The 56,229-nt window shown below is 71.9% G+C and carries 52 protein-coding genes and 2 riboswitches (2 of these 54 cut by a window edge); of the genes, 24 read left to right on the top strand and 28 right to left on the bottom strand.

Annotated features, from left to right (window positions below; genetic code table 11):
* Both ABZU91_RS20645 and ABZU91_RS20640 read right to left on the bottom strand, forming a co-directional pair.
* A protein-coding gene (locus tag ABZU91_RS20645) for a folate-binding protein (RefSeq protein WP_355242627.1) crosses the window boundary here: on the bottom strand, window positions 1-793 show its 5' portion. Its footprint begins 320 nt before the window's first position; 793 of the gene's 1,113 nt are visible here — the first part of the coding sequence; the start codon lies at window positions 791-793; the stop codon falls past the left edge of the window.
* A complete protein-coding gene (locus ABZU91_RS20640; protein WP_355242704.1) occupies window positions 790-1,194 on the bottom strand; it encodes a Fur family transcriptional regulator in 405 nt (134 codons plus the stop codon). Before ABZU91_RS20640 ends, ABZU91_RS20645 begins: the two co-directional genes overlap by 4 nt.
* A gap of 93 nt (window positions 1,195-1,287) precedes the next feature.
* Between ABZU91_RS20640 and ABZU91_RS20635 the strand changes: the two genes are divergently transcribed.
* Window positions 1,288-2,169, top strand: a complete 882-nt coding sequence (locus tag ABZU91_RS20635) for an aminotransferase class IV (RefSeq protein WP_355242624.1) — start codon at window positions 1,288-1,290, stop codon at window positions 2,167-2,169.
* Between the two features lie 3 nt (window positions 2,170-2,172).
* Here ABZU91_RS20635 and ABZU91_RS20630 read toward each other — a convergent pair whose 3' ends face one another.
* Together ABZU91_RS20630 and mtfM are read right to left on the bottom strand one after the other, a co-directional pair.
* Entirely contained in the window at window positions 2,173-2,763 is a 591-nt protein-coding gene (locus ABZU91_RS20630) for an FABP family protein (RefSeq protein WP_355242622.1), read from the bottom strand.
* Between the two features lie 58 nt (window positions 2,764-2,821).
* Window positions 2,822-2,926: a small membrane protein MtfM gene (gene mtfM, locus ABZU91_RS20625; protein WP_305076120.1), complete on the bottom strand. Its 105-nt coding sequence runs from the start codon at window positions 2,924-2,926 to the stop codon at window positions 2,822-2,824.
* Between the two features lie 12 nt (window positions 2,927-2,938).
* Between mtfM and ABZU91_RS20620 the strand changes: the two genes are divergently transcribed.
* The 3 genes from ABZU91_RS20620 to ABZU91_RS20610 all read left to right on the top strand — a co-directional run bounded on the left by ABZU91_RS20620 (window position 2,939) and on the right by ABZU91_RS20610 (window position 5,816).
* The gene (locus ABZU91_RS20620) at window positions 2,939-3,313 is read left to right on the top strand and encodes a DsrE family protein (protein WP_007465736.1); all 375 of its coding nucleotides are present in this window, start codon (window positions 2,939-2,941) and stop codon (window positions 3,311-3,313) included.
* Between the two features lie 71 nt (window positions 3,314-3,384).
* Window positions 3,385-3,765: an SCP2 sterol-binding domain-containing protein gene (locus tag ABZU91_RS20615; RefSeq protein WP_355242619.1), complete on the top strand. Its 381-nt coding sequence runs from the start codon at window positions 3,385-3,387 to the stop codon at window positions 3,763-3,765.
* Window positions 3,762-5,816, top strand: a complete 2,055-nt coding sequence (locus tag ABZU91_RS20610) for a glycogen debranching N-terminal domain-containing protein (RefSeq protein ID WP_355242616.1) — start codon at window positions 3,762-3,764, stop codon at window positions 5,814-5,816. The genes ABZU91_RS20615 and ABZU91_RS20610 overlap by 4 nt, the downstream gene beginning before the upstream one ends.
* Before the next feature lie 9 nt (window positions 5,817-5,825).
* On the opposite strand, the gene ABZU91_RS20605 is transcribed toward ABZU91_RS20610, so the two are convergent.
* Window positions 5,826-6,590: a hypothetical protein gene (locus ABZU91_RS20605; protein WP_355242701.1), complete on the bottom strand. Its 765-nt coding sequence runs from the start codon at window positions 6,588-6,590 to the stop codon at window positions 5,826-5,828.
* Window positions 6,591-6,851: 261 nt separating this feature from the next.
* Between ABZU91_RS20605 and ABZU91_RS20600 the strand changes: the two genes are divergently transcribed.
* The gene (locus ABZU91_RS20600; RefSeq protein WP_355242613.1) at window positions 6,852-11,225 is read left to right on the top strand and encodes a S8 family serine peptidase; all 4,374 of its coding nucleotides are present in this window, start codon (window positions 6,852-6,854) and stop codon (window positions 11,223-11,225) included.
* Window positions 11,226-11,290: 65 nt separating this feature from the next.
* Here ABZU91_RS20600 and ABZU91_RS20595 read toward each other — a convergent pair whose 3' ends face one another.
* The 5 genes from ABZU91_RS20595 to ABZU91_RS20575 all read right to left on the bottom strand — a co-directional run bounded on the left by ABZU91_RS20595 (window position 11,291) and on the right by ABZU91_RS20575 (window position 14,813).
* On the bottom strand, window positions 11,291-11,611 hold the full coding sequence (locus ABZU91_RS20595; protein ID WP_355242610.1) for a DUF1416 domain-containing protein: 321 nt from the start codon (window positions 11,609-11,611) through the stop codon (window positions 11,291-11,293).
* A 2-nt stretch (window positions 11,612-11,613) separates the two neighbouring features.
* Window positions 11,614-12,462, bottom strand: a complete 849-nt coding sequence (locus tag ABZU91_RS20590) for a sulfurtransferase (protein WP_355242607.1) — start codon at window positions 12,460-12,462, stop codon at window positions 11,614-11,616.
* A gap of 210 nt (window positions 12,463-12,672) precedes the next feature.
* A complete protein-coding gene (locus tag ABZU91_RS20585) occupies window positions 12,673-12,750 on the bottom strand; it encodes an Ms5788A family Cys-rich leader peptide (RefSeq protein WP_310503780.1) in 78 nt (25 codons plus the stop codon).
* Window positions 12,751-12,866: 116 nt separating this feature from the next.
* A complete protein-coding gene (locus ABZU91_RS20580) occupies window positions 12,867-13,655 on the bottom strand; it encodes a DUF2993 domain-containing protein (protein ID WP_355242604.1) in 789 nt (262 codons plus the stop codon).
* A gap of 105 nt (window positions 13,656-13,760) precedes the next feature.
* The gene (locus ABZU91_RS20575; protein WP_355242601.1) at window positions 13,761-14,813 is read right to left on the bottom strand and encodes a hypothetical protein; all 1,053 of its coding nucleotides are present in this window, start codon (window positions 14,811-14,813) and stop codon (window positions 13,761-13,763) included.
* Between the two features lie 241 nt (window positions 14,814-15,054).
* On the opposite strand from ABZU91_RS20575, the gene ABZU91_RS20570 reads away from it, so the two are divergent.
* From ABZU91_RS20570 to mshD, 3 genes are all read left to right on the top strand, one after another.
* Window positions 15,055-15,774, top strand: coding sequence for a response regulator transcription factor (locus ABZU91_RS20570; RefSeq protein WP_179781168.1), 720 nt, complete (start codon window positions 15,055-15,057; stop codon window positions 15,772-15,774).
* Window positions 15,775-15,909: 135 nt separating this feature from the next.
* On the top strand, window positions 15,910-16,821 hold the full coding sequence (locus tag ABZU91_RS20565) for a polysaccharide deacetylase family protein (protein ID WP_355242598.1): 912 nt from the start codon (window positions 15,910-15,912) through the stop codon (window positions 16,819-16,821).
* 87 nt (window positions 16,822-16,908) lie between these two features.
* Window positions 16,909-17,835, top strand: a complete 927-nt coding sequence (mshD, locus tag ABZU91_RS20560; RefSeq protein WP_355242595.1) for a mycothiol synthase — start codon at window positions 16,909-16,911, stop codon at window positions 17,833-17,835.
* A 181-nt stretch (window positions 17,836-18,016) separates the two neighbouring features.
* On the opposite strand, the gene ABZU91_RS20555 is transcribed toward mshD, so the two are convergent.
* The gene (locus ABZU91_RS20555; protein WP_355242592.1) at window positions 18,017-18,364 is read right to left on the bottom strand and encodes an SH3 domain-containing protein; all 348 of its coding nucleotides are present in this window, start codon (window positions 18,362-18,364) and stop codon (window positions 18,017-18,019) included.
* A 610-nt stretch (window positions 18,365-18,974) separates the two neighbouring features.
* Between ABZU91_RS20555 and pstS the strand changes: the two genes are divergently transcribed.
* Genes pstS through pstB form a run of 4 tightly spaced genes read left to right on the top strand, consistent with a single transcriptional unit; the run spans window position 18,975 to window position 23,096 of the window.
* Entirely contained in the window at window positions 18,975-20,084 is a 1,110-nt protein-coding gene (pstS, locus tag ABZU91_RS20550) for a phosphate ABC transporter substrate-binding protein PstS (RefSeq protein WP_355242589.1), read from the top strand.
* A gap of 38 nt (window positions 20,085-20,122) precedes the next feature.
* Entirely contained in the window at window positions 20,123-21,217 is a 1,095-nt protein-coding gene (pstC, locus tag ABZU91_RS20545; protein ID WP_355242586.1) for a phosphate ABC transporter permease subunit PstC, read from the top strand.
* A complete protein-coding gene (gene pstA / locus ABZU91_RS20540) occupies window positions 21,214-22,302 on the top strand; it encodes a phosphate ABC transporter permease PstA (protein WP_355242583.1) in 1,089 nt (362 codons plus the stop codon). The genes pstC and pstA overlap by 4 nt, the downstream gene beginning before the upstream one ends.
* 17 nt (window positions 22,303-22,319) lie before the next feature.
* Window positions 22,320-23,096, top strand: coding sequence for a phosphate ABC transporter ATP-binding protein PstB (pstB, locus tag ABZU91_RS20535; protein ID WP_099848932.1), 777 nt, complete (start codon window positions 22,320-22,322; stop codon window positions 23,094-23,096).
* A gap of 84 nt (window positions 23,097-23,180) precedes the next feature.
* Here pstB and ABZU91_RS20530 read toward each other — a convergent pair whose 3' ends face one another.
* Window positions 23,181-24,014 (bottom strand): NUDIX hydrolase, encoded by an 834-nt coding sequence (locus ABZU91_RS20530; protein WP_355242580.1) that lies wholly within the window; start codon window positions 24,012-24,014, stop codon window positions 23,181-23,183.
* A 317-nt stretch (window positions 24,015-24,331) separates the two neighbouring features.
* Between ABZU91_RS20530 and ABZU91_RS20525 the strand changes: the two genes are divergently transcribed.
* The gene (locus ABZU91_RS20525) at window positions 24,332-25,300 is read left to right on the top strand and encodes a Gfo/Idh/MocA family oxidoreductase (protein WP_355242577.1); all 969 of its coding nucleotides are present in this window, start codon (window positions 24,332-24,334) and stop codon (window positions 25,298-25,300) included.
* Window positions 25,301-25,351: 51 nt separating this feature from the next.
* On the opposite strand, the gene ABZU91_RS20520 is transcribed toward ABZU91_RS20525, so the two are convergent.
* The 3 genes from ABZU91_RS20520 to ABZU91_RS20510 all read right to left on the bottom strand — a co-directional run bounded on the left by ABZU91_RS20520 (window position 25,352) and on the right by ABZU91_RS20510 (window position 28,068).
* Window positions 25,352-26,359 (bottom strand): inorganic phosphate transporter, encoded by a 1,008-nt coding sequence (locus tag ABZU91_RS20520; RefSeq protein WP_355242574.1) that lies wholly within the window; start codon window positions 26,357-26,359, stop codon window positions 25,352-25,354.
* A gap of 4 nt (window positions 26,360-26,363) precedes the next feature.
* Entirely contained in the window at window positions 26,364-26,990 is a 627-nt protein-coding gene (locus ABZU91_RS20515) for a DUF47 family protein (protein ID WP_007465788.1), read from the bottom strand.
* A gap of 127 nt (window positions 26,991-27,117) precedes the next feature.
* A complete protein-coding gene (locus tag ABZU91_RS20510) occupies window positions 27,118-28,068 on the bottom strand; it encodes a PPK2 family polyphosphate kinase (RefSeq protein ID WP_355242570.1) in 951 nt (316 codons plus the stop codon).
* 178 nt (window positions 28,069-28,246) lie between these two features.
* On the opposite strand from ABZU91_RS20510, the gene sigJ reads away from it, so the two are divergent.
* A complete protein-coding gene (sigJ, locus tag ABZU91_RS20505) occupies window positions 28,247-29,212 on the top strand; it encodes an RNA polymerase sigma factor SigJ (protein WP_355242567.1) in 966 nt (321 codons plus the stop codon).
* Window positions 29,213-29,224: 12 nt separating this feature from the next.
* On the opposite strand, the gene ABZU91_RS20500 is transcribed toward sigJ, so the two are convergent.
* On the bottom strand, window positions 29,225-29,731 hold the full coding sequence (locus tag ABZU91_RS20500) for a DUF402 domain-containing protein (RefSeq protein ID WP_355242564.1): 507 nt from the start codon (window positions 29,729-29,731) through the stop codon (window positions 29,225-29,227).
* 79 nt (window positions 29,732-29,810) lie between these two features.
* On the opposite strand from ABZU91_RS20500, the gene ABZU91_RS20495 reads away from it, so the two are divergent.
* Window positions 29,811-32,000, top strand: a complete 2,190-nt coding sequence (locus ABZU91_RS20495) for an ATP-dependent DNA helicase (RefSeq protein ID WP_355242561.1) — start codon at window positions 29,811-29,813, stop codon at window positions 31,998-32,000.
* 195 nt (window positions 32,001-32,195) lie between these two features.
* Here ABZU91_RS20495 and ABZU91_RS20490 read toward each other — a convergent pair whose 3' ends face one another.
* Complete coding sequence (locus tag ABZU91_RS20490) at window positions 32,196-33,494, bottom strand: AI-2E family transporter (protein ID WP_355242558.1); 1,299 nt, start codon at window positions 33,492-33,494, stop codon at window positions 32,196-32,198.
* A gap of 158 nt (window positions 33,495-33,652) precedes the next feature.
* On the opposite strand from ABZU91_RS20490, the gene ABZU91_RS20485 reads away from it, so the two are divergent.
* Both ABZU91_RS20485 and ABZU91_RS20480 read left to right on the top strand, forming a co-directional pair.
* Window positions 33,653-33,991 (top strand): co-chaperone GroES, encoded by a 339-nt coding sequence (locus tag ABZU91_RS20485; protein WP_355242555.1) that lies wholly within the window; start codon window positions 33,653-33,655, stop codon window positions 33,989-33,991.
* 82 nt (window positions 33,992-34,073) lie between these two features.
* Window positions 34,074-34,241, top strand: coding sequence for a hypothetical protein (locus tag ABZU91_RS20480; protein ID WP_355242552.1), 168 nt, complete (start codon window positions 34,074-34,076; stop codon window positions 34,239-34,241).
* 18 nt (window positions 34,242-34,259) lie between these two features.
* Here ABZU91_RS20480 and ABZU91_RS20475 read toward each other — a convergent pair whose 3' ends face one another.
* Window positions 34,260-35,738 (bottom strand): PrsW family intramembrane metalloprotease, encoded by a 1,479-nt coding sequence (locus ABZU91_RS20475; RefSeq protein ID WP_355242549.1) that lies wholly within the window; start codon window positions 35,736-35,738, stop codon window positions 34,260-34,262.
* Between the two features lie 23 nt (window positions 35,739-35,761).
* Window positions 35,762-35,882, top strand: a riboswitch (SAM riboswitch).
* 47 nt (window positions 35,883-35,929) lie between these two features.
* On the opposite strand from ABZU91_RS20475, the gene ABZU91_RS20470 reads away from it, so the two are divergent.
* Window positions 35,930-37,198, top strand: a complete 1,269-nt coding sequence (locus tag ABZU91_RS20470; protein ID WP_355242546.1) for an aminotransferase class V-fold PLP-dependent enzyme — start codon at window positions 35,930-35,932, stop codon at window positions 37,196-37,198.
* Between the two features lie 9 nt (window positions 37,199-37,207).
* On the opposite strand, the gene ABZU91_RS20465 is transcribed toward ABZU91_RS20470, so the two are convergent.
* Window positions 37,208-38,443, bottom strand: a complete 1,236-nt coding sequence (locus tag ABZU91_RS20465; protein WP_355242543.1) for an FUSC family protein — start codon at window positions 38,441-38,443, stop codon at window positions 37,208-37,210.
* A 107-nt stretch (window positions 38,444-38,550) separates the two neighbouring features.
* Here ABZU91_RS20465 and ABZU91_RS20460 point away from each other — a divergent pair, with 107 nt between their 5' ends.
* The gene (locus ABZU91_RS20460; protein WP_355242540.1) at window positions 38,551-39,201 is read left to right on the top strand and encodes a metal-dependent phosphohydrolase; all 651 of its coding nucleotides are present in this window, start codon (window positions 38,551-38,553) and stop codon (window positions 39,199-39,201) included.
* Here ABZU91_RS20460 and ABZU91_RS20455 read toward each other — a convergent pair.
* Window positions 39,179-39,454 (bottom strand): DUF4031 domain-containing protein, encoded by a 276-nt coding sequence (locus ABZU91_RS20455; RefSeq protein ID WP_355242537.1) that lies wholly within the window; start codon window positions 39,452-39,454, stop codon window positions 39,179-39,181. The genes ABZU91_RS20460 and ABZU91_RS20455 overlap by 23 nt on opposite strands.
* Before the next feature lie 56 nt (window positions 39,455-39,510).
* On the opposite strand from ABZU91_RS20455, the gene ABZU91_RS20450 reads away from it, so the two are divergent.
* Window positions 39,511-40,911, top strand: coding sequence for an FAD-linked oxidase C-terminal domain-containing protein (locus ABZU91_RS20450; protein ID WP_355242534.1), 1,401 nt, complete (start codon window positions 39,511-39,513; stop codon window positions 40,909-40,911).
* Window positions 40,912-40,921: 10 nt separating this feature from the next.
* Here ABZU91_RS20450 and ABZU91_RS20445 read toward each other — a convergent pair whose 3' ends face one another.
* Entirely contained in the window at window positions 40,922-41,461 is a 540-nt protein-coding gene (locus tag ABZU91_RS20445; RefSeq protein WP_355242531.1) for a hypothetical protein, read from the bottom strand.
* An 89-nt stretch (window positions 41,462-41,550) separates the two neighbouring features.
* A complete protein-coding gene (locus ABZU91_RS20440; protein WP_355242528.1) occupies window positions 41,551-43,380 on the bottom strand; it encodes a glycerol-3-phosphate dehydrogenase/oxidase in 1,830 nt (609 codons plus the stop codon).
* A 141-nt stretch (window positions 43,381-43,521) separates the two neighbouring features.
* Here ABZU91_RS20440 and ABZU91_RS20435 point away from each other — a divergent pair, with 141 nt between their 5' ends.
* The 3 genes from ABZU91_RS20435 to ABZU91_RS20425 all read left to right on the top strand — a co-directional run bounded on the left by ABZU91_RS20435 (window position 43,522) and on the right by ABZU91_RS20425 (window position 47,350).
* Window positions 43,522-46,053, top strand: a complete 2,532-nt coding sequence (locus ABZU91_RS20435; RefSeq protein ID WP_355242525.1) for a S8 family serine peptidase — start codon at window positions 43,522-43,524, stop codon at window positions 46,051-46,053.
* Between the two features lie 39 nt (window positions 46,054-46,092).
* On the top strand, window positions 46,093-47,028 hold the full coding sequence (locus tag ABZU91_RS20430) for a GNAT family N-acetyltransferase (RefSeq protein WP_355242522.1): 936 nt from the start codon (window positions 46,093-46,095) through the stop codon (window positions 47,026-47,028).
* 76 nt (window positions 47,029-47,104) lie between these two features.
* Window positions 47,105-47,350, top strand: a complete 246-nt coding sequence (locus tag ABZU91_RS20425; protein ID WP_355242519.1) for a hypothetical protein — start codon at window positions 47,105-47,107, stop codon at window positions 47,348-47,350.
* Between the two features lie 58 nt (window positions 47,351-47,408).
* On the opposite strand, the gene groL is transcribed toward ABZU91_RS20425, so the two are convergent.
* The 3 genes from groL to ABZU91_RS20410 form a co-directional block, all read right to left on the bottom strand.
* Window positions 47,409-49,031 carry a chaperonin GroEL gene (gene groL / locus ABZU91_RS20420; protein WP_355242516.1) on the bottom strand — a complete coding sequence of 541 codons (1,623 nt, stop codon included), beginning with the start codon at window positions 49,029-49,031 and terminating at the stop codon, window positions 47,409-47,411.
* A gap of 270 nt (window positions 49,032-49,301) precedes the next feature.
* A complete protein-coding gene (locus ABZU91_RS20415) occupies window positions 49,302-50,528 on the bottom strand; it encodes a hypothetical protein (RefSeq protein ID WP_355242513.1) in 1,227 nt (408 codons plus the stop codon).
* Window positions 50,529-50,646: 118 nt separating this feature from the next.
* The gene (locus ABZU91_RS20410) at window positions 50,647-50,850 is read right to left on the bottom strand and encodes a cold-shock protein (RefSeq protein ID WP_124815530.1); all 204 of its coding nucleotides are present in this window, start codon (window positions 50,848-50,850) and stop codon (window positions 50,647-50,649) included.
* 283 nt (window positions 50,851-51,133) lie between these two features.
* Here ABZU91_RS20410 and ABZU91_RS20405 point away from each other — a divergent pair, with 283 nt between their 5' ends.
* The gene (locus ABZU91_RS20405; RefSeq protein WP_355242510.1) at window positions 51,134-51,664 is read left to right on the top strand and encodes a GNAT family N-acetyltransferase; all 531 of its coding nucleotides are present in this window, start codon (window positions 51,134-51,136) and stop codon (window positions 51,662-51,664) included.
* Between the two features lie 206 nt (window positions 51,665-51,870).
* Here the strand turns inward: ABZU91_RS20405 and paaN are convergent, their stop codons facing one another.
* The 3 genes from paaN to thrC form a co-directional block, all read right to left on the bottom strand.
* Window positions 51,871-53,544: a phenylacetic acid degradation protein PaaN gene (paaN, locus tag ABZU91_RS20400; RefSeq protein ID WP_355242507.1), complete on the bottom strand. Its 1,674-nt coding sequence runs from the start codon at window positions 53,542-53,544 to the stop codon at window positions 51,871-51,873.
* A gap of 51 nt (window positions 53,545-53,595) precedes the next feature.
* Window positions 53,596-54,615: a GNAT family N-acetyltransferase gene (locus ABZU91_RS20395; RefSeq protein WP_355242504.1), complete on the bottom strand. Its 1,020-nt coding sequence runs from the start codon at window positions 54,613-54,615 to the stop codon at window positions 53,596-53,598.
* Window positions 54,616-54,851: 236 nt separating this feature from the next.
* The gene (gene thrC, locus ABZU91_RS20390) at window positions 54,852-56,138 is read right to left on the bottom strand and encodes a threonine synthase (RefSeq protein ID WP_355242501.1); all 1,287 of its coding nucleotides are present in this window, start codon (window positions 56,136-56,138) and stop codon (window positions 54,852-54,854) included.
* Between the two features lie 10 nt (window positions 56,139-56,148).
* A riboswitch (SAM riboswitch) is annotated at window positions 56,149-56,229 on the bottom strand (it continues 55 nt past the right edge of the window).

The following is a 56,229-nucleotide window of genomic DNA, read 5'->3' as shown; positions in this document are numbered from 1 at the left end:
GGATGGTCCGGTGGTCGGTGTCCACCCCGACCCGGGGCTGCCGGGCGGCCACCCGGATCGCCTCGTACGCCCACAGGCCGGCGACCGGCACGCCCGCGCCGCGCAACTCGGCGACCACCTGCTCCATCGCCGAGCGGGGCACCAGCAGGTCGACGCCGAGGAGGCCACGTCGCGCCCAGCCGCCGATCGGCAGCGGGCGGACGTCGTACCGGATGCCCGCCCGAGGCGGCACGGCGCCGGCGGCGAACTTCGGACCCGGCACCGGGACCAGGTCCGGTGCGGCCAGCCCGGTCACGCCCAGCGTGCCCAGGGCCTCCGTCGCCGCCGGTCCGACCAGCGACAGCAGCGCCCGTTCGGCGGTCGCGTCGCGGGGCTCGACCTTGCTGAAGAACCGCATCTTCTCCAGGTACGACAGCAGGCCATCCGTCGCCCCCGGCTCGGTGTCCAGCCAGGTTGTCTCGCCGTCCTCGGCGACCAGGGCGTGCTGCTCGACGTGCCCGTGCGGGGAGAGCACCAGCAGCTCGGTGCCCTCACCGGCGGACAGCGTCGACAGGTGCTGCGAGGTGATCGTGTGCAGCCAACCGGCACGCTCCTCGCCGGGCACCGCGATGATCCCCCGGTGTGACCTGTCGACAAGACCGACCTCGGTGTCCAGCACACGCTGCTCGCGAAGCGGATCGCCGTAGTGGGCCGCCACGCCCCGTACGCCCGCCGCGACGTGCGCGGGGTCGGGCTGGTCGCGACTGGCCTCGTCGATGCTCTCGACGGCCACCACACCCGCGATGTCGATCATTTGTGGTCCCCGTTCTCGCAACGGCCGCAGACGCCGAAGAGTGACACGTGCCCGATGTCCACCCGGAATCCCCGCTGCGCCTCCAACTGCTCGGCGAGCGGACGGAGCAGCTCCGGATCGATCTCGTCGATCGCGCCGCACTCCCGACAGACCAGGTGGACGTGTTGGTGCTCACCCGCCGCGTGGTAGGTCGGCGAACCGTGCGAGAGGTGCGTGTGCGTCACCAGGCCGAGCCGTTCCAGCAGCTCCAGCGTGCGGTAGATGGTGGTGATGTTGACCCCGGCCGCGACCTCCCGGACGGCGGCGTGCACCCGCTCCGGGGTGGCGTGGCCCAGATCGAGCACCGCCTGCAGGACGAGCTGCCGTTGGGCCGTCAGCCGCAGCCCACGGGCCCGGAGCATTTCCGCGAGGGAGGATTCGGACACCGTCCGATCATAGTTCGGCAATCGCGCCGACCTCCTGCGCGCCGCCGACCGCCGCTACGCTCGACGGTCATGGTGACGTCGTCCGTCGGTAATGTCCCGGCCACGCCGAGCACACGGATCGCCGTGCTGGGGCGCGGCCCGATCCCGGCGGACGAACCCGTTCTCCGCGGCGACGACCTGGGCGTCCTGCGCGGCGACGGGCTCTTCGAGTCGATGCACCTGCGCCACGGGCGGCCGTGGCTGCGCGACGAGCACCTGGCCCGGCTGGTCACGGCGGCAGCGGCCGTCGACCTGGAGCTGCCTCCGACCGACACGCTCACCGATCTGCTCGACTCGGTGCTCGCCGGCTGGCCGGCGGAGGTGGAGGGCGCGTTGCGTCTGGTCTGCACCCGGGGCTCGGAGGCCGGCGGCCCGCCGACCGTCTACACCACGCTGAGCGCGGTGCCGGAGTCGTCACTGACGGCCCGTCGGAACGGGATAACCGTGGCCATCCTGCCGCTGGGGGTGCCCGCCGACGCACGTACCGGCTTGGACTGGCTGCCGACAGGCATCAAATCCACCTCGTACGCGGTCAACAGCGCCGCCCGCCGCTGGGCTCGACGGGCTGGGGTGGACGACGTGCTCTGGGTCTCGTCGGACGGGTACGCCCTGGAGGGGCCGATCGCCAACGTGGTGTGGCTCACCGGCGACACGATCTGCACGGTGCCCGCCGCCACCACCGGCATCCTGCCCGGCACGACCGCCGCCTGGCTGCTCGCTCACGCGCACGAACTGGGCCTGAACGGGGCCGAGCGGATGGTGACGCCCGAGGAGCTGCACACCGCCGACGGGGTCTGGTTCAGCTCCTCGGTACGCGGACTCGCCGAGGTGCGGATGCTGGACGGGGTACGCCGGGACCGCTGCCCGCGTACCCCCGCCCTGCACGAACTGCTGGGTTTCCCCGTCGATTGAGCGTCAGCCGCCGACCCGGACGAGCCGCGCCGAGAGGTGCGGGCTGAGCGGGTGACCCAGCGCGGCCATCTCCTGGGCGTAGAGCAACGCGCCCTCGACGATGCCGAAGAGACGGTGGCCTCCGGTGACCTCCTTGGCGGTCGCCGTCCGCACCACCGCGTCGGTGGTGAACTCGACCTGGGTGCCGGAGCGCTTGCCGAGGTGCAACTCCATCACACCGGTCGGAGTCGTCAGCAGGGCCTCCAACTCGTCGGTGGCCCGGCCGTCCACCAGCACCGGCCGCCACCAGCCGACCTCACGCCCGGCCGGGCGGACGGGCCGGCTCTGCTCGTCGAGGATCCAGGCCCGCGACTCGTAGTGCAGGAACGGTCGGCCGTCGTGGCTGATCCGGATCTCCTGCGCGTAGTCGAAGTCCTCGATGGTGGGGAAGCCACCCTTGCCCCGACCGCGCCACAGACCGACGTACGGCAGCAGGCCGTCCAGCGCGGGGTGCAGCTTCGGGCCGACGCGCAGGTCGTAGCTCTCCTCGTACGGGTACTCGTCGACCGGAGGCGCGTTCAGCCACGGCGGTTGCAGCGGATTCTCGTCGCTCACGCGGAGCCACCTTTCGTTCGCGACTGCGGGGCTCGCAAACCCGGCTCACTCCTCGCGCTCACCAGCGTCCCCTCGAAATCTTCACTGCCAGGTAGACCAGGCCACCGGCGAGTCCGCCCAGGCCGGCGACCAGCAGGCTGACGAACCCGATCTCGGTAACCATCCCGACCATCCTATGCTGGGCCTCATGGCCCGCTCTCTCGTCGTCAAGGTCACCGCCGGGGCGGACGCCCCGGAGCGCTGCGCCCAGGCGTTCACGGTCGCCGCCACGGCGGTCGCGGCCGGCGTGGACGTCTCGCTCTGGCTGACCGGGGAGTCGACCTGGTTCGCGCTGCCCGGCCGCGCCCAGGAATTCGAGCTGCCGCACTCCGCACCGCTGGCCGAGCTGCTGCACGTCATCCTGACCAGCGGTCGGGTGACCGCCTGCACCCAGTGCGCGGCCCGCCGGGAGATCGGCCCGGACGACGTACTGCCCGGCGTGCGGATCGCGGGTGCCGCGGTGTTCGTCGAGGAGGCGTTGGCCGAGGGCGCACAGGCGCTCGTGTACTGATCCTTCACTCAGCCGGGTGGCGGAGTTCGGATACCGACCCGGCAACCCGAAGCGCTGCCTACGATTCGAATGTGACCGAGGCGACCCAGCGGTTCTTCGAATCCCTGCCGGAGCGCGCCCCGACGGTCCTGCGCGGCCTGGTCGCGGGAACCCTCCAGATCGACCTCGGCAATGGCCACCAGACCGAGCACTGGCTGGTCCGGATGCGGCCGGGCGCAATCCAGAGCAGTCGCGAACGGGGTGCCGCCGACGCCATCTGGTACAGCAGTTCGACCCTGTTCGACAGGTTGATCACCGGCGAGGCCCAGGCGCTCGCCGCCGTGCTGCGCAACGAGAGCACCTTCAGCGGTGACGTGGTGCTCTTCCTGGCCTTCCGCCGCTTCTTCCCGGACCCGCCGGGCACGAGGGACCCGTGCGAGGTCGCCCGCGAGGCAGTCGGGCGGCGTTCGTGAAGGACCTCGTCAGCATCCTGGACGGCAACACCTTCCTGGTCACCGACCATCGCGGGGACATCGAGCCGTCCTTCGACTTCCCGACCGGGCTGTTCTCCTTCGACACGCGCTTCCTGTCGAGCTGGGTGCTCACCCTCGACGGCCAGCGGCTGCACGCCCTCTCCGTGGACGCCAGCGAGTCGTACCGGACCACGTTCTTCCTCGCGCCCGGCGAACCCACCCACTACCTGGACGCCAAGGCTTCGGTGATCCGCAGCCGGGAGATCGGAAGTGGCTTCGACGAGGAGCTGACCGTCCTCAACCACTCCGGCGAGGAGGCCGAGTTCACCGTCCGGATCGAGATGGGCAGCGACTTCGCCGACCTGTTCGAGATCAAGCACGCCCGGCAGAAGGTGGGCCGGACGACGGTCGAGGTGACCGACAACGAGCTGCGCCTGACGTACCGGCGGGAGGGCTTCCACCGGGAGACCCAGATCCGCTCGACGGTGCCGGCGCAGGTCGACGTCGCCGGGATGACCTTCCGCGTCCGGATCCACCGCAACAGCGAGTGGACGACCCGGCTGCACATCTCCACCATCGTCTACGGGGCACGGGGCGAGGACATCCGGACCACCCTGCCGTTCTCGGGCAGCCGCGGCGGGGACGCCATCCGCGCCGAACACCGGGCGCTGATCGACCGGGCGCCCACGCTCGGCTGTGACTGCGAGCCGCTGGCCGGGGCGTACCGGCGCAGCCTCAACGACCTGGCCGCGCTGCGCTACGAGTCGATCGCCCTGGGCACACGGCTGATCGCCGCCGGGTTGCCGTGGTTCATGACCCTGTTCGGCCGGGACAGCATCATCACCTCGTTGCAGGTGTTGCCGTTCCTGCCGCAGCTGATCCCGCCGACCATCAGCATGCTGGGCGGCCTGCAGGGCCATCGGGTGGACGACTTCCGGGACGAGGAGCCCGGCAAGATCCTGCACGAGCTGCGGTACGGCGAGACGGCCGGCTTCGAGGAGCAGCCCCACTCGCCGTACTACGGTTCGGCCGACTCGACGCCGCTGTTCGTCATCCTGATCGACGAGTACGAGCGCTGGACCGGTGACACCGCGCTGGTCAAGCAATTGGAGCCGCAGATCCGCTCCGCACTGGCGTGGATCGACACCTACGGCGACCTGCTCGGCACCGGCTACCTCTGGTACCGCACCCGCAACCCGGAGACCGGGCTACAGAACCAGTGCTGGAAGGACTCCTGGGACGCCATCTCGTACGCCGACGGCCGGATGCCCGGCTTCCCCCGGGCCACCTGCGAGTTGCAGGGCTACGCGTACGACGCGAAGATCCGTGCCGCCCGCCTGGCGCGCGAGGTCTGGAACGACCCGGCGTACGCCGACCGGCTGGAGCGGGAGGCGGCGGCGCTCAAGCAGCGGTTCAACCGCGACTTCTGGATCGCCGACCGCGGGTACTACGCGCTCGCCCTGGACGCCGACGGACAGCAGGTCGACGCCCTGACGTCGAACATCGGGCACCTGCTGTGGAGCGGGATCGTGGACGAGTCCCGGGCCGGCAAGGTGGTCGAACATCTGCTCGGGCCACGGCTCTTCTCCGGTTGGGGGGTGCGGACACTCGCCGAGGGCGAGGGCCGTTACAACCCGATCGGCTACCACGTGGGTACCGTCTGGCCGTTCGACAACTCGATCATCGCCTGGGGACTGAGCCGGTACGGCTACCGGGAGGAGGCCGGGCGGATCTGCGACGCGATGCTGGCCGCGTCGGAGTACTTCGACGGGCGGCTGCCGGAGGCGTTCGCCGGGTACGCCCGCAGCCGCACGGGCTACCCGGTGGAGTACCCCACCGCGTGCAGCCCGCAGGCCTGGTCGAGCGGCACCCCGCTGTTGTTGCTGCGGGTGATGCTCGGGCTGGAACCGCAGGGCGAACACCTGATCATCGATCCGGCCGTACCGCCGGGGATGGGCCGGGTGGAACTGCTGGACATCCCCGGCCGCTGGGGCCGCGTCGACGCGTTGGGTCGCAGCCGGGGTCCGCAGGACCAGGAGACGGCCGGCTGACCCGGCGACTCAACCGGGGCAGCCGACGGTGGCGGCCACCCGTGCGGCGTCCGGGCCGAATTCGGCCAGCACGGTCGCGTCGCCGGCGCGGTACGCGTACACCGGGGGGTTGTCCAGCAGTGGGTTGCCGCCGGCCAGCGGGGCGAGTGCGCTGGCCGTGGCCGGACCTGAGCCGGCGGCGGACCGTGCGGTACGGGCCAGCGTGCCGTCCGGGCACGGCGCGGTGACCAGCTCGGGTGCGCCGTCGGCCGGACGGTTCAGCGCGGTCAGCGCAGCCGTGAGGGCCGCCGCTTCCGGGCCGGCGGCGGTGGCCGGCGCGGGCTCGTAGCCGGCGCCCGGCGGCCGACAGCCGGTGTCGACGGTCAACCGCAGCCGCCCGTCCCCGGTCGGCCGCCCCTCGACGGCGACGAACTCTCCGGCGTCGGCGCGCAGTTCCGGGCCGTCCAGTCCGGGACCGACCCCCGCCCGCCAGGTCGCCGGCAGTCGATCGGCGATGGCGGTCAGCACGGTCCGCTCGGTGCCGGCGGGCGCCAGCACACCGACCTCGCGACGCAGCCTCGCGCCGTCGGCGAGCGGGGTGACGCGGCATCCCGCGCTGACCCGCGCCGGACCCAGCTCCAGCAACCCGGCTGTCCCCGCGGCACGGACCAGCTCACCGACCGCCCGCTCGACCACCGGGACGGCCTCGGCGAGCGTGCGCTGCTCGCGCACCGTCGGCGGGTCGTTGCGGACCGACAGCCAGGTGAGCCCGGCCAGCAGCAGGGCCCACAACACGGTCCCGACCAGCAGCCAGCGCCGCCCACGCCGGGCGTGTGCCGGCGGGGCGGGGTCGCTCGACGGGGGCCAACCCGTCTGGACAGCACCGCTCACCCGGCCATGGTGTCACGAGCTGTCCTCCGCTCCGAATGGCAGTGGCCCACGGCCCGACAACCTGCCACTCGGTCTGAATAACGCCAGGTCACCGGCCGATCGTTAGTCATTGAGCACCGTCCGAGCAGGTCCCGAACCCATCGGGACCCCATGTGGGGAGGAACAGTGCTCCGACCATCGAACCCGAGATCCGCTGTCTGGCGGACCGCCGTGGCATGCGGCACCGCCCTGCTGGCCCTCACCGCCCAGCCCGCAGTCGCCACCCAACCCAGACCCGCGCCCGCCCGCGTCGACCAGCGACTGCTCCGCCAACTCGGCACGACGGGCAGCGGCACCTTCCTGGTCTACCTGCGCAGCACCGCGCCGGTGGCGAGGACCGCCAAGCTGCGTGACCCGGACGACCGGGCCCGCGAGGTGCACCGCCTGCTCACCACGACCGCCACGCGCACCCAGAAGGGTCTGCGCAAGCTGCTCACCAGCCGCAAGGCGCCACACACCGCGTACTGGATCGCCAACGCGGTACGCGTGACAGGTGATCGCGGGCTGCTCGACGAGATCGCCAAGCGGCCCGAGGTGGCGAGAATCGAGCCCAGCCGCAGCTACCCGCTGCTGCGACCGACGCCCGCCACCGGCAGCCGCGCGGAGGCGAACGGCCCGGAGTGGGGGCTCACCAACATCAACGCCCCGCGGGTGTGGAGCGAACTCGGCGACCGGGGCGACGGCGTGGTCGTCGCCACCATCGACAGCGGCGCCCAGTACGACCATCCGGCGCTGGTCGGGACGTACCGCGGCAACCTCGGCGGTGGCACCTTCGACCACGACCACAACTGGTACGACCCGGCCGGCGTCTGCCCGAGCGCGGCGCCCTGCGACAACGCCGGCCACGGCACGCACACCATGGGCACGATGGTCGGCGACGACGGAGCGGGCAACCAGATCGGCGTCGCTCCCGGCGCGAAGTGGATCGCCGCGAAGGGCTGCGAGACCGACTCGTGCACCGACGCCTCGCTGCTCGCGGCCGGCCAGTGGGTGCTGGCCCCGACCGACCTGGACGGGCAGAACCCCCGCCCCGACCTACGCCCCGACGTGGTCAACAACTCCTGGGGCGGCGCCGGGGGCGACCCGTGGTTCCAGCAGACCGTCGCGGCCTGGCGTGCAGCCGGCATCTTCGGAGTCTTCTCCGCCGGCAACGACGGTCCGGCCTGCGGCAGCGCCGGCTCACCCGGAGACAACGCCGACGCGTACGCGGTCGGCTCGTACGACGTGCAGAACACCATCTCCGACTTCTCCGGCCGGGGCGGCGGAACCGACGCGCGGTCGTACAAGCCGAACGTCGCCGCACCGGGCAGCAACGTGCGCTCCAGCGTCCCCGACAACTCCTACGCCGCCTACGACGGCACCTCGATGGCCGCGCCGCACGTTTCCGGCACCGTCGCGCTGCTCTGGTCGGCCGCACCGACCCTCAGGGGCGACATCGCCGCCACCGAGGAGCTGCTGGACCGGACCGCCCACGACGTCGACGCCACCGCCTGCGGAGGCACCGCCGCCGACAACAACGTGTTCGGCGAGGGCCGACTGGACGCGTACGCGGCGGTAGCGGCCGCGCCGCGCGGCGCCGTCGGGCGGATCAGCGGCACGGTCACCGCGGCCGGAGGCGGCGACCCGCTCGCCGGCGCGACAGTCGGCGACGGCACCCGCAGCGTCACCACCGGCGCGGACGGCAGGTACGCGCTCACCGTGCCGGCCGGCGAGGCGACCGTCGCCGTCAGCGCCTACGGGTACGCCGGCCAGAGCGCCACCGTCACCGTCACCGAGGGCGGGGAGGTCACCCGGGACTTCGTCCTGGCCGCGAACCCGTCCGTCACCGTCAGTGGCCGGATCACCGACGCCTCCGGGCACGGCTGGCCGCTCTACGCACGGATCGAGGTCGCCGGCCGTCCCGGTGGACCGGTGTTCACCGACCCGGCCACCGGCTGGTACACGTTCACCGTGCCGGGCAACACGACGTACCGGCTCACCGTCACCGCCCGCTACCCCGGCTACCGCACGGCCACCCGGGACGTGGTCACCGAGGGTGGTCCGGTGACGGCCGACATCGCCGTACCGGTCGAGACCTCGTGCACCGCGGCCGGCTACACCGGCAGCCTCGGTACGCCCCTGCTGGACGAGAGCTTCGACGGCAGCGCCACCCCGGACGGCTGGTCGGTGCGGAACCGGACCGAGGACGGCGGCTGGACCTTCACCGACGCCGGCGAGCGGGGCAACCTCACCGGCGGCAGCGGCGCCTTCGCCATCGCCGACAGCGACCGTCTCGGCTCCGGCCGGACCCAGGACACCGACCTGGTGACCCCGACCGTCGACCTGCGCGGCACACCGGCACCGGTCCTGCGGTTCCACAGCGACTGGCGGGCCGTCGGGGTGAGCGACACCGCCGACGTGGACGTCTCCACCGACGGCGGCGCCACCTGGAACACGGTCTGGCACCAGACCACCAGCCGACGCGGACCGCTCGTCGAGGAGGTACCGCTCGATCCGGCGGCCGGGGCCTCCGCCGTCCGGGTCCGGTTCCGCTTCCACGGCAGCTTCGCCTGGTGGTGGCAGGTGGACGACGTACAGGTGGTCAACCGTGACTGCGTGCCCGCACCCGGCGGCCTGGTGCTCGGCGTGACCACCGACCGCAACACCGACACCCCACTCAACGACGTCACAGTGGTCAGCGTCGACCGCCCGCAGGACCGCGGCAGGTCCACGCCGACGCCGGACGACCCGAGGACGCCGGACGGCTTCTACTGGCTCTTCTCCGGGCTGACCGGCGCACATCGGCTCACCGCCAGTCGACCGCCGTACCAGGTGGCCACGGAGACGGTGACGGTGCCGGCCGACGACGTCCGTCGCCTGGACGTGGCGCTCGCCGCCGGTCGGCTCACCGTCACGCCGCCGACCGTCCAGTCGTACCAGCCGTACGGCAGCACCCGGACCGCGAAGCTGCGGATACGCAACACCGGCAGCGCGCCGGCCGCCGTCAACCTCGTGGAACGCAGCGGCCGGTTCGAGTTGCCGTCCAAAGCCGGTGCGCCACTGCGGGAGCAGAGGACGAAGGGGATCAGCAAGGCCCGCGCGGGCACCGCGTACGGCCCGGCCGCAACCGAGGCGGCGCCACGGGCGCAGGACGCCTGGAGCAGCATCGCGGCCCTTCCGGCGGCGGTCTACGACAACGCGGCGGCCACCCTCGACGGCAAGGTCTACTCCGTCGGCGGTGGCGGTGGCAGCGGCCTGGAACGAAAGGCCTGGCGCTACGACCCCGACACGGACACCTGGACGGCGCTGCCCGACATGCCGAGCGCCCGGGCCAAGCCGGTCGCGGCGGCCGTCGGCGGCAAGCTGTACGTCTTCGGTGGTTGGGGCGCCGACGACGAGACCGTCGCCTCGGTGGACGTGTTCGACCCGGCCACGGACACGTGGAGCACGCTGGCCGGAGCGGGTAATCCCTTCCCGGTGGCGGCGGCCGGCGGGGCGGTCACCGGCGGGAAGGTCTACCTGGTCGGTGGCTGCCGGGACAACGACTGCGCCGAATCGGACCGGCTCGTCGTCTTCGACCCGGGCACCGGCACGTTCCGCACCGGTGCGGCGTACCCGCACACGGTGTCCTGGCTCTCCTGTGGCGGCATCGGCAGCGCGGTCTACTGCGCCGGGGGCACCGGCGACGCCGACTACACCGACGCCTACCGGTACGACCCTGCGGCGGACGCCTGGCGGCCCCTGCCGAACCTGCCGGTGGACCTGTGGGGCTCCCAGTACGCGGCGGCCGGTGACCTCCTGGTCCTGGCCGGCGGGGTCACGGGCGCGTCGACCACGGTGACCAACCGGACCATCGCGTACGACCCGGTGGTCGGGAGTTGGCGCGACCTGCCCAACGTCCAGTCCGGTCGGTACCGGGGCGCCGCCGCCTGCGGCGCGTACAAGATCGGTGGTTCGCCGTCCTCGTTCGTGGGCTCCACGGACGGTGAACGGCTCGGCGGCCTGGAGCTGTGCGCCGGAGAGGCGGACCTGCCCTGGCTGACGACGAAACCCGCCACGTTCACCCTCGCACCGGGCGCCTCCCGGACGGTCACCGTCACATTGCGCGCCTCGGCCTCGGCCGGTGTGGCCCAGCCCGGCACCTACTCGGGCGAGCTGGGCATCGCATCCGACACGCCGTACCGGGTCCCCGCGGTGCCGATGCGGATGACCGTGTCACCGCCGGCCAGCTGGGGCAGGATCCAGGGCACCGTCACCGGAATCACCTGCGCCGGGGTCACCGTCGGGGTCGCGGCGACGGTTCGGGTGAACCGGGTGGGTACGACCACCGGCTGGACGCTGACCGCGGACGCCAACGGCCGGTACGTCTGGTGGCTGCCGAAGGGTCGCTACGAGGTGATCGTCGCCAAGGACGGGTGGATACCGCAGACGCAGCGCACGCGTGTCAGGGCGGGCATCGTCGACACCCTCGACGTCGTCCTCGACCCGGCCTCGTCCTGCACGAGAGCCACCGGAATCTGACCGCACACACGACCGGGGCCGGCCACCCAGCAGGGTGACCGGCCCCGGTCGATCGAAGCGGTGGGTCAGGCGACGGTTACGGCCACCTCGTTGATGCCCCGGCCAGCGGTGACGGCAGCGTCGCCGTTGCCGTGCCGGGACAGCGCCCGTAGCGTCCACGAGCCCGGCGCGGCGAAGAACCGGAACTGCCCGGCGGCCGAGGTCACCACCTCGGCGGTGAACTCACCTGTGGAGTCGAGCAGCCGGACGTACGCGCCCGGCACGACCTCGTCCGCCGCCGAGCGGACGATGCCGGTGATGACGGTTTCCTTCTCGAGGTCCAGGCTGGCCGGCAGGGGCGCGGCCTGGTCGGGTGCGGCGCAGCCCGCAGCGGTGGGAGCAGTCATCGTCAGGCCTCCCCGGGCTCGTCGCCGAGAGCGACCGGCACGCCGACCAGCGAGCCGTACTCGGTCCAGGAGCCGTCGTAGTTCTTCACGTTGCGGTGACCGAGCAGCTCCTGCAGCACGAACCAGGTGTGCGAGGACCGCTCACCGATCCGGCAGTACGCGATGGTCTCCTTGCCGTCGTCCAGCCCGGCGTCGCCGTAGATCTTGCGCAGCTCGTCGTCGGACCGGAAGGTGCCGTCCTCGTTGGCCGCCTTGGACCACGGCACGCTGATCGCCGTCGGGATGTGACCGGCCCGCTGCGCCTGCTCCTGCGGAAGGTGGGCGGGGGCGAGCAGCCGGCCGGCGAACTCGTCGGGGCTGCGCACGTCGACCAGGTTCTTGGTGCCGATCGCGGCGACGACCTCGTCGCGGAAGGCCCGGATGGAGGTGTCCGGCTCCTGCGCGACGTACTGGGTCGCCGGGCGGGTCGCCGTCTCGGTGACCAGCGGGCGGGCGTCCAGCTCCCACTTCTTGCGGCCACCGTCGAGCAGCTTGACGTCGCGGTGACCGTAGAGCTTGAAGTACCAGTAGGCGTACGCCGCGAACCAGTTGTTGTTGCCGCCGTAGAGGATCACGGTGTCGTCGTTGCTGATGCCCCGCTCGGACAGCAGCGCCTCGAACTGGGTCTTGTTGACGAAGTCCCGGCGAACCTGGTCCTGGAGGTCGGTCTTCCAGTCGATCTTGATGGCGCCGGTGATGTGGCCGGTCTCGTAGGCCGAGGTGTCCTCGTCGACCTCGACGAAGACGACGCCCGGGGCGTCGAGGTTCTTCTCGGCCCACTCGGCCGATACGAGTGCGGTGTCGCGACTCATCGAATCACTCCCTGGTGAGGATGGATGGTGAGCCAACGCGCGAATATCGATGGGTTGAACTGTCGCACCGCGCGCGGGACCCAGCGGAAGGACGGGATCACGGGGTTCGTGCGACGGCGCCGCTGCCGGGCATTCGGTGGGATCACCGGAAAGGATCGAGGACCCTGCGTGCCGGTGGCCGCCGTCAGGCGGCCGAAAACAGCCCCGCCGTCAGATGACAGGGCGACACAGGCAGGTGGCCACGCGGCACAGGTCGACCGCGCGCCGTTTGGTGAGGTGGGTCCCCATGGTCACGGAGCCTACCAGCCAGTGACCGGGCTGCCACCGTAGCGACCACCATCCGGGAATCGGCCGGCTACCGGGCCGCCGCGTCGTCCCAGCGGCCCGGACCGTTGACGCGCCACTCAGCTGACGGAGTTGATCGGCACGTTCTTCGCGTCGGCGGTGACCGCCAGCCCCTCGGGCAACGGCTGGACCTTCCGGACCGCGAGTTGGAACGGCAGGTCGGGCAGCGGCACGTCGATGGAGATGCCCTTGGCGTAGTTGTTGAGCACCGTGCGGGCCAGCGGCAGGTTCGGCAGACCCGCGGCGTCCAGGTTGTTGAACCGCAGGGCCACCTTGCCGTTCTCGCCGACGGTGACGTCGGCGGTGCCGGCGACGGTGAACTTCCGGCCGAGGATGTCGACCGGGGCGGTGACGGCCAGCTTGCCGCCCTGCTCGCCGAGGGTGAGCCCGGGCCGGTCCAGCAGCGCGGCCAGGCTCTCGTAGCTGACCGTGCCGGTGCCGTTCACCGTGTCGGCCACGATGTCACCCTGGCCGGAACGCAGCGTGTCCAGCGAGGCCCGCACGTTGTGGGCGTCGACGTCCAGCACCGGCAACCGTACGGCGTCGCCCTCGACCGAGGCCTGCACGTCCCGCAGCGAGATGGAGATGCGCTCGTACCGCCCGTCGAGCACCTGGGTGAGGAACGGCACCCCACCGACCTCGACGTCGGGTGCCGTGGACTGCGCGCCCTGCTTGCTGATCTCCTGGCTGACCCGCTCGGCGATGAGCCGCTCGGCCACGCCGACCGCCACCCGGTCGGCGACCACGAGCAGACCCGCCACCACGAGGAGCAGGACGACCAGGCCGATGAGCACCTTGCGTCCGCGCCGTCGGGGCCGGGTCTCGCCAGCCGGATAATCGTCGGCCACGCCGCCTCCTGTCTCTGCCCGCCGCGACACGGCGGGACGTCCGAACTCGTGCCGCAGCGCGGCGCAACGGAAGGTACCCGACGGGCACCGGCCTCAACCGTGGGCTCAGAGGAAGAGCATGCACATGGCGTACGCCGCGGGCGCAGCCAGGGCGAACCCACCGAGCGGTCCCTGCATGTGCCGGGCGACCCACATGGTGGGCGGCTCTCCGGCCATCAGGCGGCCTGCCTCCGCGTACCCCACCGCAAGGTCGGAGAGGACGGCGGTGACGGCCGCGACCAGGCCGATCACCGCGGCTTTGGTCGGGGTGAAGGGGGCCACCAGATAGCTGCCGAGCAGCGCGCTGCCCAGCGTGCCCACCATCGCGCCGCCGACGACGCCGGCCGCGCCCCGGGGCACCTGCGGGGCCAGCCGGGGCCACGGCAGCACCGCGTCGGTGAGCCGGGCGACGGTCAACGCGACCCCGCTCGCGGTCAGGCAGACCGTGATCGCCTGGGTGCCGGCCGGGATGCGGCTGAGCACGATCAGCGTGCCGAAGGCCACGACGCCGACCACGATGAGCAGGGTGGCGCCGAGCGAGTCGGTGACCCGGACCCGGTCGACCCGGCGGACCAGCTGGCCGAGCACGGCGGCGAGGAAGCCGCCGACGGCCAGGTAGCCCAGCGGCGCCAGACCGGCGATGTCGCTCCGGACGGCGGCGACGTCGGCGGCAGCGGCGACGACGGCGCTGATCCCGCCGACCAGCAGCAACGCCGGTGGGCGCATGGCCATCGTCCAGGCGAGGACGAACAGCAGTTGGACGCCGAAGATGATGAAGGCGAACGGCAGCCGGTGGCCCGGTCCCGACGTCTGCGCGCCGAGCACGAGTCCCACGCCGAGCAGCGCGGCGAAGCCGGCGATGGTCAGCGCCAGCGGACGGTGCACCTCGACCGGAGGGATGACCTCCTCTTCCGGCTCGTCGACCTCGTCCTCGCTGCGACGGGCCGGCTCTCCGGCACGACGGGCTCGGCGCGGACCACGTTCACGGCGCTCGCCCTCGGCGGGCGCCGGCCCGGTACGCGGCGCGGGCGGGTGGCCACGGGTCGGAGCGGCCGGACCCGGACGGGGGCCGTCGACCCACGAATCGCGGCCGGCGTCGGGCGAGGTAGAGGGAAACACGCCCCGATCGTGCCAGATCGGCCGCCCGACGCGACGGTCACGGGTTTCAGCAACGTTAAAACCTGTGCCACGATCAGGGGCAAGCTAGACAAACAGGAAATGGCCTGCGGGCGCAGCCGAGGCGATCGGTTACGCTCAACGCCTTACCCGCCCGTCAGCGACGCCGGGACCACGCAATTTCTCAGCGCACTCCCTCACGAGTGTGTCTGGTCGCGTGCGGCGATGCGCCGCCGGGACGGAGGTGATCGTGGAGATCCTGCTGCTGGTGACCGCACGCGCAGGGGAACCGTCGGCTGTGCTGCCGGCACTCGACCTGCTGCCACACTCGGTGCGCACCGCGCCGCGCGACGTCCGCACCCTGGTTGCCGGGCCCAGCCCGGACGCGGTGCTGGTGGACGCCCGGTCGGAGTTGAGCGAGGCCCGGGCGACCTGCCGGATGCTGCACGCCACCGGGCTCGGCGTGCCGCTGGTCGCGGTCGTCACCGAGGCCGGCCTGATCGCGCTCAACGCGGACTGGGGCGTCGACGACGTCATCCTCGCCTCCGCCGGCCCCGCCGAGGTCGAGGCCCGACTGCGGCTCGCGGTCGGTCGCCTGAGCAACGCGACCGCCGGCGCCGGCGGCTCGATCCGGGCCGGGGAACTCACCATCGACCCCGACACGTACGCGGCAAAGCTCAAGGGTCGCCCGCTCGACCTCACCTACAAGGAGTTCGAGCTGCTGAAGTTCCTGGCCCAGCACCCGGGCCGGGTCTTCACCCGCGACCAGCTGCTGCGCGAGGTCTGGGGGTACGACTACTTCGGTGGCACCCGGACGGTGGACGTGCACGTCCGGCGGCTGCGCGCCAAGCTCGGCTCCGAGTACGAGTCGATGATCGGCACGGTCCGCCAGGTGGGCTACAAGTTCGTCGTACCGCCGTCGCGGTCCCTGCCCGAGGCGGAGCACGCACCGCTGCCCGTCTAGCTCCACCTGATTCCCCATATGCCCCTTTTGCGCATCTCGCCGGTCCTATTCTGACTGCCGGGTTTGTCGCAAAAGGGGGTTCAGGGTGCGCGCAGGTAGCACGGGGGCGACGGGCCGGCGGCTCCGGCCGACCGGATGGAAGCCGTGACGCGGGTCAGCTCGACCGCGCGGGCGGCAGGGATCGTGACAGTGGTGGTGGCGGCGCTGCTCGGCTCGGCGTACGTGCTGGGCCGCAGCCTCGTCCCCGACCAGCCGCAGCGGCACGCCACCGGCGTCACCACCGACGCCGACGGGCCGCACTACGCCGACCAACCACCCGAGCGGCCGTCGGCCGCGAGCCCCAGCCCCAGCCCCAGCCCCAGCCCCAGCGCCAACGCCAGCCAGAACGCCGCCGGTCCCACCGAGGCCGGCCAGGACGGCACGGGCCGCGACGCCGGCGGCGACAAGCTGTTCGGCGCCCACACCGGCACCGGCACCGCCCGACTCGCGCTGACCTTCGACGACGGTCCAGACCCGCGCTACACACCGCAGGTCCTCGCGACGCTGCGCGAGTACGACGTCAAGGCCACGTTCTGCGTGGTGGGCGAGAACGCCCAGGACCACCCCGACCTGATCCAGGCCATCGTCGCCGACGGCCACACGCTCTGCAACCACTCCTGGCACCACGACGTCACGCTGGGCAACCGGTCCGCCGACCAGATCCGCGCCGATCTGGTACGCACCAACGAGGCGATCCGAGCGGCCGTGCCGGACGCCCCGATCGTCTGGTACCGGCAACCCGGCGGCGCCTGGACCTACCCGGTGGTGTCGGTGTCCCAGCAGCTCGGCATGACCCCTCTGCACTGGTCGGTGGACCCGTCGGACTGGCAGGCGCCCGGCGCCGACAAGATCGCTTCGACGGTGCTCGCGCAGGCGCGAGCCGGGGGCGTCGTGCTCATGCACGACGCCGGCGGCGACCGGCAGGGCACTGTCGACGCGCTGCGCCGAATCCTGCCCGAACTCAGCGCCCGGTACGAGCTGGAGGCGCTGCCCACCGACCCGACGTGAGCCGGTCATCCTCCTCCGGCGACGGGTCCAGGGCGCTACTCGGCAGACAGTCCGGGACGCACGGGACGCAGCGGCTACGGTGACGGGATGAGCAGCGCGGAGCCGACCAGCGACCAGGTGACCCGGACCGACCGACTGTCCCCCACGGAGATCGCCGGCGTACTGGCCCTGGCCCGCACGGCGGGCGACACCGATGGCGCGGACCCGCTCGACGAGCACGTCCTGCTCCGCCTGCGCGACCCGGACGCTCCGGCCGTGCACCTGCTGGCCCGCGCGGACGACGGCACCCTGACGGGGTACGCGCACCTGGACACCACCGACCCGGTGGACGGGATCGGGGTGGAGCTGGTGGTGCACCCGGCGTACCGGCGGCGGGGCACCGGCCGGGCGCTGGCCCGAGGTGTGCTCGCCTCGGCGACCGGACCGTTGCGGGCGTGGGCGCACGGCGACCACCCGTCGGCGGCGGCACTCGCCGTGGACCTCGGATTCACCCGGACCCGGGTGCTCTGGCAACTCCGCCGGCCGTTGGCGGCGCCGCTGGGCGAGCCACGCCTCCCCGACGGGGTGGTGCTGCGCGCGTTCCGGCCCGGCGCGGACGACGCGGCATGGCTGACTCTGAACGCGCGGGCCTTCGCCGAGCACCCCGAACAGGGCCGGTGGACCTCGGACGACCTGCGGGTCCGTCTGGGCGAGCCGTGGTTCGACCCCGCCGGCTTCCTGCTCGCCGAGGAGACCGCGACCGGCCGGCTGCTCGGCTTCCACTGGACGAAGGTGCACGAGCGGCCCGGGTCGGCCCGCATCGGCGAGGTGTACGTGCTCGGGGTCGAGCCGACCGCACACGGCGGTGGCCTCGGGCGGGCACTGACCACGGCGGGGCTCGCGTACCTGCGGGACAAGCGGGGTCTGGACCGGGTGATGCTCTACGTCGACGACTCGAACACCGGGGCTGTCGCCCTGTACGAACGACTCGGATTCGCCCGATGGTCCGCGCACATCAACTACCACCTGGGCTGAAGGCCGGCCGTAGCGGGCTGGCAGAACCTCACCATGGTTCTGCCAGCCCAGACGAGGAAAGCACCACCGTTCAATGGGGTGGGCTAACACCCGCAAAGCGCCAGGAGATATGCCTGCCAATTGCGGTGTGGCTGCGGCTCCGCCGTGCCGAACCAGGGCGTCTCAGCGATCTGCATCAGGCCTAGCATTCGCTATTCACATTACCCATTTGATCACCCTGCAGATAGATTCCACTAACCCAACCGTGGCCACCATTCTTCAGATCAATCAGAATCCAGTACTTGTTCGTGTAGCCAAGATCCTTGACCGTCTGACCAATGACGTAACACTCAGCGGGGTAGCTGTTGGAGGCATAGATCTTGCCAACAACGGAGGCGCTGGTGCTGGTATTGGATCGAACATTCGCATCATGCCAGGCCCACACCGTGTAAGGTGCCGCGAGGGCAGGCGTTCCTGTAGCGATCAAGCCCAGACTTACAGTGGCAGCACTTACCGCCATGGCCCGCGGAATCTTACTAATCACCTTCATTGCAATATCCTTCCCTCGCGTTCGCCTTGAGATAGGATTACCACCCCAGACGGGAATGTCAATGAATGGGTCGGGGAGCATTCTCTTACGGTTCTCTTCATCCCATCGCAGCCTCGCATTAAGCGCGGGTTCATCTCCATGTACGAGCAGCGCTTCGACGCTGGAGGGTCGGATGGAACGATCGAAAAGTCGCCGATTCGACATCCACGCTGACAGGACAACATCCAGATCCCACGACCAGCCAACACCTAGGGGGTCAGGATTTAACCCAGCGCGGGGACGAGGCAGAACCGATTGCGAAGCCGCCCGAGTCTGAGGTTCCGGCGCTCGCCGCAGTGGTCAGGTCGCCGGCTGGTCACGAAATGTGTCGGCGAGATAACAGCGTACTAGAAATATAACCATACTTCCGACAGGTGCATCGCAGTTCACTTAACGGACAACTCACCCTCAGCGAGCGGTCACCTCAGGGGCCGCACGTGTTCACCTCGCGTTCACTCGCGACCGGCGAACCGGCTACCTGGCACTTCTAACTTTCGTGTCAGCCGGTCAGTGCCGGTCCTCGGCCCCCGGGATCGGGGCGCCAAGTCAGACGCGAAGGGAAACCCCTCAGGTGAAGCTCCAGCGGTACGGCACTATTGCCTGCCTCGCTCTTGCCGCGACGCTCGGCCTCAGTGCATGCGGCTCGGACAACAACGAGCCCACTTCCGGCGCCAGCGCCTCGGGCTCCGCCGCCGCGGTCGACTGCGGTACCGGCACGGTGAACGCCCAGGGCTCGTCGGCCCAGAAGAACGCCATGGCCGAGTGGATCAAGGCCTACCAGCAGAAGTGTGCTGGCACCACCATCAACTACGAGGCTTCCGGCTCGGGTGCCGGCATCCAGGCGTTCATCGCCGGGACCGCCGACTTCGCCGGCTCCGACTCCGCGCTCAAGCCGGAGGAGCAGCCGCAGGCCGACGCCAAGTGCGCCGGTGGCAAAGCTCTCAACCTGCCCATGGTGATCGGCCCGGTCGCGGTCGTCTACAACGCCGGCAGCGGCGTGGACAACCTGCAGTTCAAGCCGGCCACCCTGGCGAAGATCTTCGCCGGCAAGGTCACCAAGTGGGACGACCCGGCCATCAAGGCGGACAACCCGGACGCCAAGCTTCCGTCCGCCGCCATCCAGACGGTCCACCGCTCGGACGAGTCGGGCACTACCGACAACTTCACCAAATACCTGTCGAAGACCGCCGAGTCGGACTGGACCTTCGGCAACGCCAAGGCGTGGAAGGCCCCGGGTGGTATCGGTGCCGCCAAGTCCGACGGCGTGGCCAGCAAGGTCAAGAGCACGGTCGGCACGATCAGCTACGTCGAGTGGTCGTACGCCGAGAACTCCGGCCTGAACAAGGCCAAGGTGCAGAACGGTGCCGGCGAGTGGGCCGCGCTGACCGCTGAGTCGGCCGGCAAGACCATCGCCGGGGCGAAGATCGATGGCCAGGGCGACGACCTCAAGCTATCGATCGACTACAACACCAAGGAGGCCGGGGCCTACCCGATCGTCCTGGCGACGTACGAGATCGTCTGCAGCAAGGGCCTCGCGGCCGACAAGCTGAAGCTGGTCAAGGGTCTGCTGAGCCACGCCGCCAGCGCTGAGGGCCAGAACTCCCTGACCGACCTCGGCTACGCCCCGCTGCCCGAGACGGTCCGCACCAAGGTCGAGACCGCGGTAAAGAACCTCTCCTGACCCGACCCCACACCTCCGCAATCGAATCGAGCGAGCAGATGGGTGAAACCCCTCACCGCTCGGCCGACGCCGGCACCGGTGGGACGCGCGTGACCGAAAGTCACGAGTGGCCCGCCGGTGCCTCGGCGCGTGAGGCCGAGGCACCAGTCAGCACCCGTTTCCCGGGCGGCACCGGGCTGGGCGGCGGCGGCGACACGCTGCCCCGTAACCGGAAGTTCGGGGCCGAGCGGGCCTTCCGTGGCCTAACCCTGGCTGCCGGAACGACAGTGTTGGTCATCATCGTGGCCATCGCGGTCTTCCTGGTCGCGAAGGCGATCCCGGCACTACGCGCCAACTCCGCGAACTTCTGGACCTTCGAAGGCTGGTTTCCGAACGACAGCCCGCCCACGTTCGGCATCGGCGCACTCGCCTTCGGCACCGTGCTCACCGCCGCCCTGGCGCTGCTCATGGCCGTACCTGTGGCAATGGGCATCGCGCTCTATCTCTCCCACTACGCTCCGCGCAGGCTCGGCAACAGCCTCGGCTTCCTGATCGACCTGCTAGCTGCCGTACCCAGCGTGGTGTTCGGCCTCTGGGGTCGCGACTACCTCATCGGCCCGGTGTCGGACCTCTCTGTCTGGCTCAACAAGTACTTCAGCTGGATCCCGATCTTTGGCGGCGACGGCCCCTACGGCAACTCGATCCTGCTCGGTTCCCTGGTACTGGCCATCATGATCCTGCCGATCGTCACCTCGCTCACCCGCGAGGTGTTCCTTCAGACGCCGAAGGCCAACGAGGAAGCCGCCATCGCACTGGGTGCCACGCGTTGGGAGATGTTGCGCACCGCGGTGCTGCCGTACGGCCGCCCCGGCATCATCGCCGCGGTCATGCTCGGCCTCGGCCGCGCGCTGGGCGAGACCATCGCGTTGGCGTTGACCCTCGGCTCCACCTACGCCATCTCGTTCAACCTGCTCGAGTCCGGTGGTAACACCATCGCGGCCAACATCGCCAACCGGTTCGCCGAGGCGAACGAGACCGGCCGGGGCGCCCTGATCGCCTCTGGCCTCGTGTTGTTCGCGATCACCTTGATCGTCAACATCATCGCGCGGGCGATCATCTACCGCCGCCGGGAGTTCACGGAGTCCGCCGCATGACCACAACCGTCACCTCCCACCGCACCCGGCCGCCGGCCCAGCCGGCTTCACTGCGAGCCCGGCGGCTGCCCTGGTACGCGGCACCGGTCATCGCCGTGGCGGCCCTCGCACTCTCCGCCGTGATCGTCTACGGCGCCGACATCGGCGGACCGGTCCTCGTCGTCGTCCTCGGCGCGATCCTCTACCTGGCCGGGCTCTTCGCTGCGGCCAACGTGGTCGAGGGGCGTCGGTCGGCCCGCAACCGCACCTGGAGCGCGCTGATCCACTCCGCGTTCGTGCTGGCGGTTCTGCCGCTCATCTCGGTCGTCTGGACGCTGGTCAGCAAGGGCACCGAGCGGCTGGACGGCAACTTCTTCCAGACCTCGATGAACAACATCGGGGCCCGGGACGCCAACGGCGGCGCGTACCACGCGATCGTCGGCACCCTGGAGCAGGTCGGCATCGCCACCCTGATCACCGTCCCGCTCGGCGTCCTCTGCGCGATCTACATCGTCGAGTACGGGCGGGGTCGGTTCGCCTTCGCGATCCGGTTCTTCGTGGACGTGATGACGGGCATCCCGTCGATCGTCTCCGGCCTCTTCGTGCTGGCGTTCTGGGTGCTGATCGTGTCGCCGTGGTTCAACGGCGGCCGGCCGAGCTTCTCCGGCTTCGCCGCCGCGCTGGCCCTTGCCGTACTGATGCTGCCTACCATCGTCCGGTCCACCGAGGAGATGCTCCGCCTCGTGCCGGCCCCGCTGCGTGAGGGCGCGTACGCGCTCGGCGTACCCAAGTGGAAGACAATCCTGCGGGTGGTGCTGCCCACGGCGCTGCCCGGCATCGTCACCGGCGTCATGCTCGCGATCGCCCGCGCGGCCGGCGAGACCGCACCGGTCCTGCTCGTCGCCGGCGGTGGCGCCGCCATCAACACGAACCCCTTCGAGAACAACCAGTCGTCGCTGGCCCTCTTCGTCTACCAGCAGGCCGGCGAGGCGTCGAAGTACGCGCCGGCACGGGCGTGGACCGCGGCACTCACCCTGGTCGCCCTCGTGCTCATCCTGACGATCGCGGCGAAGCTGCTGGCCCGTCGCAACAGGCTCAGCCGATGAACCCCGGAGGTACCACCATGGCCAAGCGCGTCTCCGCCTCGAACGTCACCGCGTACTACGGCGGCTTCAAGGCGATCGAGAACATCAACCTGACCGTCGAGCCGAAGACGGTCACCGCTCTCATCGGGCCGTCCGGCTGCGGCAAGTCGACGTTCCTGCGGTCGATCAACCGGATGCACGAGGTGCTGCCGGGAGCCCGCGTCGAGGGCAGCCTGACCATCGACGACCAGGACATCTACGACCGGGACGTGGACGTCACCGCGGTCCGGCGCACGATCGGCATGGTCTTCCAGCGGCCGAACCCGTTCCCCACCATGAGCATCTTCGAGAACGTGGTGGCCGGGCTGAAGCTCAACGGCGTCCGGAAGAAGTCGATCCTGGAGGACGCGGCCGAGAAGGCCCTGCGCTCGGCGAACCTGTGGGACGAGGTCAAGGACCGCCTCGGCAAGCCCGGCGCGGGCCTCTCCGGCGGTCAGCAGCAGCGGCTGTGCATCGCCCGGACCATCGCGGTCGAGCCGCAGGTCGTGCTGATGGACGAGCCGTGCTCGGCCCTGGACCCGATCTCCACGCTGGCCATCGAGGACCTGATGTTCCAGCTCAAGGACAAGTTCACGATCATCATCGTGACCCACAACATGCAGCAGGCCGCGCGGGTCTCGGACCGGACGGCCTTCTTCTCGATCGAGAAGACCGGCGACCCGGGCCGGCTCATCGAGTACGACAACACCCAGAAGATCTTCAGCAACCCGAGCGTGAAGAAGACCGAGGACTACATCACCGGCCGCTTCGGCTGAGCCGGTCACGCCCGCTCACCGGCGCCCCGCCCTCCCGGCGTGGGCGCCGGTGCCGTTCCCGGCACCGCCTCAGCACCCGACGTGTCACCCGAGGACGAAGCGAGGTTCGCCGTTCGGCGGCAGGTCCAGGCGTGGGGTGACCGGGGTGGCGGCGTCCCGCTGAGCTGCCGCGCGGGCCACGCCGGCCAGGTCGCCAGCGGCCACCACCTGGGCCAGCGTGACCAGCGTCGGTGGCAGCATGGTCAGCTCACCGGCCTGCGCCCGGGCCAGCGCATCCGCCGGCCGGATCCACAGCGTGTGGTCGGCCTCGCCGGAGACGTCGCGGGTCCGCTGTCCCGCCGGCAGCAGGGCGACGAAGAAGTACGTGTCGAAGCGCCGTGGCTCGAACTCCGGAGTGACCCACCGGCTCCAGGGCAGCAGCAGGTCCGACCGCAGGGTGAGCTGACGGTTGGCGAGCAGCGCCGCGAAGCCCAGCCGGCGACCCTCCAGGTCCTGCCGTGCCGCTTCCCAGTCGTCGCCGCTCACGTCGCCCACCACGGTCGCCGGGTCCGGGCCGGCGAGCAGCACACCCGCCTCCTCGAAGACCTCCCGCGCGGCGGCGCAGACCACCGCCTGGGCCGCGTCTGGGGGGACGCCGAGGCGGCCCGCCCACTCCTGCGGTGTCGGGCCCGCCCAGTCCAGGTGTGCCTCCGAGTCGGAGCGGTCCACCCCGCCCCCGGGGAAGGCGTACATCCCGCCGAAGGTCATCGCGGCGACGCGGCGGATGACGTACACCTCGAAGTCGGTGTCGGTCGGACGCAGCAGCAGCACCGTGGCCGCGACCCGGGGCACCGCCGGGGTGCCGCCCTCAGCCCGGAACCGGCGGGCGTGCTCGACCAGGGCGGCCGGGGCAGCGAAGCCGTCGCTGTCGCTCGTCATGCCGCGAGCCTAGTTCCCCGGCCAGTCGGCGCAGGCGGGCCGGCCCCGCCCCCCACACATCCTTTGCTCTGCTTCAACCCAGGCAACAAAAATCCCCGGCACTGTTGCGTCGGCTGAAGCAGAGCAAAGGGCGTAGGTGAGGGGTGGCCCGGCCGGCGCGGCGCGCGGTGCGCAGTGTCCGGCGCGCGGCCTCGGCGCAAGGCGCGCGGCGCAAGGCGCGGGGCGCGGGGCGGCCAGGAGCGCGCCGAGGTCCCGACGGATGAGCTGGGCGGCGGCCAGGCAGCGGGCGGTTCACGTCGCTCAGCTAGCGTTCCAGCATGACTCGTTGGGGCATCCTGGCCACCGGCCACATCGCCAGCCGTTTCGCCGAAGACCTCCGGCTGGTGCCGGACGCCGAGCTGGTCGCGGTCGGTTCCCGCTCCGTCGACAGCGCGCAGCGGTTCGCGGACACCTACGGCGCGCAGCGGGCGTACGGCTCCTGGGTGGAGCTGGCCGCCGATCCGGAGGTCGACGTGATCTACGTGGCGACTCCGCACGCCGCGCACCACGAGGCGGCACTGACCTGCCTGACCGCCGGCCGGGCGGTGCTGCTGGAGAAGCCGTTCACCCTCGACCTTTCCACCAGCACCGAGCTGGTGGACACCGCCCGCGCCGCCGGGGTCTTCCTGATGGAGGCCATGTGGATGAGGACGAACCCGCTGATCCTGCGGGCGGTCGAGTTGATCGCGGACGGGGCGATCGGCACGGTGAGCAATGTGCGGGCCGACTTCGGGGTGGCCGGACCGTTCCCGCCGGAGCACCGGATGCGCAACCCGGCGCTGGGTGGGGGCGCGCTGCTCGACCTGGGGATCTACCCGATCAGCCTGGCGCACCTGCTGCTGGGCGTGCCGCAGCACGTCCGCTCCTGGGCGCACCTCGGCCCGGAGGGGACCGACGAGAACACCGGCATCCTCTTCGGGTACGACAGCGGAGCGGTGGCGACGTTGAGCTGCGGCATGGTCGGTGCGAGCTCGTTGGCCGCCTCGGTCACCGGCAGCAGCGGCCGTATCGACCTGCCGGAGCCGTTCTTCCGACCGGCTTCGCTGACCCTGCACCGGGACGGCGCCGAGCCCGAGACGATCACCGCCGAGGAGGCCGGCAACGGCTACCAGTACGAGGCGATCGAGGTGGGGCGCTGCCTGGCCGCCGGGCTCACCGAGAGCCCGCTGGTGCCGCACACCACGACCCTTGAGGTGATGGCCCTGCTGGACACGGTCCGCGAGCAGATCGGCGTGCGCTACGAGTGAACGCGAAAGGCCCCCCGGCGTCCGGGGGGCCCTGTCGCGCGTCGGGTCCGGTCAGCCGAACAGCGGCCGGACCAGCAGGTAGGTGACGCAGGCGATCAGCGCGGAGGCCGGGAACGTGATGATCCAGGCGATCACGATGTTGCCCGCGACGTTCCAGCGAACCGCCGAGAGCCGCTTCGTCGCTCCCACGCCCATGATCGCCGAGGTGATCGTGTGGGTCGTGGAGATCGGGGCCTTCAGCACCAGGGCGTTGAAGTAGAGCACCGCGCTGGCCACCGTCTCGGCGGCGAAACCCTCCGGCGGCCCAAGGTCGATGATCTTACGACCGAGGGTACGGATGATCCGCCAACCACCGGCGTACGTGCCGAGGGCCAACATCGTCGCCGAGGTCCAGAAGACCCAGCCCGGGATGTGCGTCTTGCTCTCCTGGAAACCGCCGGTGTAGAGCGCCAGCACCACGATGCCCATCGTCTTGGCGGCGTCCTGCATGCCGTGGCCGACGGACATGGCGGCGGCGGAGACGGTCTGCGCATGGCGGAAACCCCGGTTGAGCCTGCCCGGCTGGCCCTTGCGGAACAGCCAGAGGAGCGCCAGCATCAGCAGGTAACCGAGGGTGAGGCCGACGATCGGCGAGAGCACCATCGGCAGGATGACCTTCTCGCCGATGTTGCCCCACTGCACGAGACCGCCGGTCGACAGCAGGGTCGCGCCGACCAGACCGCCGAAGAGCGCGTGCGAGGACGACGACGGCAGGCCGAAGTACCAGGTGATCAGGTTCCAGGCGATGGCACCCAGCACCCCGGCGAAGACCACCCCGAGGCTGCTCACCCCCGTGGGGAGGGTGACCAGGCCGTCGCCGACGGTCTTGGCGACCCCGGCACCGAAGTGTGCACCGAAGAAGTTGCCCACCGCGGCGAGGCCGAGGGCGATCCGGGGTGTCAGCGCCCGGGTGGAGACGCTTGTCGCGATCGCGTTGGCAGCGTCGTGGAAGCCGTTGGTGTAGTCGAACGCCAGGGCAACCGCGATCACCGCCAGCACGGCGATGAGTTCGGGAGTCACCGGTTCAGGACTCCTTGACCGCGATGGTCTCGACCGTGTTGGCCACGTGCTCGAAGGCGTCGCAGGCGGCCTCCAACTCGTCGGCGACCTCCTTCATCTTCAGCACCGTCAACGCGTCGTACTCGCCGGAGAAGAGTCGGACGAGCAGCTGCCGGTTGATCCGGTCGCCCTCGTTCTCCAGTCGGTTGCACTCGATCCAGTAGTCCTCGAGGTCCTTCATCGACTGCAGCCGGGGCATCGCCTCGGCGGTCAGCTTGGCCTGCTGGTCGAGCACATTGACCATTTCGTGCAGCTCGCGGGGCAGCGCCGGCAGCTCCGTCAGCCCGTACAGGTAGAGCAGGTCGCCGACCGCTTCCAGGTGGTCCATCACGTCGTCGAGCAGCGAGCCCAGCCGGTAGATGTCCTCCCGGTCGAAGGGCGTGATGAAGGTCGAGTTGATCTTCTTGTACAGATCGTGCGTGATCTGGTCGCTGTCGTGCTCGACCTCGGTCAAGCGCTCGCTGACCGACTGCACGTCGACACCGGGCAGAGCCAGCTCGTTCAGCAGCGCCGTGCCCCGGACCAGGTTCTGCGCGGCCCTGGTGAAGAGCTCGTAGAAGGCGCCCTCGGTGGGGCGGAAGGAAAACTTCACAGCACAGACCTCGTCGCGTCGGTGGAAGGGTGGCGGCGTCCGTAGGCGTCCGCTCGGTGAATGCTAGGAAACGCCAGAACCGCAAATTCCCCGGCCCACCCCTGGCCAGGCCACATTCACCGGTCGTTCATCTGCTGTTCATCTCGGGCGTCCCAACCGTCCCCGCTCCCCCAGCGGCCAATCGCTCACGCTCGTGCGCGACGTCGAAATCGGCAGGCGGATACCCCAGACCGAGCGTGTCGAACGTCTCACGGAGCAGGTGGGCCACGGCCCAGTCCCGGTACCACTTGCGGTCCGCCGGCACCACGAACCACGGCGCGACGTCCGTGCCGCACCGGCTCAGGGCCTCGGTGTACGCGGCCTGGTAGTCGTCCCAGTGCGCCCGGGAGTCGACGTCCGACGGGTTGTACTTCCAGTGCTTATGGGGGTCCGTGAGCCGTTCCAGCAGCCGCTCGCCCTGCTCGGCGTACGAGATGTGCATCATCACCTTCACGACGGTCACCCCGTCGTCGACCAGCTCCCGCTCGAAGGAGTTGATCTGCTCGTAGCGCGCCCGCCAGGTCGCCTTCGGCACCAGGGCGCCGACCCGGGCGATCAGCACGTCCTCGTAGTGCGAGCGGTTGAACATCCCGACGTACCCGGGCGGCGGCAGCTCGCGGCGAATCCGCCAGAGGAAGTCGTGCCGCAGCTCCTGCGGGGTCGGCGGTCCGAACGAGCGGATGTGCAGGCCCAGCGGGTTCATCGCGCCCGCCACCCGCTTGATCGTGCCGTCCTTGCCACCGCAGTCCATGGCCTGGAGCACCAGCAGCACCCGGCGCGCCGGGTCCGCCGAGCCGGCCTTGGCCATCGCGAACAGCATCTCCTGCTGCCGACCCAGCTCCTCGCCGATCAACTCCACCTGCGTACGGGCCCAGGTCTTCCGGCGCTCGCCGATCGCCTTGGCGTCCGGCAGGCCGGGCGTGGACCGGGGGTCGATCGCGGCGAGATCCACGGGCGCGGTGACCCGTAGCAGATCCCGTACGGACCCGCCGTGGGGTGCCACGATCCGCTCGCCCTGCTCCTGCCCGCTTTCGCTCATCCTCGGATCATCGCCCACCCCCGCACCTTCCGCCCGCCGAGGCCCACCAGGGCGGCCCCTCGTCCGTCGCGGGCCGCCACGAGTGACCAGCCCGCCGTCACGTCCGGGGCCACCGGCACGTCCGGTTGGTTGGAGGATGTACGCCAGGGCACCTGGCGAGCGGGGAGGGTGGTGGGTCGTGCGGGACCTGGCGACGGAGTTCGAGGTCGAGCGGGGGCGGCTGCTCACGGTGGCCCACCGGATGCTGGGCAGTCGCAGCGAAGCCGAGGACGCCGTGCAGGAGACCTGGCTGCGGTACGCCGGCGCCCTCGCCGACCCGGCCGCCCGCGCCGAGATCCGCGACCTCTCCGCGTGGTTGACCACCACCTGTGCCCGGCTCTGCCTGGACGTCCTGCGCTCGGCTCGGGTCCGTCGGGAGGCGTACCCCGGGCAGTGGCTCCCGGAGCCGGTCGTGAGCCCGCTGCACGGCGGCGTGGCCGGCGGTGGGTATGCCCCCGATCCCGCCGAGCGCGCGGTCCGCACCGACCAGGTCGGCACCGCCCTGCGGGTGATGCTGGAACGGCTCGCGCCCGAGCAGCGGGTCGCGCTCGTGCTGCACGACGTGTTCGCGGTGCCGTTCGCCCGGGTGGCGGACGTCCTGGGCACCAGCGAGGTGGGCGCGCGGCAGCTCGCCTCCCGGGCTCGGCGGGCGGTCACCGCACCGGATGCGCCCCGGCACACCGCCGACCCGGCCGAGCAACGGCGTGTCCTCGCGGCATTCGTGGCCGCCACCGAGTCCGGCGAGCTGGACCCGCTGCTGCGGGTGCTCGCGCCGGACGTGGTCCTCGTCGGCGACGCGGGTGGGCACTTCCCGACGGCTCTGCGGCCGGTGGTCGGGGCTGACGCGGTGGGTCGCCTCACGCTCGGCCTGTTCGGCCGGACCGGCCGGTACGCGCAGCGGGTGCGGGCACGTTCGGTGCTCGTCGACGGCGCCCTGGGCTTGCAGATGGAGACGACGCACACCGACGGGAGGCAGATCCGGCTGGTCACCGCGTTCACCGTGGACGACGGCCGGATCACCGGCATCTTCAACCAGCTCAACCCGCTGAAGCTGACCGGCCTGCCGCCGCTGCTCGACGACGACCGGTGGCCGCCGCGCTGGTGAGCCGCTGCCGGCTCAGACCACCAGGGCCAACCATTTGCGGTACGACGTGGCGAACGGCTCGGTGCCGTCGCCGAGTGCCCCGTACAGCCACCGGGCCGCCGCCTCGGCCTCGACCACCACGTCCTCCGGGTAGCCGAAGCGGGCCCGGTGCTCGGCGAACTCGTCCTCGTCGAGCAACTCCACGAGGCCGGTGGCCCGCCGTCGGACCACGTCCAGGTCGAGGTCGATCAGGTGGACGGTGTCGTCGGACTCCCAACGGGCCGGCGTGGCGATGTCGCAGTAGACCTCGCTGGTGCGCGGCGGCGGGTTGAACATGCACGTCCACCAGGCGTGGTGGGGCACCAGCAGGACGAAGGGGATCTTCTCCACCGACGGACGGCCGTGGTAGACCGATTCGGTCCCGAAGGGGACGCCGAGCCAGACGCCGAGGTCGTCCTCCGCGAGGCGACGGGCCGGGTAGTCACGGTGCGCGCTGCCGTCGTACTTGCGGTAGATCACTCGGACCACGTCGCTCGGCATGATTCGCACCCTAACCGATACCGCCCACACGTCGTAGCGCAGCCGTAACGCGACAGGTGGGTGCGCGCCACGCGGGCGGATGGGCGCTGTCGGTGTCGGCGCCGACGGGTACCGTCGCACGGTGACTCCGCCCCGCACCGCCACCGGTTCCGCCACCCCCTCGGCCCGCGGCACGAGCCGGCGGCGGGGTGCCCGGCCCAGCGGTACGGAGCTGCTCGCGGCGGCGGTCGGCGCGGTTCCCGGCGGCATGGCGCGCCCCGGTCAGCAGCAGATGACCACCGCCATCGAGGAGTGCGTGACCAGCGGCGAGCACCTGCTCGTGCAGGCGGGCACCGGCACCGGCAAGTCGCTGGCGTACCTCGCGCCTGCCCTGACCGTGGACGGTCCGGTGGTGGTCTCCACGGCCACGCTGGCGTTGCAGTCTCAACTCGTCGACCACGACCTGCCCCGGCTGGCCGACGCCGTCGAGCCGCTGCTCGGCCGCCGGCCCACGTTCGCGGTCCTCAAGGGTCGCCATCACTACCTCTGCCTGGCCCGACTGGACAACTCCACGGCGGACGAGCCGGAGGAGACCCTCTTCGACGCCCCGGCCGCCCGCCCCGGCGGCGGCACGAAGTGGCTCGGCGAGGCCGGCCGGCTCGGCAAGCAGATCGAGCGCCTGCGCGACTGGGCCGAGAAGACCGACACCGGCGACCGCGACGAACTGGACCCGGGCGTCGACGACCAGGCGTGGCGGCTGGTCTCCATGCCGTCGCGGGAGTGCGTCGGCGCGACCCGCTGCCCGTTCGGGGCGGAGTGCTTCGCTGAGGCGTCCCGGGCCCGCGCCCGCGAGGCCGACATCGTGGTGACCAACCACAGCCTCCTCGCGGTGGACATGCTGGCCGACCGGCACATCGTCCCGCCACACAAGCTGCTCATCGTCGACGAGGCGCACGAGCTGGCCGACCGTGTCTCCTCGGCCGCCCAGGCCGAACTGGTGCCGGAGATGATCGACCGGTCCACCCGACGCGCCCGGCCGCTGCTGAAACCGGAGACGGCCGACGCGCTCACCGCCGCCGGTGACGCCCTCGCCGTCGGGCTCGCCGAGGCGCCGGCCGGGCGACTCACCGCCGGCCTGCCGACGCCGCTGCACCAGGCGTGCACTCTGCTCGACTCGGCCACCCGCGCCGCCCTGGACGCGATCGGCGACATCAAGTCGGACGATCCCGACCCGGTCCGCAAGCAGCAGGCCAAGGCCGCCATGGACGACCTGTCCACCACCGCGCAGCGGCTCCTCGAAGAGGCCGACCACGACGTGGCCTGGGTGGAGAAGAACGACAGTGGCAACCGTCGGGCACTTGTCGTCGCGCCCCTCTCGGTCGCCGGCACTCTCGCCGCCCACCTGTACGACGAGCGCACAGTGGTCGCCACCTCGGCCACCCTGGCGCTCGGCGGCCGGTTCGACACGGTGGCCCGTGCCCTCGGCCTGGACGCGCCGCCGGTCCCGGCGTCACCGGCTGCCGCCACGATGGCCGCCCGCACCGGCGCGGGCCGCCCGGCCGCCGAAACACCGGGCCGCCGGCTGGCCGACGCCACCACCATCCCCGCGACCGAGGGGCCGGGCTGGCGGTCACTGGACGTCGGCTCGCCGTTCGACTACGCGCGGCAGGGCATCCTGTACGTCGCCGCGCACCTACCCCGACCCAGCGTCTCCGGCCTGCCCGACGCGGCCGGTGAGGAACTGCTCGGTCTCGTCGAGGCGCTCGGTGGTCGTACTCTCGGGCTCTTCTCCTCCCGGCGGGCCGCGACGCAGGCGGCGGAGCTGCTGCGCGCGCGGACCGACCTGCCGGTGTTGTTGCAGGGCGAGGAGGCGCTGCCGCTGCTGGTCCGCCGGTTCCGCGAGGAGCGGTCCAGCTGCCTGTTCGGGGTGATGTCGCTCTGGCAGGGAGTGGACGTACCGGGCGACGCCTGCCAGCTCGTGGTCATCGACCGGCTGCCCTTCCCACGCCCCGACGAACCGCTCGCGGCGGCCCGCGCCGCAGCCGTCGACGCGGGCGGCGGCTCCGGGTTCGCGGCGGTCAGCGTGCCGATCGCCGCGGTACGCCTCGCACAGGGAGTGGGCCGGCTCATCCGGGCTACCGGCGACAAGGGCGTCGTCGCGGTGCTCGACTCGCGCCTGGAGACCGCCCGGGGCTACGGGCCGTTCCTACGCCGGTCGCTACCCCCGTTCTGGTACACGACCCGCCCCGAGGTGGCCCGAGGCGCCCTAAAGCGCCTCGCCACCACCTGACCCCCCACCCACACCCCGCACCCCGCCCCCCGCACCCCACACCCCACACCCCGCCGATCTTGCGGTTTCTGTGGTTGATTTAGCACGGTATGCCCTCTATGCCGCGACAGAAAGTGCAAGATCGCGGAGCGAGGAGGCGTGGGGAGCGTGGGGGCGCGGGGGCGTGGGGAGCGCGGGGGGCGGGGGCGGGGCGGGTTAGGGGGCTTGGGAGGCGACTACTACGGCGTCTGGTGGGGTGTCCGGGACCGTGCGGGCGGCCAGCCGGCGTACCGCGGTGTTCAGCACCGCGATCAGCGGCACGGAGACCAGCGCGCCGGTGATACCCGCGAGCACCACTCCCGCCGCGATCCCGATGATCACCGCGAGCGGGTGGATGGCCACCGCCCGACCCATGATGAGGGGCTGGAGAATGTGCCCCTCCACCTGCTGCACACCGATCACCGCACCCAGGATGATCAGCGCGGTGACCGGGCCGCTGTCGACGAGCGCCACCAGCACGGCCACGCCTCCGGAGAGCGCCGCGCCGACGATCGGGATGAACGCGCCGAGGAACACCAGCGCCGCCAGCGGGAAGGCGAACGGCACGTCGAAGACGACCAGGAAGATGCCGATACCGACGGCGTCGATGAAGGCGACCAGCACGGTCGCACGGACGTACGCGACGAGGGTCTGCCAGGCGGCCCGGCCGGCGTCGTCGACCTTCCAGCGGGCGGCCACCGGCAGCAGCCGTACGACGAAACGCCAGATCTTGTTGCCGTCGCGCAGGAAGAAGAACGTCGCGAACAGCACCAGTAGCGTGCCGGTCAGCACCTCCGCCAGCGTCGCCGCGGTGCTCAGCGCGCCGCTGGTGAACTTCGAGGTGTTGTCGTTGATCCAGCCCTGCGCCTCGTCGATGTAGCGGTCGAGCTGGGTGTCGGACAGGTGCAGCGGACCCGTCTTCAGCCAGTTCTGGATCTGCCGGACACCCTGCGACGACTTCTCGCTCAGCTCCGGTACGCCCTGGATGAACTCGTTGACCACCAGGGTGAGCGTGCCGATGACGGCCGCCAGGCCGCCGACCAGCACCACTGCCGTCGCCATCGAACGGGGTAGCCGGGCGCGCAGCAGCCAGCCCACGGCCGGCGCGAGCAGTGCCGAGAGCAGCATCGCGATGGCCAACGGGATGATCACGATCCGGACCGTACCGACGATCCGGAGCAGCGCCCAGGCCACCACACCGATCACGATCAGCCGCCAGCACCAGGCGGCGGCGATCCGTAGGCCGTGCGGCACGTCGGCGTCGTCCCGGCTGGACGTCGAGCTGTGCAGGTCCACCGGAGGCTCCGCGCCGACGACCGTGGCCTTCGCCGGTGCGACGGGCCCAGGGATGGCCGGCGAGGCCACTCCCGGCGTCTCCGGGGCGTCGCCCGGGGTCTGCTCAGCGATGCTCACCGACTTCTGTCCTGACTGGTAGGCGCGGCGCAGCCGCCCGCGTACCTGCTCGAAGCGGCTCAAGCGCACCTCCTGGCAGAAGAGTCGTCCGCCCAGGGCGACAGGTCGGACAGCATACGTCCGTTCCCGACACCGTAGGGCAGTTCCGCCACACAATGCCCGCATCGCCGTGGGCGTAACCACCGGCAGCCGGTCACCTGCGACACGGTAGCGTCTGCCCCGTGACCGCCGACCAGGATCTCGACTCCGGCCTGCCCATCCGCCTGCTGCACGATCGTGTGCTGGTGCGGATGGACGGCAGCGAGGGCGAGCGTCGCTCCACCGCTGGCATCGTCATCCCGGCGACCGCCGCGGTCGGCAAGCGCCTCGCTTGGGCGACCGCCGTGGGTGTGGGGCCGAACGTCCGCGCCATCGTCTCCGGCGATCGGGTGCTCTTCGACCCGGACGAGCGTTCCGAGGTCGAGTTGCACGGCCGCGGGTACGTGCTGCTGCGCGAGCGCGACGTGCACGCCGTGGCCGCCGTACGGGTGGAGAACGACTCCACCGGCCTCTACCTGTAGACCTCCCCCCGAGCGCGGTCGCGCCGTTTGTCGGCGCGTACGACGGGAAGCCAGCCGGCGACCGTGGCCCTGGGGAGGGACGATGCCGGTATTCGTCAAGAAGCTGCTGACCTGGGGCAGCGTCGCGTTCCTGATCTACTTCATGGCGTTCCGCCCGGACGGTGCCGCGCAGTTGTTCAAGGGGATCGGGGTCGCGCTCATGGCGATGGCCCAGGGGCTCGGCGACTTCCTCACCACGCTGATGACCTGACCCGCCGCCCGGCCGCGCTCAGGCGTGACCGTGCGGCCACGGCGCGGCGGGGCGTAGTTCGTGCCAGCCGGCCGGCGGGTGGTTGACCGGGGGCGGCGGGGCGAGCACCACCGGGATGGGCACCACCGGCTCGTCGGGCGCGGCGACCGATCGCCGCGTACCGTCCGGGAAGCGCAGGTGGTACTGGCTGCCGTCCCAGACGCCGGCCGGGGCCTGCGGATCGCGGCCCACGAAGTACGACCGGTACGCCGTGATCGCCTCCAGCAGTTGACGTTCCTCGACGGCGGTCCGCTCCCGGTCGGCCGGTTTGCGGTCGAGACCGCGCAGCGTCCCGTCGCGCAGCAGGGCCAGCCGGGTCGCCGCGAGCTGGTATCCGCGCATCGCCCGCGCCCCGGCGTCCCCGGCGACGCGGCGCGCCCAGCTCCGGGCGGCGTGCCGACGACCCAGGCTGCTCAGAGCGGCCACCTCGGGCGGGCTCAACCAGCCGGCGCGTACGTAGTCGGGCAGCGTCCGCTCGGTGAGCCGTCCCTCCCAGGCGCGCAACCACACGGCCAGCCCGACCACGCCGAAGAACACCGGCACCATCAGGCCCAGGAAGCCGTACAGCATGATCACTGCCTCGCCGGTGGCCTGGGTCAGCGTCGGCAGCAGGTTCCACGTCCCGTGCAGCATCATCGCCAGCAGCAGGCCGGCGATCGGGGCCAGCACCCGGACACGCCGGTCGGCGGTACGGGAGGCCACCCCGAGGCCGACACCGGTCATCGAGGTGAAGAGGGGATGGGCGAACCCGAAGAGGAGGATCCGCACGATGAAGATGGCGATCACCTGCTGGGTACCGGTCGCCGGACCGTACCGGTCGGCACCGGCCGCGTAGCCGTATCCGCCCAGGTAGAGGATGTTCTCCACCATGGCGAAGCCGACTGCGGAGAGCCCGCAGTAGACCAGGCCGTCGGTGATCCCGGACCACTCCCGGCGGCGGAAGATCAGCAGCAGGATCGGGCCGAGGGCCTTGGTCAGCTCCTCGATGAACGGTGCCACCAGCACGCCGGTCAGCGCATCCGGCAGTCCCCAGTCCGCGAAGCGTCCGGCGGCGAACTCGTTCACGTTCAGCGAGGCGGCCGTGGAGACGAACGCGCCCCAGGCGAAGCAGAAGATCAGATATTTCAGGGGTTCCGGTTCGTAACGGTCGAGCCAGAGGAAGCAGGCGACGAGCACCGGCACCGGCAGGATCGCGGCGACCACCCCGACCAGCAGCGCCTGTACGCCCAGCGACTGGCCGAGGGTGAACACCATGAAGACCGCGCACGCGGCGATGAGCAGCACCACCCCGGCCAGCACCAGGAACCGCACCCAGCCGAAGCGGCGCGGCGGCATCCCGGGTGACGAGCCGGCGGGCGGGGCCGCGGGCGTGTGCGGCGGCGACGGCAGGGGTGCACCGGGCGGGGTGTCGGCCATGCGGTCAGCGTAGCCATCCGCCGCCGGCTGGTCCGGGCGCATCCACAGCCGCTATGCTGCCGGCAGGTCACGAGCGCCAGCGTCAAGCCCCGGCTTGCTGGCCGGCAACCCTCGTCGAGTTCGCGGTGGGGTGCCCCGGGTGATGACCGGGCCCAGCCCGATCGGCGTGCTGGGCAAGCGCGGACCCCGTCCCGACAGGCACACCCGGGGTCCCTGACCCCGGAGGTTCCGGCGTGTCCGTCACTCTCGTACCCTCGCTGCCCAGCCTGCCCGCCGTCGCGTCCGCGCCGTCGGTGGCGCTCGACGTGCTCGGCGTACCCGGCGAGATCAACCTCGACTACGCGGCCACCGCGCCGTGCGCGCGGGCCGCGGCCGACGCCGTCACCGAACTGCTCCCCTGGTACGCCAGCGTGCACCGGGGCGCGGGAGCGCTGTCGCGGCGCTGCACCCTGGCGTACGAGCGGGCCCGGCAGACGGTCGGCGACTTCTTCGGCGCGCGTGCCGACGACCACGTGATCTTCACTCGGAACACCACCGACGCCCTCAACCTGCTGGCCCGGTCGTTGCCCGCTGGCACGACTGTGGTCACCTTCGCCGGTGAGCACCACGCGAACCTGCTGCCCTGGCCGCGCGGCTCGGTACGCCTGCCGGTGCCCGCCGACCCGGCCGGGGCGGTACGCGCTCTCGCCGCCGCCCTGACCGAGCTGCGCCGCGACAGCAACCCCGCGCTGCCGGTGCTGGTCGCGGTCACCGGGGCGAGCAACGTGACGGGTGAGCTGTGGCCGGTCGCCGAGCTGGCCCGGGTGGCCCACCGGCACGGCGCCCGGATCGTCCTCGACGCCGCGCAGCTCGCCCCACACGCCCCGGTCGACCTGCACGCGCTCGACGTGGACTACCTGGCCGTCTCCGGCCACAAGCTGTACGCCCCGTTCGGCGCGGGTGTGCTCGTCGGCCGGGCGGACTGGCTGGACGCCGCCCCGCCGTACCTCGTCGGCGGCGGTGCCACCAGCAACGTCGGGCCGGCCACCCATGACGTGACCTGGGCGACCGGCCCGGCCCGGCACGAGGCCGGCACCCCGAACCTGTTGGGCGCGGTGGCGCTGGCGGCGGTGTGCGCGGCGCTGGCCGACGCCGACCGGGTCGCGCTGCACGCCCGTGAGCAGGCGTTGCTGGCTCGGCTGCGCGACGGCCTCGCCGCCCTGCCGCACGTGGTGGAGCTGCGGACCTTCGACGCGGACGCGCCCCGGGTCGGCATCGTGTCGTTCGTGGTCGCCGGTCAGGACTCCGCGACGGTGGCCGCGCGGCTCGCCTCCGAGCACCGGATCGGCGTACGCGACGGGTTGTTCTGTGCCCATCCGCTGGCCCGGCGGCTGCTCGGCGAGGCTGCCGCGCGTACCGGCCGAAGGGATCTTCCGGCGACCGCGCTGCGCGCCAGCATCGGTCTGGGCAGCACCGCCGCCCAGGTCGACCGGCTGCTCGCGGCGCTCGCCGAGCTGGCCTGAGCCCCGTGCTCAGCCGACCGGCGGGGCGGTGGGTGGTTTCGGCGCCTCGCCCGGCTCGGCCGGTTCGCCGACCGGCCGCTCCTGTTCCCCGAAGGAGATCCGGATGCAGCGGTTCGCCTCCTCCTGCTCGATCCCGGAGGCCACCAGCAGGTCACTGGCCGTGGTACGGATCTGGGCGACCACGACGCTGCCGGAGAAGCCGACCCCTGCGCCGTACGCCCGCCCGGCCTCGCTGACGGCCCGCAGCGACCGCTCCCGCGCCTGCTGCGGCTCCTCACCCACCGCGAACTCGTGCTTGAGCAGCCGGACCGACTCGGCGAGGTGGCCGATCGCGTCCGGCATGGTCTCGGGCACCGGCTCGTCGTCCTCGATCAGGGTGACGGACCGGCGGATCAGCGTGCCGGAGTTGCGCATCGCGCGGTCGATCGGGTCGGCCGCCTCCGCGTAGTGGGTGAGTTCGCTGCGACGGTGCCAGCGGGCCGGTGACAGGGTGGCCGTCTCCTTCGCCCCCTCGATCGCCTCGGACAGGGTCGCCAGCTCGTCCTTGTTGTTGCGCAGCCGTTCCAGCGCCCGCTGGATGCCGGCGCGATCCCGCGCGCGCAATCCGTCGGCGGTGGCGTCGAGTTGCGCCGCGAGCAGGTCCAGCGCCGGCCGGGCGGCCCGGTTGATCACTCGGAGCGGGTTCAGCGGCAGCAGCACAGCCGTCACCAGCAGGGCGACCCCGCCGCCGAGGAACGCGTCGACGAAGCGGGGGATCTCCAGGTTCTGGGTCGACGGGCTCAGCGTCACGATCAGCACCGCCGTGGCCGCCGCCTGGATGACGATGGCCACGCTCGCGCCGGCGAAGATGGTGAGCAGGATCGCCACCGTGACCACCAGGCCGAGCTGCCACGCGCCGGTGCCGAGGAAGTAGATCAGCAGGTCACCGACGAATACCCCGACGCCCACACCGACGATCAGCTCCACGGTCCGGCGGAAGCGCTGGCCCACCGACGCGGCCAGCGTGCCGACGGCGGAGATCGGCGCGAAGACCGGCTGCGGATTGCCGAGCACCTTGTGCGAGACGAGGTACGCCAGGCCGGCGGCCAGACCAGCCTGCACGGCCAGCCCACCGGCCATCCGTACCCGGTGCAGCCGGTCGTGCAGGGTGGCCCGGCCGCGGTGCCGGAGCTGCTCGGTGGCCTCCGCGATCCGCGCCCCGTCGACATCCACCAGTCCATCGCGCAGCGGGGCACGCCGCACCATCGGAGGTCTCTTGTCCCGGGCCGCCGCCATGGGCGCGACTACCCGTGGCAGGGCCGCTGAATCCTCCCGTGCGCGTGCCGCGCGAGCGGATGCGGCAGACTCGGGCGGTGGCGGATCTGCTGGACCGGTGGCGGGCGGCGGCCCACGCCGCCGGTGCGAAACCCGACGAGCGCATCATCCGGGCCGGTGAACAGCTACTCGCCCGCTGGGGGGAGCCGCACCGGCACTACCACACCGTCGCGCACCTGGGCGTCGTCCTCGATGTGGTGGACCGCCACGCCGGGCTGGCCGGGCGGCCGGATCTGGTCCGGTTGGCGGCCTGGTGCCACGACGCGGTCTACGACCCACGGGCCGCCGGCGACGCCAACGAACGGGACAGCGCGGCGCTGGCCGAGAGTCTGCTCACCGGGCTCGGGGTGCCGGCGCCCGCCGTCGCCGAGGTCCGCCGGCTGGTCCTGCTCACCGCCGGGCACCGGGTCACGCGGGACGACGCCGACGGTGCCCTGCTCTGCGACGCGGACCTCGCCGTGCTGGCCGGCCCGCCGGCCGCCTACGACCGCTATGCCGCGGCGATCCGACGGGAGTACGCCCACGTGCCCGAGCCGGCCTTCCGGAGCGGACGGGCCGCCGTGCTCACCGGGCTACTGGAGCTACCCACGCTGTTCCGGCTACCGCCGCTCGCCGCGCGGTGGGAAGCGCCCGCCCGGGCCAACCTGGGCCGGGAGCTGGCCACTCTCACCGGGTCGGCGGCGCACTGAGGTGCTTCGGGCGACGCAGACCGGCGTCGCGGAGCAACCGGACCAGCTCCCGGCTCGGCACCACCCGGGCACCGAGCCACACCGCCGAGGCGAACCGGTCGGCAGGGATGTCGTAGTGGTCCCGGTCGAAGCCGCGCCGGGGCGCGCCCAGCGCCTCCGCGAAGGCGTGCAACTCGGCGTAGGAGACGTCGCTGATCAGGTGCGACCACAGCCGACCGCGCGCCGGCCACGCCGGCCGGTCCAGGTAGAGCATGCCGCCGAGGCTAGCTCGCGTTGATGATCGGTGGCCGGCGACCTAGCCTCGGCGGCATGGCCCCCACCGGACTCCTCGACGACCTGCGCGCCGCCCTGGGCGAGAACGCCGTGCTCACCGACCCGGACCTGCTGCGCGTGCACCAGCGCGACGAGGCCGACCTGTGCGCCGCCGGCGTACCCCTGGTGGTGACCCGCCCCCGCACCACCGAGCAGGTGGTCGCGGTGATCCGGGCGGCGGCACGGTACGGCGTACCGGTCGTGCCCCAGGGTGCGCGGACCGGCCTGGCCGGCGCGGCGAACGCGGTGGACGGTTCGGTGGTGCTCAGCACCGTCGCGATGGACGAGATCCGGGAGATCGACCCGGTGAGCCGGATCGCCGTCGTCCAGCCGGGCGTCGTCAACGCCGCGCTGGCCGGGGCGGTCGCCAAGCAGGGCCTCTGGTACCCGCCGGACCCCGGCTCCTGGGAGTCGTCCACCATCGGCGGCAACGTGGCCACCAACGCCGGCGGCATGTGCTGCGTGAAGTACGGCGTGACCACCGAGTACGTGCTCGGCCTGGAGGTGGTGCTCGCCTCCGGCGAGGTGCTGCGCACCGGTCGGCGTACCGCCAAGGGGGTCGCGGGCTACGACCTGACCCGGCTCTTCGTCGGCTCGGAGGGAACCCTCGGCGTGATCACCGAGGTGACCGTGGCGCTGCGGCCCGCCCCGGCCGAGTCGCTGACCCTGGTGGCGGTCTTCGGCTCCACGGCGGCGGCCGGCACGGCGGTGGCCCAGATCGCCGCCCGGGGTCTCACGCCGAGCCTGCTGGAACTGCTCGACCAGACGCACCTGCGGGCGATCGAGGCGTACCAGCCGATGGGTCTGCGAACCGACGCGCAGGCCCTGCTGCTGGCCGCCGCCGACACCGGTGGCCGGGCGGCCGACGACCTGGCCGCGCTGGCCGAGGTGTGCGAGGCGGCCGGCGCCGAGGAGGTCTACGCGGCCACCGATGCGCTGGAGGCAGCGGCGTTGTTGCAGGCCCGCCGGCTCGCCCACCCGGCGATGGAGAAGTTCGCCGCCGAGACCCACCCGGGTGGCAGCGGCGGTCTGGTGATCGACGACGTGGCGGTGCCGCGGGGCGCGCTCGCCGCGCTGCTCGACGGGGTGGCCCGGATCGCGGCGGACTGCGACGTGCCGATCGGCGTGGTGGGGCACGCCGGGGACGGCAACATGCACCCGAACATCGTCGTGGACCGGGCCGATCCGGCGAGCGTGGAGCGGGGTCGCCGGGCGTTCGACGAGATCATGCGGCTCGGCCTGGACCTGGGCGGCACCTGCACGGGCGAGCACGGGGTGGGCCTGCTCAAGCGGGGTTGGCTGGCGCAGGAGATCGGCCCGGTCGGCGTCCGGGTCCACCAGGCGATCAAGTCGGCACTGGACCCGACCGGCCTGCTCAATCCCGGCAAAGTGCTCTGACGGGCTGCCCTCAGCCCTGGACCTCGGCGGGCGTCGCCTGGGTGAGCAGCAACAGGATCTCGCCGGCCACCGGCGGGCGTTCCTCGCCGGGGCAGTCCTGCGAGCTGATCAGCCCGGACGAGGTGAGCAGGCTCGACGTCAGCGCGTCGATACAGGTGGTCCGGTACCGCCGGACCTGGTCGGTCTCCTCGGCGAGCCGAGGATCGGCGAGGAGCACCTGAAGCCGCTCGGTCTGCTCCGGCGCCAGCCTGCCCCGGGAGGTGACCCCGTCGCCGGCACAGTCGAGGCACTGCCACGAGCCGTCCCGCTCGACACTCAGGGTACGCAGCGGGGCGTCGGCGCCGAGGCGCTGAAGCAGGCTGACCTGCCCCTTAGCGACCGTCGTCGGGACCTCGGGGGACGACCCGCCGGCAGCCGAGCCGGGCGGCGGCGGGGCGGCCGGTGTGTCGGCGGCGTCGTCGCGGCCGAGCAGCGAACACCCGGCCGATGCACCGACGAGCACCACACCGAGAAGAGTGGCGAGCAGACGAGGGCGCGCGCGGTTAGGCACGCGCGGAAACCTACCCCACCGTAGGTAGCGTTCGAAACCACCATCCGGGCCGCTATCGCTTGTTACCCCTCGGTAGCGTTACATTCCGGTCATCTGGCGGTCGACCGCAGCTCCGCATGATCGTCGCCGCCCCGGTCCGCGGCGTATCCGCGTGCGTCCGGCACACCGAGTCGGGCAGCGTCCGCTCCGGCGTCGTCCGGCATGAGCTGGGACTGGCGCTCCGCCTCGACCCGCGCGCGATAGTGCTCGACCTCGCGGGCCCGCGTGGCCGCGTCCCACCCGAGCACCGCACCCATCAACTCGGCGGTGTGGTCCGCCGACTCCAGCCCACGGTGGCTCGTCTCGAACGAGATCCGGGTACGCCGCGTCAGCACGTCCTCCAGGTGCAGCGCCCCTTCGGCCCGCGCCGCGTAGGTCACCTCCGCCGCCAGGTACTCCGGGGCGCCGGCCAGCGGCGACGCGAGCAGCGGCTCGGCATCGACCAATGCCAGCAGGTCGAGGGTGAGGCTCCCGTACCGCTCCAGCAGGTGCTCCACCACGCCCACCGGAACGCCGTGCCGCCGGGCCAGGTCGGCCCGGTCCCGCCACAGTGCGGTGTACCCGTCGGCGCCGAGCAGCGGCAGGTCGGCGGTCCGCGACTCGCGGCCGCCCCCCAACCGGCGTACGGCCCGGTCGACGACGTCGGACGCCATCACCCGGTACGTCGTGTACTTGCCGCCGGCCACCAGCAGCAGCCCGAGCATCGGCTCGAACACCGCGTGCTCCCGGGAGAGCTTCGAGGTGGAGTCGGCCTCGCCGGCCAGCAGGGGGCGCAGCCCGGCGTAGACGCCCTCGATGTCGGCGGTTGTCAACGGCCGGTCCAGCACGGTGTTGACCTGCTGCAACAAGTAGTCGATGTCGCGCGCCGAGGCCGCCGGGTGGGACCGGTCCAGCCGCCAGTCGGTGTCCGTCGTGCCGATGATCCAGTGCCCGCCCCACGGAATCACGAAGAGCACCGACGTCGCCGTACGCAGGATGAGCCCCGTCTCCCCGGTGATCGCCGAGCGGGGCACCACCAGGTGCACCCCCTTCGAGGCGCGCACCCGGATGCCGGGCCGCAGGCCCACGTCGTTGAGCATCCGCGACATGTCGTCGCTCCACACACCGGTGGCCGCGATGACGGTACGGGCGTGCACCTCGAACTCCGCGTCCGGTGAGCCGGCCGGGGCCTCCAGGTCGCGGACCCGGACACCGGTGACCTCTCGCGCCTGCCGGATCAGCCCGACGGCGCGGGCGCTGCTCACCACCGTGGCGCCAAGGCTCGCGGCGGTGCGGGCCAGGGTGACGACCAGCCGGGCGTCGTCGACCTGCCCGTCGTAGTAGCGGATCGCACCGGCCAGGGCGTCGGCCCGCAGGCTCGGGAAGATCCGCCGCGCGCCCTCCCGGGTCAGGTGCCGGTGCAGCGGCATGCCCCGGCCACCGCCGAAGATCCCGGCGAAGGCGTCGTACGCGGCCACGCCCGCGCCGTAGTACGAGCGACGGAAGATGCGCGCCGGCAGGTCCCGCAGCCCTCGCCCGGCGGGCAGGGGCACCAGGATCGGCACCGGGCGCACCAGGTGCGGCGCGAGCCGGGTCGCCAGCAACCCTCGCTCGGTCAGCGCCTCGTGGACCAGGTGGAACTCCAACTGCTCCAGGTAGCGCAGCCCGCCGTGGATGAGCTTGCTGGACCGGCTAGACGTGCCCGAGGCGAGATCCCGCGCCTCGACCAGGGCCACCTTGAGGCCCCGGGAGGCCGCGTCCAGGGCAGCACCGGCACCGGTCACCCCACCCCCGATGACCAGCACGTCGAAGCGCTCGGCGCGGAGCCGGCGCAGGTCTGTCGTACGGCGGATCGGCGAGAGTTGCCCGGCGACGGATCGGGAGACATTGGGGTCACGCACTCATCCACCGTAACCGCCGTACCAGCCGGTCGACATGTGCCGCCCGCCCCGCCCCCGGTCGTCCGGCCGCAGATCTTGGACAGGACCCGCCCGGCTGACGGAAACTGTTCAAGATCTTCGAGGTGGTCGTAAAGTTCTCGGATGCATGGTGAGCCCGCGCGTTCCGTAGCCGGCGACCGCAGCTCCCCGTGGGCGGTGGTCGCGGCCGTGTTCGTCGGCTGCTGGATCGTCGCGGTCACGGTGGCCACCCAGACCGGCGGCTGGCTCACCGATCAGGTGCTGCTCGGCTTCGGACGGGACCGGGTGGGCTGGCTCTGGCCGGTGCTCGGCCTGGCCACCGTGGTGCTGGTCGGCACGCCCGCCCTGCTGCTGACCGTGCTGCCCCGCTCGACCACGATCCGGGCCACCGGCCGGGTCTGGTTGGCTGCCGCGCTCACCCTCGGGGTGCTCACGTTGCTGCGCGTCGTGCCGCCCGTGCACCACGAGGCGTACCTCGCCGCGCTGACCGCCACGACGCTGCTCGCCGCGCTCGCCGTGCGCTGGTCGTGGCGTCGGCGGGCGTACCCCGGGACGGCTGGCCTGGTCGACGGCCTGGCCCGGCGCGACGAGGGCGACGCCGCCAGCACCGAGGCCGCCGGCAGCGCGGAGCCCGCGCGTGGCTCGCGCCGGCCGGGCACCGTGTCGCTGCTCGCGGTCGCCGCCGGGCTGGCGTTGCTGCTGCCCTGGGCCTGGCTGGGAGCGCTCGGCGGGCTCCTGGAGACCGTCCTCGCGCTGGTGGCCGCCGCCGCCCTCGGGGTGCTGGCGGCGACGCTTCTGGACGCCGCCCTGTGGTCCCGGTTCGCGGTCGGTCGACCGCCCCGGCCGGCCCGGCTGGTGCTGGTCGGCGGCCTGGTCGCCGGTGTCGCGCTGCTGCTGCTCGCGGCCGGGGCGGGCCAGTCCGGCGCTCAGTTGCCCGCTCTGCTGACCCTCCCGCCGACGGGCTTCGCGCTCGCCGCGCTCTGGGCCGCGACCTGGCATTTCACCGCCGAGCCGGCCGCCACCCGGCAACCCGTCGGCGATTCGACCGAGCAGGTTCGCGGCGGACGGGCGGCGACCGGCTGGCTGGTGGGCCTGGCCGCGCTCGGGCCGCTGGCGTTCACCGACCCGGAGGAGATCACCCTGCTCCTGGTCGGCACCCGCGACGTGCCGTTCTGGGTGGCGGCGGCCGCCGCCGCCGGGCTCGCCGTGGCCGTCCTGGTGGCCATCGGGTACGCGGTGCTGCTCGCCCGGCCGACGGCCCGTGTCCCGAGCCGTCGGATGGCGGCGGCGACCGCCCTGGTGCTGCTGGTGGCGTTCGGTGTGGTCGACGTCGGGCCCGGTCAACCCGGCCTGCACGGCGAGCGGCTGCTGGTGGTGCTGCGCGAGCAGGCCGACGTGGGCGGCATCCCGGCCGGCGCACCCGGGCAGGCCGGACGGGACGCCCGGACGGCGGAGGTCTACCGGCGGTTGGTCACGACCGCGGACCGCACCCAGGCCGACCTGCGCCGCACTGCGGAGCGTCTACGGCTCGACCCGGTGCCGTACTACCTGGTCAACGCGGTCGAGGTGGACGGTGGCCCAGCCGTGCGCGCCTGGCTCGCCCGACGGCCCGAGGTGGCCCGGGTACTGGTCAGCCAGCGCCTCCGGCCGCTACCCGCCCCGGCGGGGCAGACCCGCGGCACCGCGCCGGCACCCACCGGTCCAGAGTGGAACATCCGGCAACTCGGCGCGGACCGGGTCTGGTCTCAACTCGGCGTGACCGGCAGGGGAATCGTGGTCGGCAGCTCCGATTCCGGCGTCGACGGCGGCCATCCGGCGCTGCGGGCCGGGTTCCGGGGCGGCGACGACTCCTGGTACGACCCGTGGGACGGCACCCGGGCACCGAACGACCAGGGCGGGCACGGCACCCACACGGTGGGCAGCGCGGTCGGGCGGGACGGCATCGGCGTGGCACCGGACGCGCAGTGGGTGGGCTGCGTCAACCTGGACCGCAACCTGGGCAGCCCGGGGCACTACCTGGACTGCCTCCAGTTCATGCTGGCGCCCTTCCCCGCCGGTGGTGACCCGTTCACCGACGGTCGGCCCGAACGCGCCCCGCAGGTGCTGACCAACTCGTGGGGCTGCCCCTCGATCGAGGGCTGCGACCGGGACACGCTGCTCCCGGCCACCACGGCGCTCGACGCGGCCGGCATCTTCGTGGTCGCCGCCGCCGGCAACACCGGCCCGTGGTGCGCGTCGATCGACGACGCTCCCGCGCCGTACGCCAACGTGCTGACCGTGGGCGCGGTGGACGCGCAGCGCCGGGTGGCGGAGTTCTCCTCGCGCGGGCCGGTGCCCGGCGGCGCGGGCAAGCCGGACGTACTGGCACCCGGCGTGGGCGTGGTGTCGGCCATGCCCGGCGGCGGGTACGCGGCGCTGGACGGCACGTCGATGGCGACCCCGCAGGTGGCGGGAGTGGTGGCGCTCATGTGGTCGGCGAACCCGACGCTGATCGGCGACCTGCCCCGGACCCGGCAGATCCTGCGGGACACCGCCACGCCGGCCGAGCCCACGTACCGCTCACGCAATCCCAGCGACGCCTGCGGGAGCCCGGCGAACGTCACCGGCGCCGGTCAGGTCGACGCGTACGCCGCCGTGCGCGCCGCCCGAGGGTGAGCAGGGCGGGAGGCGACGGGTGATCTAGGGTCGGCGACCATGGACGCCGAGATCACCGTCACCGAACTGGCCCTGGACCTCGTGCCCACCGTGGCTCGGCTCTGCGCGCAGGCGCTCGACCTGCCGGAGGACGCGGCCGAGGCGGACGCGATCGTGGACGTGCTCTGGCCCCGGGCCGCCGCCGACCGGCCGGTGATCGGGCTGGGGGCGTACCGGGGGGACGATCTCGTCGGGGTGCTCATCGGCTCGGTGTCGCCGACCGAGCCGGGCATCGGGCACGTGGACCTGGTGGCCGTACTGCCGGGTCAGCGCCGCCGGGGCGTGGGCCGTGCGCTGCTCGCCCGGGCCGAGCAGGCCCTCGCCGGGCACGGCGTGACGGAGGTGCTGCTGGCCGGAAGCCCGCCGTACTACGCCTGGCCGGGCATCGACGTGCGGTACACGCCGGCGGTCTGCGCGGCCCTGGCGCTCGGCTACCAGCAGGACCGGACCGCCTGGAACATGACCGCGGACCTGTCGTACGACGGGTCGCCGGCGCTGCGGTCGACGACGGCCGCCGAGGAACGGCTGGCTGGGCAGGGTGTCACGGTACGCCGGGCGGAGCCGGCGGACCTGCCGGCGCTGACCGCGTTCGCCCGGTCCACCTTCGGCGGGGCCTGGGACGGTGAGCTGGCGGGATCGGTGGGCCGCGAGGGGGCCGGCTGCCACCTGGCGGAGCAGGCCGGCGAGGTGCTGGGTTTCGCCGCCTACGGGTCGTCCCGGCCGAGCTGGTTCGGGCCGATGGGCACCGCCCCGGCCGCCGAGGGCTCGGGCATCGGCGGGGTGCTGCTGCGGCGCTGCCTACGGGACCAGCGTGCGGCCGGGCTGGACCGGGCGGAGATCGGCTGGGTGGGGCCGGTGCCGTTCTACTCGGGCAGCGCGGGTGCGCGGATCGAGCGGGTCTTCTTCCTGTACCGGCGGACGCTGCCGACGCCATAACAGGCAAATGGGACATTGATCCATTCGCCCGCGTCGGGCATCGACGCCCCCTACCGTTTCGGTAGAGGAGGCAGCCATGACCACGGATGACGACCAGACCGAGGACGGCCCGCCGATCACCTGGAAACCGGTCGGTGAGCTGCCCGGTCAACTGCCGTTCGACCGACTGGACTACGGCGACGCCGAGCAACTGGCCGAGATGACCACCGACGGTCAGCCGGCGACCGAGGAACCGCAGGAGATGGTGGACGCGCCGATCCAACTGCTGCCGCCGTACGACCGGGCGCAGAAGCGCCGCAACCAGCGACCCCTGCCCACCTGACGACGAACGGGGCGGACCGCGTCAGCGGCCCGCCCCGTTCGGTGTGTCGGAACTGGACTCAGAAGTCCATGTCCCCGCCACCCGGGCCAGCCGGGGCAGCCGGGGTCTTCTCCGGCTTGTCCGCGACAACAGCCTCGGTGGTGAGGAACAGCGCGGCGATCGACGCCGCGTTCTGCAGCGCAGAACGGGTCACCTTGGCCGGGTCGATGATGCCCGCGGCCAGCAGGTCGACGTACTCGCCGTTCGCGGCGTTGAGACCGTGACCCGCCTCGATGTTGCGGACCTTCTCCACCACGACGCCGCCCTCGAGGCCGGCGTTGACGGCGATCTGCCGCAGCGGGGCGTCCAGCGCGACCTTGACGATGTTGGCACCGGTGGCCTCGTCGCCCACCAGGTCCAGCTTGTCGAAGGCGGTCTTACCGGCCTGCACCAGCGCGACGCCACCACCCGGGACGATGCCCTCCTCGACGGCCGCCTTCGCGTTGCGAACGGCGTCCTCGATGCGGTGCTTGCGCTCCTTGAGCTCGACCTCGGTGGCCGCGCCGACCTTGATCACCGCAACGCCACCGGCCAGCTTGGCCAGCCGCTCCTGCAGCTTCTCGCGGTCGTAGTCGGAGTCACTCTTGTCGATCTCGGCCCGGATCTGGTTGACCCGGCCCTGGATCTGCTCAGCGTCACCGGCACCGTCGACGATGGTGGTCTCGTCCTTGGTCACCACGACCTTGCGGGCGCGGCCCAGCATGTCGACGCCGACGGCGTCGAGCTTGAGGCCGACCTCCTCGCTGATGACCTGACCACCGGTGAGGATGGCGATGTCGGCAAGCATGGCCTTGCGGCGGTCACCGAAGCCCGGCGCCTTGACGGCGACCGACTTGAAGGTGCCCCGGACCTTGTTGACGACCAGGGTGGCCAGAGCCTCGCCCTCGATGTCCTCGGCGATGATCAGCAGCGGCTTGCCCGACTGCATGATCTTCTCGAGGATCGGGAGCAGGTCCTTGACCGACGAGATCTTGCTGTTGACGATCAGGAGGTAGGGGTCGTCGAAGACGGCCTCCATGCGCTCCGGGTCGGTCATGAAGTAGGCCGAGACGTAGCCCTTGTCGAAGCGCATACCCTCGGTGAGCTCCAGCTCCAGCCCGAAGGTGTTGCTCTCCTCGACGGTGATGACGCCTTCCTTGCCGACCTTGTCCATCGCCTCGGCGATGATCTCGCCGACGCTGCTGTCACCAGCGGAGATGGAGGCGGTGGAGGCGATCTGCTCCTTGGTCTCGACGTCCTTGGCGAGCTTGGACAGCTCCTCCGAGACGCTCGCGACAGCAGCCTCGATGCCCCGCTTCAGGGCCATCGGGTTGGCGCCGGCGGCCACGTTGCGCAGGCCCTCGCGAACCAGGGCCTGGGCCAGGACGGTCGCCGTCGTCGTGCCGTCACCGGCGACGTCGTCGGTCTTCTTGGCGACCTCCTTGACCAGCTCGGCGCCGATCTTCTCGTACGGGTCCTCGAGCTCGATCTCCTTGGCGATGCTCACACCATCGTTGGTGATGGTGGGGGCACCCCACTTCTTCTCGAGCACGACGTTGCGGCCCTTGGGGCCGAGGGTCACCTTCACGGCGTCAGCGAGCTGGTTCATGCCCCGCTCGAGGCCGCGGCGCGCCTCTTCGTCGAACGCGATCATCTTTGCCATACGGCGTTGTCCTCCTGGACACTCACGGCCACCCGAGTGTGTGTCCCGGATGGGCCGCCTGGTTTACGCACCTTGGGACGTCGCCACCAGGCGACGACGACGTCCTCCGGTCGGGCCGGATAGCCCGCGACGACCGGCCATGTGCTGCCCCGGCGTCTCCACACCGGCACAACCAGGCCCCACCGTCCCGACCATTGGCACTCACGGTACGCGAGTGCCAATGACTTGTTTAGCACTCTCACCTGCCGAGTGCAAGCACGATGAGCTCGGTCAGCCGAGTTCCGCGGCCAGTGTGGCCGCGTTCACGGGCCCTTCGTGAGCACGTTGCTCGGCGTACGTGATCAGCAGCCCGACCAACTGGACGAGGTGGGCCGGCAGGGCCAGCACCGCCGTGAGGCCGATGACCGCCACCACCCCGACCGCGGCACCCGGGGACGCGAAGGGATCCGCGCCGAACGCGGCGGTACCGGCCGACTCCAGGATCCCGGGAACCATGGTTCCGATGATCACCGCGACACCCACCAGGGCCACCCGACCGAGCAGCATCCCGAGCCGGTCGTGGAACATCCGGAACGAACGGCCGATCGGGTTGTCCCGCTCGAACAGGTAGACCGGCCCGGCCATGCTCAACGCGAACGCCAGGTAGATGCCCGGCAGCACGCAGAAACAGACTCCGACGCCGATGAGCAGGCTGACCAGCAGCGTCCAGCCCCACACGCCGAGCGCCCGACGCAGCCCGTACCGCAGCGCCGCGTCGAGGCGGGCGGGTCGGCCGGCCGCCTGCTGGGTGATCACCCAACTACCCGCGGCCCAGCCCAGCGCCTGCACGAGGCCGATCACCAGGCTGCCGCCGACCAGCACGACGACGAGGGTCAACAGGCCGGTGGCGAAGTTGTCCGGAAGCCCGCTCGGGTTCGTCTCGGCCTGCGCCTCCCAGGCGGGCGACGGGTCCACACCGAACGAGATGACCGAGAGCACCGCCGCCGGCAGCACCTGCGTGAGCAGCATGATCGGCACCAACTGCCGCCAGCCCCGGCGCAGCGCGCCCCAGAACCGCTCGAACCAGGCACCGATGCCGGCACCGGGCGGAGTGATGAGGGGGTCGTTCGGGTCGAGGCCGTGACCCGGCGGGTACCAGCCGACCGGCGCCCCCGGATACCACGGCTGTCCACCGTAGGGGCCGGCCCCCGGCGGGTAGCCGCCGACGGGAGGGGAGGTCCAGCCCGGCGGCGGCCCGGCGTGCTGACCCCAGGCTCCCTGCGCGGGGTCCCAGCCCGGCGGCGGACCGACGGGCTGCCCCCAGGCGTCCGTCGCGGGGTTCCAGCCCTGTGGCGGCACGCCGACGGGTGGCATCGCGACGCCGGGCGAGGGCGGTGTGCCCGGGGCCGCGCCGGACGAGGGCGCCGTGCCGGAGCCTTCGGCGGGCGGGTTGGGGTCGGACGGGCCCGGCTCACCCGGCCCGGAGGGCGTGGCGGGTGGCGGCGTCTGGTCGGTCATGAACCCTCCTCAGCATCGGCTGGAACGGTTCACGATCTTCCAGGGCGGGCGTCCGCGCCGCAGCCCCGACTCGCCAGCCGATCGGGGCGAACCACCGGCGGGTAGATCGGGGAACCGGTCAGCCGATGACGCGGACGTGCTCCGCCTGCGGACCCTTCTGGCCCTGGGCGATCTCGAACTCCACCCGCTGACCGTCGTCGAGGGCCTTGTAGCCGTCCATCTCGATAGCAGAGAAGTGGACGAACACGTCCTGACCGCCGTCCACGGCGATGAAGCCGTAGCCCTTCTCGGCGTTGAACCACTTCACGGAACCCTGGGCCACGGTGCACATCCCTCACTCTGCGCGGCGTTGCCTGCCCGGACGTCCGGCACGCCGGACACCCACGGACCACCGCCACAGCGATCGACGACGACCGCTGAAAGAGGTGATCGAAATCGCACGCTACACGAGCAGTGACGGTCGCGCACGACCACAAATCGGGCATGGTCCAGGGCGCCTCGAACGCGCTGACGGATTCATGACGATGGTTGCCTTTGACCGCATGTAGGCGATCTGGCCGCCGTTGATCGCGGTGAGCGTCCGGCCCTGTGGTAGGCATTCGGACATGACCACCGACACGGGCGGTCCGGCCCTGCGGCAGGCGCGGATTCACCGGGTACGGCCGCAGGACGCCGCCCGGATGCGGGCGCTGCGCCTGGAGATGCTCGCCGACGCGCCGTTGGCCTTCCTGGAGACATTGGCGGACGCTGCGGCCCGACCGCACAACGAGTTCGCCGCCCGGGTGGCGTACACGTCGACCGGTCCCCACAACGCGCAGTTCGTCGCGGACCCGGGCGGCCGGCTCGTCGGGCACGCCGGCGGAACGGTCGCTCCGAACGAGCCGGGGCTGACCGTGATCTATGCCGTGTACGTCACGCCGACGTGGCGGGGCCGCGGGCTGCTCGGCGAGCTGATCGACGGGGTGGCCGCCTGGTCACGGGCGTGCGACCGGCCGGAACTGCTGCTGGAGGTGGTGGTCGGCAACGATCGCGCCTACCGGGCCTACCAGCGGCTGGGCTTCGAAGACACCGGCGTACGGGTCCCCCACCCCACGATCCCCGCCCTGACCGAACTCCAGATGCGCCGAACAGCATAAAGAGAACTCTTCCCAAGGCAAGACCACGAAGATCTCCCACCCAAAGCCGGAGCGTCAGGCGACAACCGTGCCCACAAAAGGGTTTCCGGGGCAGCCCGCCCCGCGCAGGGATCAAGCCTGACCGCCCGGAGCGGGGCGGGCTGCCCCGGAAACCCCAACCGCGACCAATCACGCACCGCCCCGGAAACCCCCACCGCAACCAAAGATCAGGCAGGCCGCCGCGACTGCACGATCCGGAACCGATTCGCCACGTAAGCCCCGTCGGTCAGCGCCGAGTTGGCCGCCGCGTTGGCGCCGCTGCCGTGGAAGTCGGAGAAGGCCGCCGACTGGTTCACGAAGACACCGCCGGTGAGGTTGCAGGACAGGTGCACTCCGACCTCGACGGCGACCGCCTCGGTGGCGTCCAGCACCGCTTCGTCGGTCGAGTAGACCCCGGCGGTGAGCGCGCCCTTCTCGCCGACCGTCCTGCGCAGCAGCTCCAGGCTGTGCGCGGTGGAGTCGGTCGCGATGGCGAACGAGATCGGCCCGAACCACTCCCGGCCGTACGTCTGGGCGTCGTCCGCGGTCAGCTTGACGATCGTCGGGGTACGCACCACCGCGTCGGCGTACGACGGGTGGGCCACCGTCCGCGACTCCAGGACCGGCTCGCCGACCTTGGTCACCTCGGCCAACCGCTCCAACACCCCGTCGTTGACGATCGCGCCGGTCAGCTCGACACCCCGGGCCGGGTCGGCGGTCAGCTTGCCGACCGCCGCGGCGATTCCACCGGCCACCTCGTCGAAGCTCTTGTGCCCCTGGTCGGTCTCGATGCCCCCGGCCGGGATGAGGATGTTCTGCGAGGTGGTGCACATCTGACCGCTGTAGAGGGTCAGGGTGAAACCGAGGTTGCGGCACATGCCGGTGAAGTCGTCGGTGGAGTCGATCACCACGGTGTTGAGGCCGGCCTTCTCGGTGTAGACCGACGCCTGCCGGGCGTGCGTCTCCAGCCAGTCGCCGTACTCGGTGGAGCCGGTGAAGTCGACGATCTTGACGGACCGGTGCAGCGCCAGGTCGCTGGCGAGCTTCTCGCCCGGCGCCTCGGCGGCCAGCAGGATCAGGTTCGGGTCGAAGCCGGCCTCCGCGAGGACCTCCCGCGCGTACTTCACGGTGATCGCGAGCGGCAGCACCGCGCGCGGGTGCGGCTTCACGATCACCGGGTTGCCGGTGACCAGCGAGGCGAACAGCCCGGGGTACGAGTTCCACGTCGGGAAGGTGTTGCACCCGATCACCAGCGCCACACCACGGGGGACCACGTGGAACGTCTTGGTCATCCGCAGCGGGTCGCCCTTGCCGGCGGCCTTCTCCCAACCGGCGGTGCCCGGGTGCCGGGTCATCTCGGCGTACGCGTACGCCAGCGCCTCCAGCGCCCGGTCCAGCGCGTGCGCGCCGCCGGCCTGGAACGCCATCACGAACGCCTGCCCGCTGGTGAACTGCACCGCGTTGGCCAGCTCGAAGATGTGCTTGTGCAGCCGGTCGAGGATTTCCAGGCAGACACCCACCCGGGCCTGCGGACCGGCGTCGCGCCACGCCGGCAGCGCGGCGGAGGCGGCGGTGACCAGCTCGTCGGTGCCGGCGTGCGGGTACCGCACCGCCAGGTCGACCCCGAACGGGCTCGTCTCGGTGGTGATCCGCCCGCCAGCGCCGGGCTGATCGAGCGGAAAGTCACCACCGAGGTACGCCTCGAAGGCGGCCTTGCCGTCGGCGGCGGCGGTCTCGCCGTACACGCGGGGGCTGGGGGACTCGGGATAGGCGGACCAGTAACCCCGCTCCGTGATCGCGGTCAGCGCACGGTTGAGGGTGTCGGCGTGCCTGTCGTACAGGGAATGCGGGGTCTCCGTCATGCCCGCCATCATGCAACAGCCCGGTCGGCGAGCAGTAGGGGCGGATACCCGTCAGAGGGTGAGCTGCCAGTTGTCCCAGGCGTCCACCGGGCGGAAGCCGAGCTGCTTGTTGATCGCCACCATGTAGCTGTTGCTGGCCGCGTTCCAGGTGTCGACGACGCGTACCGCGGGCTCGTGGGTGAGCAGATGGTGCAGGTTCTCCGCCTTGGCGATGAGGCCCAGCCGGTGGCCACGGTGGGTCGGGTCGACGATGGTGATCTGCTGGAACGCGTGCCAGTCGACGGAGGCGCCCACGTCGAGCAGGGTCCAGGCGACCAGCCGGCCCGACGCCTCGTGCAGCATCCCGAGGTGGTAGCGCCGCCTACCCCGGGCGTCCAGGGCGCGCTCGTTGCCCCGGATGCGCTCGGCGTCGACCTGTTCCGGTTCCCACTGCACGTCGCCCAGCGGCGCGTCCGTCATGAGCCGGCCGTCCAGGTAGGCGACGTCCGCGACGTACTCGGGTGGGGTGGTGCCCTGCCAGGAGACGGACCGGTAGCCCTTGGCGTGGGGCTGCGCGTCGGCCAGGGCCGCCCGCAGCGCGAGCCGGTCGATGTCGGCGATGGTCAGCCGGCGACGCACCTCGGCCAGCGCGGAGTGCGCGCCCATCGCGGCGGCGAACGCGTGACCCGCCACCGGTCGGGCCGGACCGCCGGGCAGCGCGGAGACCGTCATCGCCGTCACCCGTTTGCGGTCGTGCTGGCGCAGCAGGCGTACCCCGTACTCGTGCAGGGCCCGGCCGACACCACGACGCCGCAGGTCCGGATGGACCTTCAGCTCGGCGGTGGCGTTGTCGGTGTTGTCGAGCTGCGGCAGGTCGAGCTGGAGGTAACCGGCGGGCGCACCGTCCAGGCGGGCCAGCGCCCAGAGCGAGCGGGTGCCGGGCATCGGGGCGTGGAAGAACCCGTCGAAGCGTTGCCGGCAGGACGGTGGGAAGTCGGGCAGGTCGGCCTCGGTGGCCGCCGCTCCGATCCGGTACGCCTCGTCGACCGCGGCCCGGTCGGTGCCGTCGAACGGCACGATCGTGATGCTCATGCCGGTGAGCCTGACAGCCGCAAAAGCGACAGGGCCAGCGATTATTCGCTGGCCCTGTCGGACGTGGTCGGGAGGGGCATTCGCACAACGCCTCCGGCGTTGGGTCGCAAGAACTTCAAAAGTCTTCGGCGAAATGCCCTCCCGCACGGAGCATCTTGCGCCGTCCGGTTCCTGCCGTCAAGTCCAGAGCGGCGGGTTTTCCACACTCACAGCGAAAACCCAGTCACCGGGCGGATTCAGCCCAGAAGCCCCGCGTCCCGGGCGGCACGCAGGGACGGCTTGATGTGGTGGGTCGGCCCGACCTGTGCGGCCACGGCGTCGATGGTCTTCAGACCCTCGCCGGTGTTGAAGACGACCGTCTCCGCCGTCGGGTCGAGCCGGCCGGACTCGACCAGCTTGCGCAACACTGCCGCGGTCACGCCGCCCGCCGTCTCGGCGAAGACCCCGGTGGTACGGGCCAGGTCGCGGATGCCGGCGCGGATCTCGTCGTCGTCGGCGTACTCCATCCAGCCACCGGTGCGGCGCACCGCCTCCAGTGCGTAGAGGCCGGCGGCCGGGTCACCGATGTTGAGCGACTTGGCGATGCCGGTGGGCTTGACCGGGATGATCGTGTCCGTGTCGGCGTGCAGGGCCGTGGCGATCGGGTTGCAGCCGGCCGACTGCGCGCCGAAGACCTTCCAGCCGCCGGCCGGCGCGTCGACCAGGCCGATCTCGACCAGCTCGGAGAACGCCTTGTCAATCTTGGTGAGCAGTTCGCCGCTGGCCATCGGGATCACCACCTGGGCGGGAATCCGCCAGCCCAACTGCTCGGCCACCTCGTAGCCGAGGGTCTTGGAACCCTCCGCGTAGTACGGCCGGACGTTCACGTTGACGAAGGCCGTGTCCTCGAACTCGTCGGTCTCCACCAGCTCACCGCAGAGCCGGTTGACGTCGTCGTACGAGCCGTCGATGGCGACCAGTTCGCCGCCGTACACGGCGGTGGTGATGACCTTGCCCTGCTCCAGGTCGGAGGGGATGAAGACGATCGAGGGAACGCCGGCGCGGGCGGCGTGCGCGGCCACCGAGTTGGCCAGGTTGCCGGTGGACGCGCAGGCGAAGCGGGTGAAGCCGAGTGCCTTGGCGGCGGTCAACGCCACCGAGACGACCCGGTCCTTGAACGAGTGGGTCGGGTTGGCGCTGTCGTCCTTGACCCAGAGCGGCGCGGTGATGCCCATCTCGGCGGCGAGGTGCGGTGCCGCCACCAGCGGGGTCAGCCCCGGGTCGAGGGTGACCCGGGTGGCCGGGTCCTGCCCGGCGGGCAGCAGCGCGGCGTACCGCCAGATGTTGTCCGGGCCGGCCTCGATCTGCTCGCGGGTGACCGTGGCCAGGGCGGCGGTGTCGTAGTCGACTTCCAGCGGGCCGAAACACTCGTAGCAGGCGTGCTGGGCGGCGAGCGGGTAGCGGGCCGAACAGGCGCGGCAGACGAGGGCACGGGCGGGGCTGGCGGAGGTGTCGATGCCGGAGGCGGCGAGCGTCGACGTCATGTCGAGAGTCCTCTCATCTTTCCCCGCATCGCACGGTGCGGCGGGGACGGAATTGGCACCTGCCCCGCGGGTCGCTCAGCGGTGAGCGCGC

This window comes from Micromonospora sp. NPDC005174 (genome assembly GCF_040608495.1).
Taxonomy (GTDB): Bacteria; Actinomycetota; Actinomycetes; order Mycobacteriales; family Micromonosporaceae; genus Micromonospora.
This window is presented reverse-complemented; position numbering and strand designations above follow the sequence as displayed.

Excerpts from the sequence above, each read along its gene's own strand:
- ABZU91_RS20640 (WP_355242704.1), bottom strand. The coding sequence starts at position 1,194 with ATGCTCCGGGCCCGTGGGCTGCGGCTGACGGCCCAACGGCAGCTCGTC.
- ABZU91_RS20635 (WP_355242624.1), top strand. The coding sequence starts at position 1,288 with ATGGTGACGTCGTCCGTCGGTAATGTCCCGGCCACGCCGAGCACACGG.
- mtfM (WP_305076120.1), bottom strand. The coding sequence starts at position 2,926 with ATGGTTACCGAGATCGGGTTCGTCAGCCTGCTGGTCGCCGGCCTGGGC.
- ABZU91_RS20620 (WP_007465736.1), top strand. The coding sequence starts at position 2,939 with ATGCTGGGCCTCATGGCCCGCTCTCTCGTCGTCAAGGTCACCGCCGGG.
- ABZU91_RS20595 (WP_355242610.1), bottom strand. The coding sequence starts at position 11,611 with ATGACTGCTCCCACCGCTGCGGGCTGCGCCGCACCCGACCAGGCCGCG.
- ABZU91_RS20590 (WP_355242607.1), bottom strand. The coding sequence starts at position 12,462 with ATGAGTCGCGACACCGCACTCGTATCGGCCGAGTGGGCCGAGAAGAAC.
- ABZU91_RS20585 (WP_310503780.1), bottom strand. The coding sequence starts at position 12,750 with ATGGGGACCCACCTCACCAAACGGCGCGCGGTCGACCTGTGCCGCGTG.
- ABZU91_RS20565 (WP_355242598.1), top strand. The coding sequence starts at position 15,910 with ATGGAAGCCGTGACGCGGGTCAGCTCGACCGCGCGGGCGGCAGGGATC.
- mshD (WP_355242595.1), top strand. The coding sequence starts at position 16,909 with ATGAGCAGCGCGGAGCCGACCAGCGACCAGGTGACCCGGACCGACCGA.
- ABZU91_RS20555 (WP_355242592.1), bottom strand. The coding sequence starts at position 18,364 with ATGAAGGTGATTAGTAAGATTCCGCGGGCCATGGCGGTAAGTGCTGCC.
- pstC (WP_355242586.1), top strand. The coding sequence starts at position 20,123 with ATGGGTGAAACCCCTCACCGCTCGGCCGACGCCGGCACCGGTGGGACG.
- pstA (WP_355242583.1), top strand. The coding sequence starts at position 21,214 with ATGACCACAACCGTCACCTCCCACCGCACCCGGCCGCCGGCCCAGCCG.
- pstB (WP_099848932.1), top strand. The coding sequence starts at position 22,320 with ATGGCCAAGCGCGTCTCCGCCTCGAACGTCACCGCGTACTACGGCGGC.
- ABZU91_RS20530 (WP_355242580.1), bottom strand. The coding sequence starts at position 24,014 with ATGACGAGCGACAGCGACGGCTTCGCTGCCCCGGCCGCCCTGGTCGAG.
- ABZU91_RS20525 (WP_355242577.1), top strand. The coding sequence starts at position 24,332 with ATGACTCGTTGGGGCATCCTGGCCACCGGCCACATCGCCAGCCGTTTC.
- ABZU91_RS20510 (WP_355242570.1), bottom strand. The coding sequence starts at position 28,068 with ATGAGCGAAAGCGGGCAGGAGCAGGGCGAGCGGATCGTGGCACCCCAC.
- ABZU91_RS20500 (WP_355242564.1), bottom strand. The coding sequence starts at position 29,731 with ATGCCGAGCGACGTGGTCCGAGTGATCTACCGCAAGTACGACGGCAGC.
- ABZU91_RS20495 (WP_355242561.1), top strand. The coding sequence starts at position 29,811 with ATGGGCGCTGTCGGTGTCGGCGCCGACGGGTACCGTCGCACGGTGACT.
- ABZU91_RS20480 (WP_355242552.1), top strand. The coding sequence starts at position 34,074 with ATGCCGGTATTCGTCAAGAAGCTGCTGACCTGGGGCAGCGTCGCGTTC.
- ABZU91_RS20475 (WP_355242549.1), bottom strand. The coding sequence starts at position 35,738 with ATGCGCCCGGACCAGCCGGCGGCGGATGGCTACGCTGACCGCATGGCC.
- ABZU91_RS20465 (WP_355242543.1), bottom strand. The coding sequence starts at position 38,443 with ATGGTGCGGCGTGCCCCGCTGCGCGATGGACTGGTGGATGTCGACGGG.
- ABZU91_RS20455 (WP_355242537.1), bottom strand. The coding sequence starts at position 39,454 with ATGCTCTACCTGGACCGGCCGGCGTGGCCGGCGCGCGGTCGGCTGTGG.
- ABZU91_RS20450 (WP_355242534.1), top strand. The coding sequence starts at position 39,511 with ATGGCCCCCACCGGACTCCTCGACGACCTGCGCGCCGCCCTGGGCGAG.
- ABZU91_RS20435 (WP_355242525.1), top strand. The coding sequence starts at position 43,522 with ATGCATGGTGAGCCCGCGCGTTCCGTAGCCGGCGACCGCAGCTCCCCG.
- ABZU91_RS20430 (WP_355242522.1), top strand. The coding sequence starts at position 46,093 with ATGGACGCCGAGATCACCGTCACCGAACTGGCCCTGGACCTCGTGCCC.
- ABZU91_RS20425 (WP_355242519.1), top strand. The coding sequence starts at position 47,105 with ATGACCACGGATGACGACCAGACCGAGGACGGCCCGCCGATCACCTGG.
- groL (WP_355242516.1), bottom strand. The coding sequence starts at position 49,031 with ATGGCAAAGATGATCGCGTTCGACGAAGAGGCGCGCCGCGGCCTCGAG.
- ABZU91_RS20415 (WP_355242513.1), bottom strand. The coding sequence starts at position 50,528 with ATGACCGACCAGACGCCGCCACCCGCCACGCCCTCCGGGCCGGGTGAG.
- ABZU91_RS20405 (WP_355242510.1), top strand. The coding sequence starts at position 51,134 with ATGACCACCGACACGGGCGGTCCGGCCCTGCGGCAGGCGCGGATTCAC.
- paaN (WP_355242507.1), bottom strand. The coding sequence starts at position 53,544 with ATGACGGAGACCCCGCATTCCCTGTACGACAGGCACGCCGACACCCTC.
- ABZU91_RS20395 (WP_355242504.1), bottom strand. The coding sequence starts at position 54,615 with ATGAGCATCACGATCGTGCCGTTCGACGGCACCGACCGGGCCGCGGTC.
- thrC (WP_355242501.1), bottom strand. The coding sequence starts at position 56,138 with ATGACGTCGACGCTCGCCGCCTCCGGCATCGACACCTCCGCCAGCCCC.